Annotated in this window: 40 protein-coding genes and 3 pseudogenes (1 of these 43 running past the window's edge); 23 read left to right on the top strand and 20 right to left on the bottom strand. The window is 69.9% G+C overall.

The features are described 5' to 3' along the window. Nucleotides 1-517, top strand: a 517-nt coding sequence (locus tag IF09_RS0111620) for an Hsp70 family protein (RefSeq protein WP_030294623.1), incomplete at its 5' end; no start/stop codon positions are given. Continuing rightward, entirely contained in the window at nt 514-1170 is a 657-nt protein-coding gene (gene grpE, locus IF09_RS0111625; protein ID WP_030294625.1) for a nucleotide exchange factor GrpE, read from the top strand. The genes IF09_RS0111620 and grpE, both read left to right, overlap by 4 nt. Before the next feature lie 129 nt (nt 1171-1299). On the opposite strand, the gene IF09_RS0111630 is transcribed toward grpE, so the two are convergent. Then, on the bottom strand, nt 1300-1701 hold the full coding sequence (locus IF09_RS0111630; RefSeq protein ID WP_051832384.1) for a hypothetical protein: 402 nt from the start codon (nt 1699-1701) through the stop codon (nt 1300-1302). Nucleotides 1702-1835: 134 nt separating this feature from the next. Here IF09_RS0111630 and IF09_RS48445 point away from each other — a divergent pair, with 134 nt between their 5' ends. Beyond that, nucleotides 1836-2234, top strand: a complete 399-nt coding sequence (locus IF09_RS48445; protein WP_078613191.1) for a J domain-containing protein — start codon at nt 1836-1838, stop codon at nt 2232-2234. A 145-nt stretch (nt 2235-2379) separates the two neighbouring features. On the opposite strand, the gene IF09_RS0111635 is transcribed toward IF09_RS48445, so the two are convergent. The 5 genes from IF09_RS0111635 to IF09_RS0111655 form a co-directional block, all read right to left on the bottom strand. Next, nucleotides 2380-3855, bottom strand: a complete 1476-nt coding sequence (locus IF09_RS0111635; protein WP_030294628.1) for a non-reducing end alpha-L-arabinofuranosidase family hydrolase — start codon at nt 3853-3855, stop codon at nt 2380-2382. A gap of 632 nt (nt 3856-4487) precedes the next feature. Next, nucleotides 4488-6533, bottom strand: coding sequence for a glycoside hydrolase (locus tag IF09_RS46895; RefSeq protein ID WP_234320959.1), 2046 nt, complete (start codon nt 6531-6533; stop codon nt 4488-4490). Between the two features lie 35 nt (nt 6534-6568). Further along, the gene (locus IF09_RS0111645) at nt 6569-7399 is read right to left on the bottom strand and encodes a carbohydrate ABC transporter permease (protein WP_030294631.1); all 831 of its coding nucleotides are present in this window, start codon (nt 7397-7399) and stop codon (nt 6569-6571) included. After that, complete coding sequence (locus tag IF09_RS0111650) at nt 7396-8373, bottom strand: carbohydrate ABC transporter permease (protein WP_418953037.1); 978 nt, start codon at nt 8371-8373, stop codon at nt 7396-7398. The genes IF09_RS0111645 and IF09_RS0111650 overlap by 4 nt, the downstream gene beginning before the upstream one ends. Nucleotides 8374-8377: 4 nt before the next feature. After that, the gene (locus IF09_RS0111655) at nt 8378-9670 is read right to left on the bottom strand and encodes an extracellular solute-binding protein (protein WP_030294635.1); all 1293 of its coding nucleotides are present in this window, start codon (nt 9668-9670) and stop codon (nt 8378-8380) included. Between the two features lie 242 nt (nt 9671-9912). On the opposite strand from IF09_RS0111655, the gene IF09_RS0111660 reads away from it, so the two are divergent. The 7 genes and pseudogenes from IF09_RS0111660 (at nt 9913) to IF09_RS46905 (ending at nt 19180) form a co-directional block, all read left to right on the top strand. Beyond that, on the top strand, nt 9913-10926 hold the full coding sequence (locus tag IF09_RS0111660; RefSeq protein WP_030294637.1) for a LacI family DNA-binding transcriptional regulator: 1014 nt from the start codon (nt 9913-9915) through the stop codon (nt 10924-10926). 9 nt (nt 10927-10935) lie between these two features. Continuing rightward, on the top strand, nt 10936-13155 hold the full coding sequence (locus tag IF09_RS0111665; protein ID WP_030294639.1) for a glycoside hydrolase family 3 N-terminal domain-containing protein: 2220 nt from the start codon (nt 10936-10938) through the stop codon (nt 13153-13155). After that, nucleotides 13152-14648: a glycoside hydrolase family 43 protein gene (locus IF09_RS0111670; protein ID WP_037634629.1), complete on the top strand. Its 1497-nt coding sequence runs from the start codon at nt 13152-13154 to the stop codon at nt 14646-14648. The genes IF09_RS0111665 and IF09_RS0111670 overlap by 4 nt, the downstream gene beginning before the upstream one ends. A 533-nt stretch (nt 14649-15181) precedes the next feature. After that, nucleotides 15182-16624 (top strand): endo-1,4-beta-xylanase, encoded by a 1443-nt coding sequence (locus tag IF09_RS0111675; protein ID WP_030294642.1) that lies wholly within the window; start codon nt 15182-15184, stop codon nt 16622-16624. A gap of 96 nt (nt 16625-16720) precedes the next feature. Further along, on the top strand, nt 16721-18019 hold the full coding sequence (locus tag IF09_RS0111680; RefSeq protein ID WP_030294644.1) for an RICIN domain-containing protein: 1299 nt from the start codon (nt 16721-16723) through the stop codon (nt 18017-18019). A 161-nt stretch (nt 18020-18180) separates the two neighbouring features. Then, nucleotides 18181-18456, top strand: a pseudogene (locus IF09_RS46900) (glycoside hydrolase family 2 TIM barrel-domain containing protein); the annotation flags it as partial. 133 nt (nt 18457-18589) lie between these two features. Further along, nucleotides 18590-19180, top strand: a complete 591-nt coding sequence (locus IF09_RS46905) for a beta-galactosidase domain 4-containing protein (protein WP_030294646.1) — start codon at nt 18590-18592, stop codon at nt 19178-19180. A 71-nt stretch (nt 19181-19251) separates the two neighbouring features. Here IF09_RS46905 and IF09_RS0111690 read toward each other — a convergent pair whose 3' ends face one another. Continuing rightward, nucleotides 19252-21723 (bottom strand): glycoside hydrolase family 9 protein, encoded by a 2472-nt coding sequence (locus tag IF09_RS0111690; protein WP_030294647.1) that lies wholly within the window; start codon nt 21721-21723, stop codon nt 19252-19254. Nucleotides 21724-22236: 513 nt separating this feature from the next. Then, nucleotides 22237-22974: an L-ribulose-5-phosphate 4-epimerase AraD gene (gene araD / locus IF09_RS0111695; protein ID WP_030294649.1), complete on the bottom strand. Its 738-nt coding sequence runs from the start codon at nt 22972-22974 to the stop codon at nt 22237-22239. Between the two features lie 319 nt (nt 22975-23293). Here araD and IF09_RS0111700 point away from each other — a divergent pair, with 319 nt between their 5' ends. Further along, nucleotides 23294-24370 (top strand): LacI family DNA-binding transcriptional regulator, encoded by a 1077-nt coding sequence (locus tag IF09_RS0111700; protein ID WP_418953038.1) that lies wholly within the window; start codon nt 23294-23296, stop codon nt 24368-24370. 379 nt (nt 24371-24749) lie between these two features. Here the strand turns inward: IF09_RS0111700 and IF09_RS0111705 are convergent, their stop codons facing one another. From IF09_RS0111705 to IF09_RS0111725, 5 genes are all read right to left on the bottom strand, one after another. Then, a complete protein-coding gene (locus tag IF09_RS0111705; protein ID WP_078613195.1) occupies nt 24750-25874 on the bottom strand; it encodes an aldose epimerase family protein in 1125 nt (374 codons plus the stop codon). A 107-nt stretch (nt 25875-25981) separates the two neighbouring features. Continuing rightward, nucleotides 25982-27004, bottom strand: coding sequence for a galactofuranose ABC transporter, permease protein YjfF (yjfF, locus tag IF09_RS0111710; RefSeq protein ID WP_030294656.1), 1023 nt, complete (start codon nt 27002-27004; stop codon nt 25982-25984). Beyond that, nucleotides 27001-28101 (bottom strand): ABC transporter permease, encoded by a 1101-nt coding sequence (locus IF09_RS0111715; RefSeq protein WP_030294659.1) that lies wholly within the window; start codon nt 28099-28101, stop codon nt 27001-27003. The genes yjfF and IF09_RS0111715 overlap by 4 nt, the downstream gene beginning before the upstream one ends. After that, nucleotides 28098-29663: a sugar ABC transporter ATP-binding protein gene (locus tag IF09_RS0111720; protein WP_030294661.1), complete on the bottom strand. Its 1566-nt coding sequence runs from the start codon at nt 29661-29663 to the stop codon at nt 28098-28100. The genes IF09_RS0111715 and IF09_RS0111720 overlap by 4 nt, the downstream gene beginning before the upstream one ends. 92 nt (nt 29664-29755) lie before the next feature. Next, nucleotides 29756-30766, bottom strand: a complete 1011-nt coding sequence (locus tag IF09_RS0111725) for an ABC transporter substrate-binding protein (protein ID WP_030294663.1) — start codon at nt 30764-30766, stop codon at nt 29756-29758. 369 nt (nt 30767-31135) lie between these two features. Between IF09_RS0111725 and araB the strand changes: the two genes are divergently transcribed. Then, nucleotides 31136-32830, top strand: a complete 1695-nt coding sequence (araB, locus tag IF09_RS0111730) for a ribulokinase (RefSeq protein WP_030294665.1) — start codon at nt 31136-31138, stop codon at nt 32828-32830. 85 nt (nt 32831-32915) lie between these two features. Next, a complete protein-coding gene (gene araA / locus IF09_RS0111735; protein WP_030294667.1) occupies nt 32916-34427 on the top strand; it encodes an L-arabinose isomerase in 1512 nt (503 codons plus the stop codon). 202 nt (nt 34428-34629) lie between these two features. Here the strand turns inward: araA and IF09_RS0111740 are convergent, their stop codons facing one another. Continuing rightward, nucleotides 34630-37554, bottom strand: coding sequence for a glycoside hydrolase family 48 protein (locus tag IF09_RS0111740; protein WP_051832345.1), 2925 nt, complete (start codon nt 37552-37554; stop codon nt 34630-34632). Nucleotides 37555-37819: 265 nt separating this feature from the next. On the opposite strand from IF09_RS0111740, the gene IF09_RS0111745 reads away from it, so the two are divergent. Further along, nucleotides 37820-38005: a hypothetical protein gene (locus IF09_RS0111745; protein WP_030294671.1), complete on the top strand. Its 186-nt coding sequence runs from the start codon at nt 37820-37822 to the stop codon at nt 38003-38005. Between the two features lie 238 nt (nt 38006-38243). Further along, nucleotides 38244-39992, top strand: coding sequence for a glycoside hydrolase family 6 protein (locus tag IF09_RS0111750; protein WP_030294674.1), 1749 nt, complete (start codon nt 38244-38246; stop codon nt 39990-39992). Nucleotides 39993-40130: 138 nt separating this feature from the next. Here the strand turns inward: IF09_RS0111750 and IF09_RS0111755 are convergent, their stop codons facing one another. After that, nucleotides 40131-41171, bottom strand: a complete 1041-nt coding sequence (locus tag IF09_RS0111755) for a LacI family DNA-binding transcriptional regulator (protein ID WP_030294676.1) — start codon at nt 41169-41171, stop codon at nt 40131-40133. 437 nt (nt 41172-41608) lie between these two features. On the opposite strand from IF09_RS0111755, the gene IF09_RS0111760 reads away from it, so the two are divergent. From IF09_RS0111760 to IF09_RS0111775, 4 genes are all read left to right on the top strand, one after another. Next, the gene (locus IF09_RS0111760) at nt 41609-42970 is read left to right on the top strand and encodes an ABC transporter substrate-binding protein (RefSeq protein WP_030294677.1); all 1362 of its coding nucleotides are present in this window, start codon (nt 41609-41611) and stop codon (nt 42968-42970) included. Between the two features lie 112 nt (nt 42971-43082). Beyond that, nucleotides 43083-44150 (top strand): carbohydrate ABC transporter permease, encoded by a 1068-nt coding sequence (locus tag IF09_RS0111765; protein WP_051832346.1) that lies wholly within the window; start codon nt 43083-43085, stop codon nt 44148-44150. A 4-nt stretch (nt 44151-44154) separates the two neighbouring features. Continuing rightward, complete coding sequence (locus tag IF09_RS0111770) at nt 44155-45051, top strand: carbohydrate ABC transporter permease (protein ID WP_030294681.1); 897 nt, start codon at nt 44155-44157, stop codon at nt 45049-45051. Between the two features lie 105 nt (nt 45052-45156). Further along, nucleotides 45157-46650, top strand: a complete 1494-nt coding sequence (locus IF09_RS0111775; RefSeq protein ID WP_051832347.1) for a GH1 family beta-glucosidase — start codon at nt 45157-45159, stop codon at nt 46648-46650. A gap of 248 nt (nt 46651-46898) precedes the next feature. Here IF09_RS0111775 and IF09_RS0111780 read toward each other — a convergent pair whose 3' ends face one another. Both IF09_RS0111780 and xylB read right to left on the bottom strand, forming a co-directional pair. Then, on the bottom strand, nt 46899-48110 hold the full coding sequence (locus IF09_RS0111780; RefSeq protein WP_030294685.1) for an ROK family protein: 1212 nt from the start codon (nt 48108-48110) through the stop codon (nt 46899-46901). A 13-nt stretch (nt 48111-48123) separates the two neighbouring features. After that, nucleotides 48124-49554, bottom strand: a complete 1431-nt coding sequence (gene xylB, locus IF09_RS0111785) for a xylulokinase (RefSeq protein WP_030294687.1) — start codon at nt 49552-49554, stop codon at nt 48124-48126. 93 nt (nt 49555-49647) lie between these two features. On the opposite strand from xylB, the gene xylA reads away from it, so the two are divergent. Continuing rightward, nucleotides 49648-50820 (top strand): xylose isomerase, encoded by a 1173-nt coding sequence (gene xylA / locus IF09_RS0111790; protein WP_030294692.1) that lies wholly within the window; start codon nt 49648-49650, stop codon nt 50818-50820. A 207-nt stretch (nt 50821-51027) separates the two neighbouring features. Here the strand turns inward: xylA and IF09_RS0111795 are convergent, their stop codons facing one another. The 3 genes and pseudogenes from IF09_RS0111795 to IF09_RS48450 all read right to left on the bottom strand — a co-directional run. Next, complete coding sequence (locus IF09_RS0111795; RefSeq protein WP_030294693.1) at nt 51028-52458, bottom strand: non-reducing end alpha-L-arabinofuranosidase family hydrolase; 1431 nt, start codon at nt 52456-52458, stop codon at nt 51028-51030. Nucleotides 52459-53207: 749 nt separating this feature from the next. Further along, nucleotides 53208-53384, bottom strand: a pseudogene (locus IF09_RS46910) (ATP-binding protein); the annotation flags it as partial. A gap of 44 nt (nt 53385-53428) precedes the next feature. Continuing rightward, nucleotides 53429-53887 (bottom strand): annotated as a pseudogene (locus IF09_RS48450) (hypothetical protein); the annotation flags it as partial. A gap of 299 nt (nt 53888-54186) precedes the next feature. On the opposite strand from IF09_RS48450, the gene chvE reads away from it, so the two are divergent. The 3 genes from chvE to mmsB all read left to right on the top strand — a co-directional run. Next, entirely contained in the window at nt 54187-55281 is a 1095-nt protein-coding gene (gene chvE, locus IF09_RS0111800; protein ID WP_030294694.1) for a multiple monosaccharide ABC transporter substrate-binding protein, read from the top strand. A 103-nt stretch (nt 55282-55384) separates the two neighbouring features. Next, nucleotides 55385-56950 (top strand): multiple monosaccharide ABC transporter ATP-binding protein, encoded by a 1566-nt coding sequence (gene mmsA, locus IF09_RS0111805; RefSeq protein WP_030294696.1) that lies wholly within the window; start codon nt 55385-55387, stop codon nt 56948-56950. A 3-nt stretch (nt 56951-56953) separates the two neighbouring features. Then, a protein-coding gene (mmsB, locus tag IF09_RS0111810) for a multiple monosaccharide ABC transporter permease (protein WP_030294698.1) crosses the window boundary here: on the top strand, nt 56954-57671 show its 5' portion. The gene runs 518 nt beyond the window's last position; the window shows 718 of its 1236 coding nt (coding positions 1-718); its start codon is at nt 56954-56956; its stop codon lies off the right edge, out of view.

Here is a 57671-nt window from a genome sequence, read left to right on the forward strand (position 1 = left end):
GGTCTCCTTCGACATCGACGCGAACGGCATCATGCACGTCACGGCCAAGGACCTCGGCACGGGCAAGGAGCAGAAGATGACCGTCACCGGCGGCTCCTCCCTGCCCCGCCAGGACATCGACCGCATGGTCCGAGAAGCCGAACAGCACGCCGAGGAAGACCGCCGCCGCAAGGAGGCCGCCGAGACCCGCAACAGCGCCGAACAACTCGTCTACCAGACCGAGAAGCTGCTGCGCGAGAACGACGGCAAGGTCCCGGCCGAGGTCAAGACCGAGACCGAGACCGCCGTGGCCGAGCTGAAGGAAACACTCAAGGGCGAAGACACCACGGCCATCCGCAACGCGACGCAGCGCGCGAGCGCGGCCGCCCAGAAGATCGGCACCGCTCTCTACGCCGACGTCCAGGGGGCAGCGGGCGGCGGCGGAGCGGCATCCGGCGGCGAGCCGGCAGGAGAGGACGAGGAAGTCGTCGACGCGGAGATCGTCGACGAGGAGAAGGCGAAGGGAGACGCGGGATGAGCCGGCCGAAGTCATTCGACGGGCCGCGCAGGCAGCCGCCCGTCGTCATCCGCGACAAGCGACGCATCGACCCCGTCACCCTCCAGCTGAGGGCGCCCGACAGCGCTCCTGCGCAACGGGAGACGCAGCCACGCGCCGGAGAGCCGGGAACTCCCGGCCCTCCGGCCGCGGGCAGCCCGTCCGAGGCATGGGAGACGCAGCTCGCGGAGCGCACCGCCGATCTACAGCGGCTGAAGGCCGAGTACGACAACTACCGCAAGCGGGTGCGGCGAGACCGCCTCGCGATACGGGAAATCGCGGTCGCCAACGTCCTGGGAGGGCTGCTTCCGGTCCTCGACGCCATTGACCGGGCCCGCGAACACGGTGAACTCGACCCGGGCTTCCGGGCGGTCGCCCACGCGCTGGAAACCCAGCTCGCCACCCTCGGCCTGCAGGAAGTCGGGGCCCCGGGCGAAGTCTTCGACCCCACCCGGCACGAAGCGATCTCCTATCAGCGGTCCGACGACGTCGACCAGCCGACCTGCACCACGGTGCTCCGGCCCGGCTACCGCGTCGGACAACACCTCTTGCGCCCGGCGCAGGTCACGGTGAGCGAACCACCCGACCACGCCCAGCCAGGACACGGCAACGCCAAACCGCCACCACCGGCCTGACACAGCACCGTCAAGCGGCGGGGCGGCCGGGAATCCGGCCTCCCCGCCCGCGTCCTGCTCCCCACGGCCCACAGCGGGCGATGCGACGGGGGAGGCGCCTTCCGGTGGGTGTCCCCGCGGACGCAAGGCTCAGTCGGCCGCAGCCGAAGAGGCTCGCTCGCGAAGCTCTACGCCCACTCCAGGCTGCTCGGGTGGTGTGTGCGCCGTGGAGTGGAGCAGCGGCGCGCCGCGCCGTTCTGGCCGGTGATGAGCGGCGTCGGTGACCTTCTCCCGCGGCGTGCCGACTGCGCCCGGTGCCGCGGGGATGAGCCTGCGCGCAAGGAGGCGGCCCACCCAGTGTCGGCCGCACACGGGACACGGTGAGGCACCGGCAGGAGTGTAGGGGGAGGGCACGGGAATGCCGTCGCGTGAGAAGTACTCCCAGGCGCCGTCCTCATCGCTGTACTGCTGCACGTCGTAGTCGATACTCCAGTCATGCCAGCACCGGCCGCACGTGAATTCCACCCGCTCCAATGCCATCTCGGTGATCATGTCCCTCGCCTCCCTTCGGACCACTCCTCTTCCTTAATCGATATACCCCTGCCGATTGGCTTGACAACATCGCCCGCACGTTTTAAGACGGATACGAAAGTGAGGGTCGCTCCGACATTCCGGAGGTGAGAGGAATGAGCAGCTCGCGCCCGGGGCGGGACCATTACGCCGTCCTCGGTCTCCGGGCGGAGGCGTCGCCGGAGCAGATCACCAGCGCCTATCGCACGCTGATCCGGGCCCTGCACCCTGACGTCCGCCCTAGTGGGCCGTCGGCGGATGCGGAACTCGCCGAAGTCATCGACGCCTACCAAACCCTCCACGACCCGCTGAAGCGTTCCGCCTACGACAACGAACGCGGTCAAAAGCGGCAGGTCACCAGCCGCCCGGTACGGATACCCGTACGAGTGAGGTCCGCGACGAAAACTGGCGCCCGGCCACACGTACACTCCGCGACGGTCCCTCGCACGCTTGCTTCGCAGGCGCACGGAGACCCATTCCACGAACTCGTGACCTGGCTATTTTCTGGCATATAACGCACCAGCCCTGGCTTTCATGAGCCACCAACGGAATTTATTTTGTCGGCACTGGCGCATGCTGCGGCTATTCGCCCGGGCGGGCTCGGCCTTCCGCCGAGCCCGCCACGCCGGCTCCACTCCGAGCCGGACCCGCGTCACGTCGTCAGCGCTGCAGCGTCAGCAGTCCCGGCCGGTAGGGCCACAGGCCGTAGTCACCACCGACGTTGGGGTCGCGTCCCTGGTAGAGGAACCGCAGGTTGCAGGGATCGACGGTGAAGGTCTGGTCGGCGCTGGTGCGGATCAGTTCGCCATGGCTGATGTCGTTGGTCCAGCTGGCGCCGCTGTTGGCCTTGCCGGCGAAGGGGTTGCTCTCGCTCGCGGCCTGCGGCGTCCATGCGCCGTCCAGACTGGTGGCTGTGAACGAGCGGAAGTAGCGCCCCCGCGAGCCGTCCGCCTCGACGATCATGAGGTAGCGGTTCTGGCCCTGGAGCTTGTAGACCTGCGGGGCTTCGAACAGGTTGTTCGTCGTGTCGCTCATGATCGTCGTGTAGGTCGAGCCGAAACTGCCCGGGAAGTTCCCGATCGGCATGCTGGCGCGGTAGATCTTGCCGTTGTCACCGGCGAAGAACAGGTACATGTTCGTGCCGTCACCGATGAGGGTCTGGTCGATGGGTCCCGTTCCGGAGCCGGCGATGCTCCCCGAGAAGAGCACCTGCTGTGACGACCAGCCGTTCGGGTTGGTGGGGTCGCTCGACGTCCGGTAGGAGAAGGGGGCCCCGCCGCCCCACTGGTAGGTGAGCACCCAGATGTTCTTCGGCGCGAAGTAGAAGAGCGTGGGTGCGACGGTGGAGGTCGACATCGCGTTCTGGCTGGCCGAGGCCATCTCCGACCAGTTGGTGAACAGGCCGAAGTTCATCGAACCCCACGCCTTCCCCGTGTCGTGCGTCGTCGCGTAGACGAGTTGCCGGCCGTTGTACGGGGCCACGGTGAAGTCCTTGAGCGAGGCCCACCCCGGCTTGGGCTGCGCCAACGGGCCCGTTGATGTCCAGCGGTACGCCGACGGAAGATTGCACGTGCCGGGGTTGCCCCCGCCGACTCGGACGAGCTGCCACTGCTGGTTGGTGCCGCCCCAGTCGTCGTACTGGACGACGTTCGCGTTGTCGGCGGTGGAGCCGCCTTGTACTTCGAGGGCCTTGTTGCTGTGGCGCGCGATCAACCTCACGTACCCGTCCGAGCTGTCGGCCAGCCGCCACTGCTGGTTGGTGCCGTTCACGTCGGCCCACTGGACGATCGAGGCGCCGTTCGCGGTGGACCCGTTCTGGACGTCCAGCACCTTGCCGGAGTGACGGGACTTGATGCGGTAGTAACCGCCGCCGGAGTCGACGAACTGCCACTGCTGCTGGTTCTGATCGTTCCTGGTCCACTGCGTGATGCGGGCGCCGTCGTTGGTCGCCAGGTTGTAGACGTCCAGGGCCTTGCCACTGTTGCGGTTGACCAGCACGTACGAGGCGTTCGGGTCGACGGTCGGCGCCGCGCCGGCGGGCTGCACACCGAGGAAGGCGGCCAGGAGCAGCAAGGGCGCGAGGACGGAGAGCAGGCGTCGTCGCAGGTGCACCGGGGATGGATGGGGGGACCACATCAGAAGAGCTCCTTCGGGAGGTGGGGGCGGGGGTGAGGCGACCCGTACGAACTGCGGAGCGGCCTCGTCGGGGTGCCGGGGAGGGGATAGGTGTGAAGGCGGCCGCACATGCCGAAGCGCTGGTGCTCCGGGCGCTCCAGTCGTGACACTTCGCCGTGGCCGAGGTGAGTGAGGTCTCCGGCCTTCAGCCGTTCCAGCTGACGGCCGGTCGTGAGGGCTGCGGCCAGGGGGCCGTCGTGGATTGGGCTGTAGGCCGTGATTGGCCATCGGATACCCCATTTGGGTGAATCGAGGTGGGGTTGCAGGGCTTGTGGTCTTGCTGGGCTGGTTGCCTGTGGGGGTCGGTGTGGTCGTGGTGCAGGTGGAGAGGGGGCTGCTGGTGGCACGCGGTGCACGTAGGGAGGCGTGAATTGCGCGTGCTTGCCGATCCGTTCACGGTCGCGCCCCCTGCCGGTGCGCGTATCCGGGACCGTCTGCGCCTGAGTCCGGCGGATGAGAAGGTCCTGACGCTCCTGGGTGGACAGCTCGGTCATCACGCCCGTGCCGATCTGGCGGAGCGTGTCCGTATCGGCCGGGTGCCGGTGAAGGACAATCGGCGGGCGGAGCGGAAGCGCGTGCTGACGAAGGTGTCTTCATCCCGGTGGGCGGGTGCGATCACCCGCGCCTGCGAGGATCAGTACCAGCTCTCCTTGCGGTGCCTGTTCGATGAGCGAGCGTCCCTGCGCCGGGCTACCGCCAAGATCGGTCAGCGTCTGGCGGTGCCGTGCGGGCGGCGCGTGGGTGGAGTGCGCGGCTACCCGAACCAAGCGGAGCGGGCGCAGAAGCAGTGCCGGTTGCAGGTGCTCACCGCCCGCCTGGCCGAGGTGGAATCGCGTATCGAGGCCGGTCATCCGGCGATCGTGGTGGGCGGCCGTCGGCTGGCGAAGGTGCGGCACAACTTGGCCGACGCCGGTCTCACCGGGCCCGGGTGGCGGGAGCGGTGGGACGCGGCCCGCATGTTCCTGACCGCCGACGGGGAGTCGGGTGCACCGTACGGGAACTACACGATCAGCGTGGACCCGGCCGACGGCACGGTCACCATTGTCCTGCCCGAACCTCTGCGGCACCTCGCCAACGCGCCGCGCGGCCGCTACCGCCTCACCTGCACCATCACCTTCAACCACCGGCGCGAGGAGTGGCTGGACCGGCTCATCGCCAACCGGGCCGTCCGCTACGACATCACCTACGACCCCGAACGCGGCCGCTGGTACCTCGACGCATCCTGGTCCACCGAGAAGACAGTGCCCCCCACCCCGGTCGAGCTGGCCGCTACCGGTGTCCGGCTGCTGGCCGTGGACCTCAATGCCGGCCATCTCGCCGTCTGCGTCGTGGACGCGCCCGGCAATCCCGTCGGTGAGCCGATCACCGTGCCCACCGACCTGGCCGGCCCCGCATCCAAGCGCGACGGCCGCCTGAGAGCCGCGATCACCGAACTGATCGCCCTCGCCAAGGGGAACGGCTGCGCCGGTATCGCGATCGAGAACCTCGGCTTCGACGACGCCCGGGCCACCGGCCGCGAAACCATGGGACGCGGCAATCGCGGCAAGACGTTCCGCCGCACCGTCGCCGGTTTGCCGACCGCACGCTTCCGGGAGCGCCTGTGCGGCATGGCCCACCACGCCGGACTCGTCGTCGTCGCGGTCGATCCGGCCTATACCTCCCGCTGGGGCGGCCAGCACTGGAAGCAGCCGCTCCAGCAGCAATCGAAGACCACCGTCGTCACCGGCCACCACGCGGCCGCGACGGCGATCGGCAGGCGCGCCCTCGGACACGGGATACGGCGTCGGCCAGGTGTGACCGCACACGACCAGAGGATCGTGGCGCGGAGAGTTGCCGGCCAGACCGTCCCCGCACCGAGGGCACGCGGGACCACGAGCCCGCCAAGGACCACAGGCACGCCCCACCGGGGCACCAAGACCTGCCGGGACCGAAGCGACCAGCTCGTGCTGTTCCCCGTCTCCAAGACCGTTCGGGAGACACCCGGTGCCAGACGCCCAACGTCTGGTCAGGTTCATGGTGATTCGGCCAACACTGGCCAACAACCACAGGAACGGTTCGTTGGTGAATCCGAGGTCGGTGATCTCTATGCCTTCCTGCCGGTAGAACTTCGCGTACTGGACGAGGTAGTTCGCATAGGCCTGGCGCCATGCGGGCCGCAGCTCGCCGCCGTCGTTCTCGCTTCCGTTGGTCTTCATGAAGGCAGGGGCGCTCCAGGCGTCGGCGAAGAACCGTGTGACGCCGTAGGCCTTGGCCTCTTTGGCGAGCCAGACCTGGCCACCGTCCCAGCCGTCCCAGACGTACTTCGGCGTGGCGTCCGGTCCGCCGGGATCGGCCGGCAGGATCGTCGGCATGTGGTCGTAGACCCTGTCGGTCGACGACCCGATGCCCAGGCGCAGGATCGAAAGGCCCGCGCCCTTGTCCTCACTGAGCAGCAGGTCGAGCACCTCGCGCTGCTTGGCCGGGCTGAGTCCGCGGGCGCCGTGCAGCAGGTCGGCCCGCTGGAAGGCCTTCGAGAAGCCGAATCCGTCTATGGGCTGGAGCGCGGCGCGGAAGTCGATGTCGTGTCGCGCAGGGGCGGCCACGGCTTGCGATGTTAGCGCTAACAAAATGGCGCATGTCAGTGCGGTCAGGCGTTTCACAACGGCTCCTGGGGGTGGAGGTCGCGCGGGACGAGTCAGCCCTTGGTGGCGCCCGCGGTGAGGCCGCCGATCAACTGCCGCTCGGCGACGGCGTAGAAGGCGAGGGCGGGCACCATGGCGAGCACGATGTAGGCGAGGACGAGCGCGTAGTCGGTCGAGTACTGGCCCTGGAACTGCTGGACGCCGACCGGGATCGTCTGCCATTGCGGGTCGTTGAACACCAGCAGTGGCAGGAAGAAGTTGTTCCAGCTCGCGACGATCGCCAGCACCGACACCGTGCCGAGCGCCGGACGCGCCATCGGGAGCAGGATCTTCCAGAAGAACCGGAACTTGCCGCAGCCGTCCACGATGGCCGCCTCCTCCACCTCCGCCGGGATGGTCCGGAAGAAGCCGCGCAGGATGATGATCGTCATGGGGAGCCCGAAGGCCGCCTGCGGGAGGATCACTCCGAGCGGGTTGTCGAGCAGCTCGAAGTTGCGCAGCAGCAGGAACAACGGCAGGACGGCCACCGCGAACGGGAACATCAGCCCGATCGTGAAGAGCGTGTAGAACAGCTCCCTGCCCCGGAAGGCGTAGCGGGCCAGCACGAACGCCGCCATCGCGGACGCCGCCACCGTGCAGCACGTCGTGCCGATCGCGATGCCCGCGCTGTTGGCGATCTGCCGCCAGAACATCCCGTCGCCGAGGATGCCGGTGTAGTTGCCGGCCTTCCAATGCTCCGGCAGCCCGAACGGGTTGGTCGTCAGCTCGCCGGTGCTCTTGAAACCGGAGATCACCGCGTAGATCAGCGGCACGGCGACGAACGCACCGATCAGCCAGACCACGGCGTGCAGCGACAGGCCGCGTGCCGTCCTGCGGGCGTTCATCGGCCACCTCCCGAGGTGACGGCCCCGCTCAGGTCACGGCGGAGCACGTAACGCTGGTAGAAGAGGGAGAAAACGAGGCTGATCATGAACAACACCACGCTGATCGCACTGGCGTAGCCGACCTGGTAGCGCTTGAATCCGAACTGGAACATCGAGATCGCCATCGTCTCGGAGGAGTGGTTGGGGCCGCCCGCGGTCATGACCCAGACGAGGTCGAAGAGCTGGATGGCCCCGATGATCGAAAGGAAGGCGCTGATCCGTATCGTCGGGCCGAGCAGCGGCAGCGTCACGTGCCGGAACCGCTGCCAGACGCCGGCGCCGTCGATGCGGGCGGCCTCGAGGATCTCGCCCGGGATGCCCTGCAGCCCGGCGAGGAAGAGCATCATGTGGAAGCCGAAGTACTTCCAGGTCATGACCACGAACAGGGTCGGCATGACCGTCGAGGGATCGGCGAGCCACTTGCCCCGCAGCCCCTCCAGGCCGAGGGCGCCGGCGAGATGGTCGGCCATGCCGGCACCGGGAAGGAAGACCATCGTGAAGAGGACCGCCGTGACCACCTCGGACAGGATGTACGGCGCGAAGAACAGCATCCGGTAGACGGCCCGGCCGCGCAGCCTCTGGTTGAGCAGGACCGCGGTGAACAGCGCGAACGGCAACTGCACCGTGATCGACAGGGCGATCAGATACAGCCCGTGCTCCAGATCGCCGAGGAAGACCTGATCGTCGAACAGCCTGGCGTAGTTCTCGAAGCCGACGAAGTCGTCCATGGGGCCGGTCCCGCCCCATTTGAAGAAGCCGGTGTAGACGGCGACGGCGATCGGGGCGAGGACGAAGACGAGGAAGAGGACCAGAGCCGGGACGAGGAACCAGGCGACCGACGCCCAGCTCCGCAATCCGCGCAGGAGCGACCGTGCCGGGGCGGGCGGGCGCACCGGAAGGGCGTCCTGCGCCCGCTCCTTGGTCAGGGTGGGCACGGAGCTAGGCACCCTTCGCAGCCTCGGTGATCGACTTGGTGACCTGCTCGGGCGTCTTCTTGCCCGCGATGAGGTCGGCGACGCTGTCGTTGACCTCCTGGCCGACCGCCGGCGGGTAGGCCTGGTCGAGGAAGAGCTGGAAGCCAGTCGCCTTGACCAGGCTGTCGGCCACCACCTTCCTGTTGGCGTCGGCGAGCTGGCTCTCCGCGCCCCTGACCACCGGCAGGTAGCCGTTGGAGGCCAGGAGCTTGGACTCGTTTTCCAGAACGAAGAACTTCAGGAAGTCCAGCGCCTCCTTCGGGGCGCCCTTGCGCAGCGCGAAGCCGCCGCCACCGCCGAACACATCAGTGACCTCGCCGACACCGCCGTCGACGGTCGGGAAGGGGAAGAAGCCCAGGTCCGCTCCGAGGTCGGCGCCCGCGTCCTTCTGCACCGACGGTCCCCACTGCCCCATCAGCTCCATGGCGGCCTTGCCGTTGCCCATGGTCGCTGCCTGGCCTCCGGGGGTGGCGTAGCCGGCGCCGAGGAAGCCCGTCTGGAACGGCTGGAGGTCGACCAGTTCCTTGAGGTGGGTGCCTGCCTGGACGAAGCCGGCGCCGGTGAAGTCTTTGGCGGTCGCGGCCTGTTCCAGCGCGGGGAGGCCTGCGACGCGCATCGCGAGGTAGGCCCAGTAGTAGTGGCCCGGCCATTTCTCCTTGCCCGCGAGGGCGATCGGGGTGACGCCCGCGGCCTTGAGCTTCTTGACGTCTTCGAGGAGCTCGGCCCAGGTGGCCGGCGGAGCGGTGATCCCGGCATGGGCGAAGAGCTTCTTGTTGTACCAGAAGCCGACCATGCCGACGTCGTAGGGCACTCCGTAGGTCCGGCCCTCGAACTGGTAGGCCTGCAGCGAGACGGGGGTGAGGTCGGACGACCAGCCGAAGGCGTCGGTGAGGTCCTCGACCAGCCCCGCGTCGACCTGCTGGCGCAGCACGCCGCCGCCCCAGGTCTGGAACACGTCGGGGAGCTTGCCCGAGGAAGTGGTGGCGGTCAGCTTGGACTTGAACGCCTCGTTCTCCAACGAGGTCGTCTTGATCGTGATGTTCGGGTGAGCGGCCGTGAACGCCGAGGAGATCTGCGGGAAGAGCGACTTGCCCGGTTCCGTCGTGGCGATGTTCCACCACGCGAAGGTCAGCTTGCCGTCGGCCGCCGGTTCGTCGCCGGAGCCGCCGCCGCCGCAGGCGGAGGCCAGCGAGACGGACAGGGCGGTCAGGCCCGAGAGGGCCAGGAAGCTTCGTCGGCTCGGGGGGGTGCTGGCCATGGGACCTCCGGGGTAAGGAATGCCGGCTCGATCTCGAAATATTTCGTAACATTCTCGAAATTCGGTGCTGCCACAAACTAGGAACGTGGGGCTCCTCGGTCAAGACCTGTCACCGATAAATCCGCCAACGCCCCTTCCCCCTTGAGCCCTTGAGCTTGACAAGCAAGTCACCCCGCCCGGAAACTCTTCGAAAGTTTGCGATACATGTCGCCGGCCCAAGGCGTCCGCGCAGAGGAGTTAAGTTGAGCGAGCAGCGCCCGACCCTGGCCGTCATCGCAGCGGAGGCAGGGGTCTCCCAGGCCACCGTGTCCAAGGTGATCAACGGCCGCTCCGATGTGGCGCCCTCGACCCGCGAACGGATCGAGAGCCTGCTGCGCTCCCACAACTACCTTCACCCCGGCCGACAGGGCAGGGCCCGCAGGTCGGGCCTGGTCGACTTGATCATCGGCGGTCTGGACAGCGCGTGGGCGGTGGAGATACTGCGCGGCGTCGAGGCCGAGTGTGCCCTGCGGAGCGTCGGCACCGTCGTGTCGCTCGTCCCGCCGGGCGAGGCCACGCCGTCGAGCTGGGCCGCACTGCCGGTCCTGCACCACAGCGACGGCGTCATCCTCGTCACCGCCTCGGTCACCCAGGCCCAGCGCGCACAGGTCGAACAGGCCGGGGTGGCGCTGGTCGTCATCGACCCGATCGACCTGCCGGGCAACGGTGTGCCGAGCATCGGCGCGACCAACTGGGCTGGCGGCCTCGCCGCCACCGAGCACTTGCTGGGGCTGGGGCACCGCCGGATCGCCACGATCGGCGGGCGCAGGGAGATGCTCTGCAGCCAGGCCCGCATCGACGGGTACCGGGCCGCGCTGGAGCGGGCCGGGATCGAGGTCGACCGCGACCTGATCCGGTTCGGCGACTTCCAGCACGAGGGCGGGTTCCGGTGCGCCCGGGAACTGCTCGCCCTCCCCGAGCCGCCGACCGCCATCTTCGCCGGTAGCGACCAGCAGGCGATGGGCGTCTACGAAGCCGCCCGGCAGGGTGGGCTGAGCATTCCGCAGGACCTCAGCGTGGTCGGCTTCGACGACCTGCCGATGTGCGAATGGCTGTCACCGCCTCTGACGACGGTGCGCCAGCCGCTTGAGGAGATGGGCCGGCTCGCCGCCCGCACCCTCTTCCAACTCCTGGACGGCCAACCCCTGGTCAGCCCCCGGATGGAGCTCTCCACCGAGCTCAAGGTCCGGCTCTCCACCGCCCCGCCCCCTCTCTAGGAGAACTCCTTGACCGAGCCCTGGCGTGACCCCCTCCTGCCCGTGTCCGTGCGAGTCGCCGATCTGCTGCAACGGATGACGCTGGAAGAGAAGGCGGGTCAGCTCGCCGGCTTCTGGGCGCTGCCCTCGGATCCGGGGACACCGGTCGCGCCGATGGAGGACGATTCAGGCGAGTCCGCCCTCGGCCTCGACGACATCGCAGCCCACGGGCTCGGCCAGCTCACCCGGGTGTACGGCACCGCGCCGATCACCGTTGAAGCCGGCATGGCGCGGCTCGCCACGCTCCAGCAACAGGTGACCGGATCCGGCCGGTTCGGGATACCGGCCGTCGCTCACGAGGAGTGCCTGACCGGGTTCATGACGTTCGGGGCGACGGTCTTCCCCGCCCCGCCGGCCTGGGGTGCGTCCTTCGATCCCGGGCTCGTGCGCCGGATGGCCGCCGCCATCGGGGCGGGGATGCGGCGGGTGGGCGTCCATCAAGGGCTGGCTCCGGTACTCGACGTGGTCCGCGACTACCGCTGGGGCAGGACCGAGGAGTGCATCGGCGAGGATCCCTATCTCGTCGGAGCCATCGGCACCGCCTACGTGCAGGGCTTGGAAGGCGCCGGGATCGTGGCGACGCTCAAGCACTTCGCCGGCTACTCGGCCTCGCGCGGCGGCCGGAACATGGCCCCCGTCGCCTCGGGGCCGCGCGAGTTCGCCGACGTGCTCGTCGAGCCCTTCGTACGGGCACTGCGCGAGGGGGGCGCCCGGTCGGTGATGAACAGCTACACCGACGTGGACGGCGTCCCGGTGGCCGCCGACGAACGGCTGCTGACCGAGCTGCTCAGGGGTGAGCTCGGTTTCAGCGGCGTGGTCGTCGCCGACTACTACGCCGTCTCTTTCCTGGAGACCCGCCACGGCGTCACCGGATCGCGCGGCGCGGCCGGCGCGCTGGCGTTGACCGCCGGGATCGACGTCGAGCTGCCCACGGCCCGGTGCTACGGCGAGCCGCTGACCGAACTCGTCCGGTCCGGAAGCGTACCCGAGGAGCTCATCGACCGGGCCGCGGAACGGGTCCTGGTGCAGAAGGCCGAGCTCGGCCTGCTCGACCCCGACTGGGAACCCGTCAAACCCGAGCCGGTCGACCTCGACCCGCCGGAAAACCGGGCACTGGCCAGGCTCCTGGCCGAACGGTCCACCGTGCTGCTCGCCAACGACGGCACCCTGCCGCTGCAGCCGTGCCGGGTCGCGATCACCGGGCCGTACGCCGACGACCCCCGGTCCTTCCTCGGCTGCTATTCCTTCCCCAACCACGTCGCGCTCCCCGGCGACCTCGGGCTGGAGATCCCGACGCTCGGCGAGGCGCTCACCGCTGCCGGGTTCACGGTCACCGCGGACGATCCGGACGTGAACGTGCTGGTGCTCGGGGACCGGGCGGGCATGTTCGGCCGGGGCACCTCCGGAGAGGGCTGCGACGCCGAGACCCTCGACCTGCCCGGCGACCAGGCCGCACTGGCCTCCGCCGTGCTGGACTCCGGAGTGCCGACCGTCCTGGTCCTCGTCTCCGGGCGGCCCTACGCGCTCGGCACGCTGGCCGAGCGCGCATCGGCCGTGCTGCAGGTCTTCTTCCCCGGCGAGGAGGGCGGGACGGCGCTGGCCCGGATCATCAGCGGGGCCGCGGAACCGTCCGGGCGGCTGCCCGTCTCCATCCCCCGCCGGGCCGGCGGCCAGCCCGGCACCTACCTGCACTCCAGGCTCGGCGGGCACACCGACTGGAGCTCGGTGGACCCGACCCCGCTGTTCCCCTTCGGACACGGGCTGAGCTGGACCGGCTTCACCTGCTCGGAGCTCGAGGTGGATCCCGTCGCCGCGACGGACGGGACCGTCGCCGTTTCGGTCACCGTACGCAACGTCGGCGAGGTGGCCGGGACCGAGGTGGTCCAGCTGTACCTCTCGGACCCCGTGGCGTCCGTCGTCCGGCCGCAGCGGTGGCTCGCCGGATTCTCCAGGGTGGAGCTGCAGCCGGGCGCAGCCGCCCGGATCACCTTCTCCGTCCATGCCGACCGGACCTCGTTCACCGGGCTCGACCTGAGCAGAAGAGTGGAGCCGGGGGAGATCGGCGTGGCCGTCGGACGGTCCAGCGGCGACCTTCCGCTCCGGGGCTCCTTCACTTTGGAGGGCCCGGTACGCCACCCGGCGGCCGACCGGGTGCTGTCCGTGCCGGTCGAGATCGTCCCGGTTCCATGACCACGTTGTTCGATGATCCCGTCTTCGGTGATCCCGTGCTGCCCGGGTTCCGGCCCGACCCGTCCGTCTGCCGAGTGGGCGCGGACTACTACCTGGTGACGTCCAGTTTCGAATGGTTCCCGGGCCTTCCCGTGTTCCACAGCCGAGATCTCGTGAACTGGCGGCGCATCGGCTCCGCGCTCGACCGGGCGTCTCAGCTCGACCTCGACGGGTGCGAGCCCTCACGGGGCCTGTTCGCACCGACGATCCGGCACCATGAGGGGGTCTTCCATCTCGTCTGCACGCTGATGGACGGCCCCGGCCACTTCGTCGTCACCGCGACCGACCCGGCGGGGCCGTGGTCGCAGCCGCACTGGCTGGACGGCGAGGGCTTCGACCCGTCGCTGTTCTTCGACGCCGGGCCTGACGACGATGGCGACGGCGACGGCCGGGCCTGGTTCACCGCCGCCCGCGTGCTGGACGAGGCCGCCGGCCGCACCGAGATCTGGATGCGCGAATACCTTCCCGGCGAACGACGGCTCACTGGCCCCGAGCACGTCCTGTGGTCGGGAAGCCACCCGGGCGCCCGATGGTCGGAAGCCCCGCACCTCTACAAGATCGACGGCACCTACCTTCTGCTCACCGCCGAGGGCGGCACCGATGTGGACCACAGCGTGGTGGCCGCCCGCGCCGACCGCGTGACCGGCCCCTACGAGGGCGCCTCCGGCAACCCGGTGCTCCCGCCCGCCAAGGGTCCGGTCATCTGCACCGGGCACGCCGACCTCGTCCAAACCCCGTACGGGGACTGGCGGGCCGTCCTCCTGGGCGTCCGCCCGGGCTCCGCCCTCGGGCGCGAGACCTTCCTCAGCCGGATCACCTGGGACGACAGCTGGCCGGTCTTCTCCCCCGTCGTCCACACCGGCCTTCGCCGCCCCGTCCACGACGACTTCGCCACGCTCTCCGCGGACTGGAACAGCCTGCGCACCCCGCCCGAGCGGTTCTGGGCCACAGGCGAAGGGCTCCGCCTCCAGCTCCGCCCCGAACGCCTCGGCGAGCGCACCACCCCGTCGCTCCTGGTCCGCCCCCAGGAACAGCCCGACTGCGACGTCTCCACCGAACTGCACTTCACCCCCGCCGCACCGGGCGAACAGGCAGGCCTCGCCGTGGTCCTCGACGACGACACCCACCTCCTCTTCCTTCGCACCACGGAAGGGCTCACCCTCCGCCGCGGGCGCGAGGTCCTGGCCGGCGTTCCCGTCCACCCGGGCCCCGTTCGTCTGGGGGTGCGCATCCGCGGCTTCAGTCACACCTTCGCCCACGGGGCACCCGACGGCGGCGCCTGGCAGGACCTGACCACCGTCGAAGCCACCTTCCTCACCCCGCTGTTCACCGGCATCCAGCTCGGCCTCTACGCCACCTCCCACGGCCGCCCCTCCACCAACCAAGCCCACTTCACGTGCTTCGACCTCACGTACCCGAGCCGGCAGGAACCGCCTGGACACCAGCGTCGATGATGCCCGCGTCGGTCCCGGGTCCCCGCCGGCGGCCCGCTGGACCCGGTCGCGCATCCGGTCGTGGAACCCGGCGATCCCTCCGCTGTGGCGCCGGCGACGCCGGTAGGCATGGCGGCGGTAGCCGGGCGCGTGTTGGCGGGAATCTGCCCACCGCGTGATGCGGGCCGCGACCAGGTGGCCGAGCGCGTCCGCCGACTGCGGGCGGCAGTAGCCCTCCTGAGATTTCGCCAGCCCAGCTCGGGCGATCCTCATCGAAAGTTTTTCGATGACCTTCGTGCAAAGGGAAGCGGATAACCGGCTATCTGGAGGGGGAGGATCTCGAAATCATTTCGAAACTCTTGACTTGTTTCGGCGGGGTTTCCAAACTGAGGCCCGAGACGGTGTCACCGTCTGTCCGGGTGCCGGTTGCCGGCCTCGGATCATGACGCCCTGATGGTGAGCGTCCTTTGTGAATGGACGCGGGCGTCGCTTACGCGGATTCGTTCTGCCGCGCTCCAACTCCCTTCCGTGATTTCTGTCCTGGAGGCTCATTCATGGGCTCAAAAGCCATTCCCCCACACACCGTCCGCCGGAAGATCGGCGGTCTTCGTGCGGCCGTGGTCGTCGGCGTCCTCGGTTCGGCCGCGGTGCTGGTGGCTCCGCTGACCTCACACGCCGCCGAGAGCACGCTCGGTGGCGCGGCGGCGCAGAGCGGCCGTTACTTCGGCGCCGCCATCGCCTCGGGCAGGCTGGGCGACTCGGCGTACACGACGGTCGCGAGCCGCGAGTTCAACTCGGTGACGCCCGAGAACGAGATGAAGATCGACGCCACCGAACCCCAGCAGGGCCAGTTCAACTTCAACGCCGGTGACCGCGTCTACAACTGGGCGGTGCAGAACGGCAAGCAGGTACGCGGCCACACCCTGGCCTGGCACTCCCAGCAGCCCGGCTGGATGCAGAACCTCAGCGGCAGCACGCTGCGCCAGGCGATGACCAACCACATCAACGGCGTGATGGCCCACTACAAGGGCAAGATCGCTCAGTGGGACGTCGTGAACGAGGCTTTCGCCGACGGCAGCTCGGGAGCCCGGCGCGACTCCAACCTGCAGCGCACCGGCAACGACTGGATCGAGGTCGCCTTCCGCACCGCGCGCGCCGCCGACCCGGCCGCCAAGCTCTGCTACAACGACTACAACGTCGAGAACTGGACCTGGGCCAAAACCCAGGCGATGTACGCCATGGTCCGGGACTTCAAGCAGCGCGGCGTGCCGATCGACTGCGTCGGCTTCCAGTCCCACTTCAACAACGACAGCCCCTACAACAGCAACTTCCGCACCACGCTGCAGAGCTTCGCCGCCCTCGGCGTCGATGTGGCCGTCACTGAACTCGACATCCAGGGCGCCTCGGCCACGACCTACGCCAACGTGACCAACGACTGCCTGGCCGTCCCGCGCTGCCTCGGCATCACCGTCTGGGGTGTGCGCGACACCGACTCCTGGCGATCGGAGCAATCGCCGCTCCTGTTCGACGGCAACGGCAGCAAGAAGCCCGCCTACACCTCCGTGCTGGGCGCACTCAACGCCGGCTCCTCTACCCCCACTCCGACCCCCTCGCCCGGTTCCGGACAGATCAAGGGCGTCGGGTCAGGCCGCTGCCTGGACGTGCCCGGTGCCAGCACCAGCGACGGCACCCAGCTCAACCTGTGGGACTGCAACAACCGCACCAACCAGCAGTGGTCGTACACCGCCGGAGGCGAGCTCAGGGTCTACGGCAACAAGTGCCTGGACGCCGCCGGCACCGGCAACGGCACCAAAGTCCAGATCTACGGCTGCTGGGGTGGCGACAACCAGAAATGGCGCCTCAACTCCGACGGATCCATCGCCGGAGTCCAGTCCGGCCTCTGCCTTGACGCAACCGGCAACGGCACCGCCAACGGCACCCTGATCCAGCTCTACTCCTGCTCCGACGGAAGCAACCAGCGCTGGACCCGAACCTGACGACCTGCCACAGCGAAAGGGTGAACGATGAAGACCCACGGTGCGGCTTCCCACGCCCCTCCGCCAAGACATCGCTGGTGGCCCCGGTTAGCCGCCGTGGTGGCGGCGACCCTCGCGATCGGCACGCTCGTGGCGGTGAAACCGGTTCCCGCCGAGGCAGCCACGGTGGACACCCAGGCCTGGTACGTCCTGGTCAACCTCAACAGCGGCAAGGCACTGGACGTCCATGGCGGGTCCACCGCCGACGGCGCGCGGGTCAGCCAGTGGACGCGCAGCGACGGAGCCAACCAGCAGTGGCAGTTCGTGGACTCCGGCGGCGGCTTCTACCGGCTCAGGGCCCGGCATTCGGGCAAGGTTCTCGACGTGGCCGGCGCCTCGACCGCCGACGGCGCCGCGATGGCGCAGTGGGCCGACGGCAACGGGGCCGACCAGCAGTTCCGCCTGGCCGACTCCGACGCGGGCCACGTCCGGCTGATCAACCGCAACAGTGACAAGGCCGTGGAGGTGCAGGGCGCCTCCACCGCCGACGGCGGGAACGTCGTCCAGTACAACGACTGGGGCGGCGCCAACCAGCAATGGCAGATGATCAAGCTGTCGTCCTTTGGCGGCGGATGCGGCAGTGCCCCGACTCTGGCGAGCGGTACGCACACGATTCAGAGCAGCGGTAAGAGCCGCAGCTTCATCCTCAGGGTTCCCGACAACTACACCAACAGCCGGCCCTACCGGCTGATCTTCGCGTTCCACTGGCGGGGCGGAACCGCCGGCGAAGTCGCCTCGGGCGGGACGAGCGGGAACGCCTGGTCCTACTACGGCCAACGGGAACAGTCGAACAACAGCGCCATCCTCGTCGCTCCCCAGGGCCTCGGCAACGGCTGGGCCAATTCGGGCAGTGAGGACGTCACCTTCGTCGACGACATGATCCGGCGGATCGAGGACGGCCTCTGCGTCAACCCGGCGCAGCGTTTCGCCACGGGTTTCAGCTGGGGCGGCGGTATGAGCCACGCACTCGCATGCACCCGGGCGAACGTCTTCAGGGCTGTCGCGGTCATCTCCGGCGGCGAGATCAGCGGGTGCAGCGGCGGCACCCAGCCCATCGCCTACTTCGGAATCCACGGCGTCAGCGACTCCGTCCTCAACATCGCGCAAGGGCGGTCCCTGCGCGACAGGTTCGTCAGCAACAACGGCTGCACTCCCCAGAGTGCGCGCGAGCCGACGCCGGGCAGCCGGACGCACATCACCACCCCCTACTCGGGCTGCCGTGCCGGGTACCCCGTCCAATGGGCCGCGTTCGACGGAGGCCACATGCCCGGCCCGGTCGACGGCTCCCCCAATGAGAGCGGCGTCGCGACCTGGACCAAGGGAGAGATCTGGAGGTTCTTCGCACAGTTCCAGTGACCCGCCCGCACCATGGAGTGGAGCCAGGATGATCCTGGCTCCACTCCGCCGTCGTCCGTCTCAAGTTGACGGACGGGCGGGCCTCTTCAGGGTGATGGCAGCGCAACCCTTCCGACGACCCCCGCTGGCACGGCGCCTACCTGGACCGCATCGAGCGGACCGTGGAACGGGACAAGAACCACCCGAGCGTCATCGTGTGGTCGCTCGGCAAGGAGACGGGGGACGGTCGCCGCAACCTCCGGGCCATCTCCGATCGGGTTCGGCGGCGCGGCCCGTCCCGCCCGAGCCGCTACGAGGGCGACCGGCTCGGCGAGTACACCGACGTCCACGGCGAGATGTACCGGCCGCCCGCCGCCGTCGCCCGGATCGGGCAGGGACAGCTGCTGCCGGGCGAGGTCTCCTACCCGGCCCGCGCCGGCTCCGGCGACCCGGCGGACGACCCGCGCAACCGCCGGCCCTTCCTGCTCACCGAGTTCGCCCACGCCATGGGAAACGGGGTTCGGCTACGGCTACGGCTACGGCTGCGACTTCGGCGAGGACCTGCACGACGGCAACTTCAGCTGCGACCGCTTGGTCTTCCCCGACCGCACTCCCTCGCCCGGCCTCCTCGAGTACGCGAAGGTGATCGCCCCCGTCCGAATCGGCCCCGGCCCGGAGCCGGACACCCTCACGGTGGAGAACCGCTACGAGGTGCTGGACCTGTCCCATCTGCGGTCGGTTCACCTGGTCGCTGGCCCGCGAAGGGGTCGGGCTGGCCCCGGCGTGCTGCCCACCCCGGAGCTCGCGGCAGGAGAGCACGGCCGACTGCCGCTGCCCCGGCCGGACCCTCCCCCAGCTACCGCCGGGGGGTGCACCCGGGGCGGGACCGCCGACTGGGCCCCCCGAGGTCACGTGGTCGCCTGGGGACAGCTCCGGCGCTCCGCGACGGGCCGTCGCCCGCCGATCGGCCCGCCGGGCCCTGCCCGCAGCGAGGGCGAGCACATTCTGCTCGGCGCCGGCCGCCTCGACGGGACCACCGGAGCCCTGCTCTGCATCGGCGAACTTCCCTCCGCGGACGGCCTCGGCACCGCCGCCGTGGGACCCGGTGTCCTGCCTCAGTACCGGCTCGCATTCGCGCCGGAGGACTGCGCGTTCTTCCTGACTCCCCTGCAGCGGAGCTGAGCCCACCGAGCGGCCCCCACGCGCTCCGCCCGCCGCACCTGGTCGGCGGGCGGGCAGGGCGTGGTGATCGTTCAGGAGCAGAGTGCACCGTTGAGCGTGTAGCGCGCCGGGAACGCGTTGGTACCCGAATACGTTGCCTGGAAGCCGAAACTCACGCTGCCGCCGGGCGCCAGTGTGCCGTTCCACCCGGCGTCCCGGGCGGTGACCGTGCTGCTCGACTGGCTCACCGTGGCGTTCCATGCGTTGCTGATCCGCTGATCACCCGCGAAGCTCCAGCCGAGGGTCCACCCGGAAATCGCCGAGGTTCCGGTGTTCCTCACGGTCACCGTCGCCGTGAAGCCGTTGCCCCAGGCGTTGTCGATCCGGTACGCCACCGTGCAGGAGGCCGCCGACACATCGTCGTCCGCCTCCGTCGCCGTGAACGTCGCCGGCTGCACGCCGGTACCACCGACCGTGAAGCTCGCGCTACCCGACAACGTATCGGCATCCTGGGCGGCGACGACTGAAACCGGTTGCGCCGTCGCCCAGTTGGCGGGGGTGAACACCAGGGTCGCCGCTGCCGAAAGGTCCTGGTCGCCGGAGCTACGGGCCACCGTCACCGTGACGTTCTGCGCGGGCGCGGCCGACAACCGCACGCCCACCGGCGCCGAACCGCCCTCCGGGACCGTCACCAACGCCGGTGACACCTGGACCACGGGCACCGCCGGGGCGCTGCGCCGCTCGGCCGCGAAAGCCGCCAGCCAGGCCAGCGAGGCGTTCCAGTTGATGGCCACCTCGTTGGTGGAGTACGAGCCGATGTCGTCCACGTAGCACGCCGCCGGTGCGCAGCCCGCGAGCTTCTCCTTGGCCACCGGATCCTCCAGCCCCGCGTTCGGCCCGCCCGCGAAGGAACCGGCCGGTGGGTGCGGCAGCGAGGCGTCGTTCTGGTGCGCCCAGAACCGGTGGTGCTGGTTCTCGGAGTAGCGTTCGCCGTAGCCGGTGACGTAGGAGAGATCGAGCGCGTTGCGGCCGAGCAGGTAGTCCAGGGACTCCAGCGCTCCGGCCCGGTAGCGTTGTTGCCCGGTGAGCTCGTATGCGACGGCCAGCACCATCGCGTTGTTGGTGACGGAGCTGTTGGAGCCCCACGCGTATCCGCCGGCGGGGAGTGACACCGCGTAGCCCTGTCCGGCCATGGTGGACAGGTGACCATCGGCGGCCGCGGTCAGCAGGCCGCGCAGCCGGGCCAGGTCGTCGGCGGGCAGGGCCACGCCGGGGACGGTGGCGAGGGTGATCCGGCCGAGCGTCGCGGTCCCGCCCCACCAGAACCCGTCGACGGGCTTGGTGTGGTGCGGAGAGGAAGTGACGGCGTCCCGGAACTGTGACTCTCCGGTGGTGGCCAGAAGTTCCGCCGCCGCCCAGTAGAACTCGTCGGAGACGTCGGCGTCCTCGTACGCACCGCCGCCGGTGTTGTCGGTCGCCGGGGCGAGCACGTTCGGGTTGGCCTTGGCAGCCGTCCAGGCGCGGCGGGCGGCGTCCAGACAGCGCGCGGCGAACGCGTCGTCGTACGTCGCGTACACCCGGGCACACTGCGCGCCCGAGGCCGCCAGGTTCAGCGTCGAGGCGGTCGACGGCTTGTGCAACTCACGCTGTTCGGCGTCGAGTTCGGGCCGGGTCGGCAGAGCGGTCCACTTGGCGTCGTGCATCTTGTGGAAGGCCATCCCGGCCATCGGCTTCCCGGCCGGGACCTGCATCCGCAGCAGGAACTCCAGCTCCCAGCGGGCCTCGTCCAGCACGTCCGGCGTCCCGTTGCCGCGCTCCGGCACCCGCAGCGTCGCGTCGCCGAGCGCCGCGTCGCCGCCCGAACGGCGCGCCCGCTCGAAGGAGTTGACCATCTCCCAGACGGAGATGCCGCCGTTGACCACGTACTTGCCGTGGTCGCCCGCGTCGTACCAGCCGCCGCGCACGTCCAGTTGGTAGTCGCACCCCCCGGCCTGGCAGGGGACACTGCTGTCGCCCTTGTTCGGGGCGACGCCCAGGTGCCCGGCGGGGCGGGCGTAGGCACTGCCGCCCGCCAGGGCTGCGTCGATCGCAATACCGCTGCGCTGCTGGTAGAAGAACGACATGCTGTCGGCGCGCAGTCCGTCGTACAGCGCTGCCGAAATGTCGAACGGGTGGCTGCTCTGGCCGCCGACGGCCAGGGTGTAGCCGGTGCCGGTGCCGGTGTACGCGCCGAAGTCCACCAGGTGGGTGGACTGGCCGGACGCCTGGTCGGCACCGCGCACCGTGGTGGTGCCCGAGGCGGCCACCGTGCCGGAGGCGTCCCGCAGCTGCCAGGTGAGCGGGGCGGTCGCGGAGCTGGCCACGGTGGCCCGCTTGGGGCCGTCGGGCAGGTAGCCGAGCTGGTTGACCCGGACGGGTGTGTCGGCAGAGGCGGCCACGGTGGCGGCGGCCGCGACCGGAACGGTCAGGGCGGTCGTGGACAGGCCGCCGACGGCGAACGCGAAGCCGGCGAGCACGGCGGCCGCGCGACGTGGCACGCCGCGGGCGGAGGTGACAGGAGGCACGGGTGGAGCCTTCCTTGGTGGGTGGGGGGCAAAAGTGGGAGCGCTCCCAATGAAGCCAGCCGCCGGACGGGCCCGTCAAGGCTCTTGGTCGTACAGGTAGTTGACCTCCCCTTTCATCCGAGAACAGGCCGACTACCCCGACAGCTTCGGCGGACGGAGAAGGTGGCGCGAAATCGACGAGCGGCGGCGGCGCCGGCCCCCGACGGAGACGCGCACACCCCAGCCCCGAGCCTCGCCCACCCGTCCGCCGGGATCGAAGTCGAGCGCGGCCGGACCGAACCGACCGCCTGACGCCTCCCTCCCCCCACTGGCGCCGCGGGCCACCGGCGGGCTGCCCCAGGGCACGGCCGCTGGAGCGCAGGCCGTCCGTGGCGGCCGGCAGCATTCCTCCCGGTCGATCCGGTCAAGCACGCGAACCGCGCCGCTGGATGCGGGCCAAGATCCCGCTGCCCTCCGAGCCGCGACGGTCAGACGGCCCGGCCGGATCAGGCGTCGCCGAGATGCTGCGCGGCCTCAGACGCCCTGGGCGTGAGGAACGTTGCCGTAGTAGGCGTCCGGTCCGTGCTTACGGGTGAAGTGCCGCTCCAGCAGATGCCTCGGAGGTTCGGAGGTGTGCCCGAGGCGGGACCCCAGCGCCAGCGTGTGCAGCGCCATCTCCGCCACGGCCTCGCAGACGATGGCGTTCTCCAGCGCAGCCTTCGCGGTGGGGCCCCAGGTGAAGGGGCCGTGTCGTGAGACGAGCGCCCCGGGGACCTCGTCGGCCCGGCGTGGGCAGCCTTCGAGCCGGGCAACGATCACCTGTCCGGTGTTGTACTCGTAGTCCTGCGCGCACTGCTCGGCGGTGAGATCCGCCGTCACGGGGACGGGCCCGTTGAAGGTGTCGGCGTGTGTCGTGCCGAGCACGGGGATCGGGCGGCGCGCCTGGGAGAAGGCGACGGCGTGCACCGAGTGCGTGTGGGTGACGCCGCCGATGGAGGGGAAGGCCCGGTAGAGGCACCGATGGGTTTCGGTGTCGGTGGACGGCCTGAGGTGCCCGTCGACGACCCGCCCGTCCTCCAGCGCCACCGTCACCAGGTCCTCCTCGGTGAGGTCGGCGTAGGAGACCCCCGACGGCTTGATGACGAAGACGCCGGCGTCTCGGTCGACTCCGCTGACGTTTCCCCAGGTGAGGGTGGCCAGACCGGCCTCCGGAATGCGCAGGTTGGCCGCGAAGACCTCGCGGCGGAGGTCCTTGAGGTTGGTCTTGCTCACTGCATTCTCACCGTCTCTCCGACATGCGCGGCGGTTTCTCGGGACCGGCCTCCGGCAGGCCCCGCAGCGTCGCGCACGAGTGGGCTGGACTGATCGGGGGCCGCGCTGGGCACGTGACTGCGGGAGCACTCCCACCCCGTCGAATTGTGAGCGCTAACAAGCGGAAATCTCAAGAGCGGTGAGAAGATTCCTGCCGCCAACATGCTGTCATCGCTGCATAATGTGAACGCCAACATCAATCCACCGTCGACGATCTCCGGATCGGTCCGGGATGTGTGCGGGCCGCGGCTGGTTCGGTACCTTGAGGGAAGGCCGCTCGATGAGGAAAGGAAGAGAGTTGACCCAGCTCCCAGACGTCTCCCGAGCGCCCACGATGACGGACGTCGCGCGCGTCGCCGGCGTGTCCCATCAGACCGTTTCACGGGTGCTCAGCGACCACCCGAACGTCAGCGCCAAGACCCGGGCCGCGGTGACCCAGGTCATCGAGCAGCTGGGGTACCGCCGTAACTCGGCAGCCCGGGCTCTGGCCACTCGCCGGACCCACACGCTGGGCGTCATCGCGGTGAACACCACCCTGCACGGGCCTGCCAGCACCGTGGCGGGGGTCCAAGAGGCGGCTCGGGACCGCGGCTACCTGACGTCCGCCGTCACGCTTCGGACCGCCACGCAGACGGCCCTCGCCGAAGCCATGCAGCACCTGGCCGGGTGGGGCGTGGAGGGGATCGTCGCCGTCACTCCGCAACGCGACGCGGTGAAGGCCCTGGCGGCATTGGAAGCACCGTGCCCGGTCGTTACCGTGGAAGGCGGCCACACCCTGGACCTGCCAGGGGTGTCGCTGGACCAGAACCTCGGCGCCCGCATGATCACGGAACATCTTCTCGCGTCGGGCCACACCACCGTGTGGCATGTCGCAGGCCCTCCCGACTGGCTCGAGAGCGAGGCCCGCACGCAGGGGTGGGAGGACGCGCTACGAGAGGCCGGGGCCGAGGTGCCACCCCTGCTGCGCGGTGACTGGAGTCCGCTGTCGGGATACCAGGCCGGCCAGCAGCTCGCGGGGCGGGTCCGGGCGTCGCAAGGGCGGGGAGCGGGCCTCACCGCGGTGTTCGTCGCCAACGACCAGATGGCCCTCGGTGTCCTGCGGGCCTTGCGGGAAGCGGGCTTGCGCACGCCGGAGGACGTGGCGGTCGCCGGCTTCGACGACATCCCCGAGGCGGAGTTCTTCCCGCCCCCGCTGACGACGATCCGTCAGGACTTCGCCTCGATCGGCCGCGACAGCATCGGGCTGCTCCTGGACCACATCGAAGGCCGGACTGACGAGGTGACGCACCTGGTGGTGGCGCCCGAGCTCATCGTGCGCGCCAGTACGGCCCGCAGGAGCCCTCCTTCGGGGCAATGACCCCCACCCGCCCGGGGACCGCCCCCTTCCCAGGGGGAACCGGCCCCAGAGGTCCTGGCACTTCGGACCGAGACCCTGCCGCAGGGGCTGAAGCCGCCGTCTGGTGCCCCTGCGACGTCTCTCCGCGCAGACAAGCGGGCGCGCGGCCGAGGCGCGGGCATCACCGAGGCGCCGACATCCAGAGGCTTACGCCGAGGGAGAGCGCCCCGCAGTGCGGCGACCCGGGCAAACGTGCGACCGGCGAGCCACCGACGGCGTCGGCCGGTCCGGGGCCCGCGTGCTCCGGGAAGGGCGAAGGGGCCGGCGGAGGAGATCTTCGCGGCTCTTGATGAGCAGGCGACGACCGTACCGACCGCGGATACGGCCGACGCCGCCCCTCTCAGGCAGTGACCGTGGTGAAGCTGTGGATCGTGGTGGACCGGTACAGCTCACCCGTGCGCAGGAGCACCGTCGGGTACTCGGGGCGGTTCGGGGAGTCCGGGAAGTGCTGCGTTTCCAGCGCGACCCCCGCGTAAGCGTGGTACGGCCTGCCTCCCTTGCCCGTGATGTCACCGGTCAGACCTTGGGCCGTGTAGACCTGGATGCCCGGTTCCGTGGTGAGCACGTCCATGCGGCGGCCGGATGCGGGGGCGTACAACACGGCGGCCTTCCGAGGACGGGCTCGCCGGGCGCCGTCGAGGACCCAGTTGTGGTCGAAACCGCCGCCGGCGAGGGCCAGTTGCGCATCCGTATGGGTCAGGACGTCGGAGAGCCGCCGGGTCCGGCGAAGGTCGAACGGGGTGTCGCTGACCGGGCGGTGGGGGCCGTCGGGGATCAGCTCGGCGTCGACGGGGGTGTAGAGGGGGGCCGCAACCTGGAGATGGTGGGCCAGGACGTTGCCCCGCCCCTCTCCTTCGAGGTTCCAGTAGGCGTGGTTGGTGAGGTTGACGATCGTCGGCGCGTCGGCGACCGCCTGGTACGACAGGGCCAGGTTGTCGTCGCGGTCCAGGGTGTAGGTGACGCGGACGTTCAGGGCACCGGGGAACCCCTGATCGCCGTCCGGGCTGTGCAGGAACAGGCGCACGCCGGTGCGGTGCGCGGAGTGGAAGGGTTCGCACCGCCACACGCGCTGGTCGAACCCGTCGGGACCGCCGTGCAGCGTGTGCCCGGTCTCCTGGGTGGCGAGCCGGTGCGTGACGCCGTCGACGACGAGCCGGCCGCCCGCGATGCGGTTGGCGTAACGGCCCACCGTCGCACCGAAGTAGCGTGCGGAGCCCTCGCAGGCGTCGGGGCCGCGGGCGCCGAGCACCACATCGGCAGTGCGGCCCCAGCGGTCCGGCAGGATCAGGGAATGGAGGCGGGCGCCGCGCGTGTGGACCTCCGCGCGGGCCCGGCCGGGGAAGCCGAACCGCCACCTCTCCCCCGTTCCCTCATCGGCCAGGCGCAGGGGACGGCCCGTCCTCGGTCCGGCGGCAGTCTGCCTGGGCTCAGCGGCCCGGGCGGCAGATTCGTGTAGCTGTTCCATGACGGTGGTCCCTGGAAGTCGGTCCATCGGAGGGCATGCCGGGGAAGCAAGGTGTGATCGCGGCACTCGAACGCTGGGGCAGGGGCTGATGGCAGAGCAGCGGGGAGTCAGTCGGCGGCGGGGCGGCGGCCGCTCATCAGACGTTGCAGCACGATGAACACGAGCAGCAGGGCGCCGATGACGATCCGGGTCCACCAGGAGCTGAGCGTTCCCTGGAAGTTGACGACCGTCTGGATCATGCCAAGGACGAGCACGCCGAGGGCGCTGCCCAGGACGAAGCCGGAACCGCCGGTCAGCAGCGTGCCGCCGATCACGGTGGCGGCGATCGCGTCGAGTTCCATGCCCATCGCGTGGAGGGCGTATCCGGAGAGCATGTAGAAGGTCAGCAGCAGGCCGCCGAGTGCGGAGCACAGGCCGCTGACGGCGTAGACGGCGATCTTGGTGGAGCCCACCGGAAGACCCATCAGGCGTGCGGAGGACTCGTTGCCGCCCAGCGCGTACACGTTGCGGCCGAAGCGCGTGTGGTGCAGTACGACGAAGGCGATCACCAGCACGGACAGGGCGATGACCACCGGGATCGAGACGAACAGTCCCCCCGGGCCGTACAGTCGGGTCTGCGCGATTCCCGCCGTGGCGGGGTCGCTGATCGTGATGGATTCGGTGCTGATCGTGTAGCAGAGCCCGCGGGCGAGGAACATGCCGGCCAGGGTGACGATGAACGGCTGGATCTCGAAGGTGTGGATGATCCAGCCCATGAGCGCCCCGCTCGCGGCGCCGACCAGCAGGACCAGTGGAATGACGGTGGCCAGCGGCCAGCCGTGCGATTCGACCAGCCAGGCGGTGAGCATCGTCGACAGGGCCACCATGGAGCCGACGGACAGATCGATGCCGCCGGTGAGGATGACGAAGGTCGCCCCGACCGCGACGACCAGAAGGAATCCGTTGTCGATCAGCAGGTTCAGCACGACTTGCGCGGAGAGGAAGCCCTCGTAGCGCACCGATCCGACGCTGAACATGACGGCCAGCAGGACGGCCGTGACGATCAGTGGGATACGGGTGCGGGTGCGCGGGGACACGGTCGCGAAGGGGCGGGTGAGTTGCGCGGCGGCGCTCGCGATGCCGGTACTCATGCGCGTACCTCCTGCTGCTGCGGGGCGGCGCCCGCCGTGGTGTGGGATCGGGGAGTGGTCGTCCTGCGACGGCGCAGGACCTTGGCCCGGAAGACCGGGGACTGCACGAGGCAGACGACGATGACCACGAAGGCCTTGAAGACGAGAGTGGTCTCCGGTGGGACGCCGAGGGTGTAGACGGTGGTGGACAGGGTCTGGATGGTCAGGGCTCCAAGGACGGTGCCGCCGAGGGAGAAGCGTCCTCCGGTCAGGGCGGTGCCGCCGACGACGACGGCGAGGATCGCGTCGAGTTCGATCCACAGGCCGGCGTTGTTGCCGTCGGCGCTGGAGACGTTGGAACTGATCATGAGCCCGGCCATGGCGGCGCACAGCGCGCTGAAGACGTAGACCAGGACGAGCAGACCGCCGGCGCGGATGCCGACCAGGCGGCTGGCGGCGGGGTTGCCGCCCACGGACTCGATCAGCATGCCGAGTGCGCTGCGACGGGTGATGAAGGCGGTGAGCGCGACGAGGGCGGCTGCCAGGAGGACGGCGAACGGGAAGGTCAGCCAGTAGCCGCCGCCGATCATCTTGTAGGGGGCGCTGGTCACCGTGATGATCTGGCCGCCGGTGATCAGCTGGGCGATGCCGCGGCCCGCGACCATGAGGATCAAGGTGGCCACAATGGGCTGCACCCCCAGCCCGGACACCAGGAAGCCGTTGGCGAGGCCCAGCACGAGGGCGACGCCGAGTGCGAGAGCGACGGCCGTGAGCATGGTGGCGGCGCTGCCGGGATGTGCGGCGGAGGAGATGTGCCCACAGGCGAGGGCAGCGGCGATGGCGACGGTGGAACCCACCGAGAGGTCGATGCCGCGGGTGGCGATGACGAGGGTCATGCCGAGCGCCACCAGGATGAGGGGGGCGCCGAACTGGAGGATGTCGATGAGGCTGCCGTAGAGGTGGCCGTCGCGTACGCGGACGGAGAAGAAGTCGTGGTGGAACGCGAGGTTGCCGAAGAGCAGGGCGAACAGGATGAGCGTGGGCCACAGCAGGCGGTGGCCGGCCAGTCGTCTCCCGACTCTGCCGACCGCCCGGGACTTGGCAGGCTGGGAGGTCATGAGGCCGCTCCGGTGGCGATGGTCGTGAGGATGCGTTCGGGCGTGACGCTGTCGTCGTTCGTGAGGGTGGCCACCATGCGGTGGTCCCGGAGCACGGCGATGTGGTGGCTCAGGCGCAGGACCTCTTCGAGTTCCGCCGAGATGAACAGCACGGCGGTGCCTTCGCCCGCCAGGCGTGCGACGAGTTTCTGGATCTCCGCCTTGGCCCCGATGTCTATGCCCCGGGTGGGTTCGTCGAGGATCAGCAGCCGGGGCGCGGTCAGCAGCCACCGCGCGAGGAGGACCTTCTGCTGGTTGCCTCCGCTGAGGTGGCGTACCTGCGCTTCGGGGTCGGCGGGACGGATGTCCAGGGCTTCGATCCAGTGCCGTGCCAGCTCGTCCTGTTTCGCTCGGGCCAGCGGCCTGCTCCAGCCGCGGGCGGCCTGCAGGGCGAGGATGACGTTCTCGCGGACCGTGAGCTCGCCCACCAGTCCCTCGGACTTGCGGTTCTCGGAGCAGAAGGCGATGCCCCGGGCGATGGCATGGCGGGGAGTGCGCAGGAGGACCTTCCTGCCCTCGATGCTGATCTCTCCGGCGTCCGCGGCGTCCGCGCCGAACAGAAGGCGCGCGGCTTCGGTACGGCCCGAGCCCAGGAGGCCGGCCAGTCCGATGACCTCGCCGGCATGGATGTCGAGGTCGTACGGTTCGATCGAGCCCGTGCGGGTCAGTTGGCGTGCCCGCAGGAACGGCTCGGGGGTCGCCCGTTCTGCCGCTTCCCCGTGGGCACGGTCGGACAGCTGGTCGAGGGTGGCCAGTTCTCCGCCGATCATGCGCTGTACCAGCGTCACCGGAGTGAGCTCGCCGATGGGGTACTCGCCTTCCAGGCGGCCGTTGCGCAGGATGGTGACGCGATCGCACAGATCGAATACCTGGTCGAGGAAGTGCGTCACGAACAGGATGGCCACACCGCGGTCCCGCAGGCGCCGCACCAGGGTGAAGAGCTGGGCGACCTCCTCGCGGTCCAGGCTGGAGGTGGGTTCGTCCAGCACGAGCACCTTCGCCGAGACGTCCACCGCCCGGACGATGGCGACCAGTTGCTGCACCGCCAGGGAGTGCGAACCGAGCAGACTGTTGACGTCCAGGTCGAGGTCCAGTTCCGTCAACAGCTCTGCCGCCCGCTGCCGCATCGCGGACCAGTGGATGAGACCGAACCGGCGCGGTTCGCGCCCGATGAGGATGTTCTCGGCGACCGAGATGTTCGGGCAGAGGTTGACCTCCTGGTAGACGGTGCTGATTCCGGCCTGCTGCGCCTGGAGGGGGTCTGCGAACGCGTGGGGCCGGCCGTCGACGAGGAGGGTTCCGCCGTCGGCGGGGTGGACACCGGTGAGCACCTTGATCAAGGTGGACTTCCCGGCGCCGTTCTCGCCCATCAGGGCGTGCACCTCACCGGGGAAGAGCCGCAGGGCGACTCCGTCGAGGGCGAGCACGCCCGGGAACTGCTTGCGGATGCCCTGGGCTTCCAGGACCGGCCGCGGCCGCGGGCCGCCGGCGTCCGTGGACCGCAGGGTGGACGGGGATGCCATCCGCCCTCCTCTCATGGGTGGGGGGTGGAGCGGCTCCGGACGGTGAAGGAGGCGCCGGGGCCGGCCCTCCTCCCGCACCGGAACGTGCTGTTTCAGTAGTTCCGGGACGGCAGCGCGGCCGCGGCCTTGTCCTGCGGGAAGACACCCTCCTCGGTCTCGACACGAGTCGGTACGCTCTCCCCTGCCGCGACCTTCTTGGTCAGCTCCATCAGCTGGTCACCGAGCAGGGGGTTGCACTCCACCACGACGTTGATCTTGCCCTCGGTCATCGCGACGAAGGCGTCCTTGATTCCGTCCACCGAGATCACCTTGATGTCCGTCCCGGGCTTCTTGCCGGACTCCTCGATGGCCTGGATGGCGCCGAGGGCCATGTCGTCGTTGTGGGCGTAGAGCACGTCGATGTCCTTCTGCGACTTGAGGAATGCCTGCATGACTTCCTTGCCCTTGGCGCGGGTGAAGTCGCCCGTCTGCGATGCCACGATCTTGAACTTGCCGTCGGCGCGGATGACATCGGCGAAGCCGGCCTTGCGGTCGTTGGCGGGCGCGGAGCCGGTGGTGCCCTGGAGCTCGACGATGTTGACCGGGCCCTGCTCGTTCGCGTACGCGCTGGTCAGCCACTCGCCCGCGGACTTGCCTTCCTTGACGAAGTCCGAGCCCAGGAAGGTCTTGTAGAGGGAGGTGTCCTTGGTGTCCACGGCGCGGTCGGTGAGGATGACCGGGATGCCCGCGTCCTTGGCTTCCTTCAGCACCGTGTCCCAGCCGGACTCCACGACCGGCGAGAAGGCGATGACGTCGACCTTCTGCTGGATGAAGTTGCGGATCGCCTTGATCTGGTTCTCCTGCTTCTGCTGCGCGTCGGAGAACTTGAGGGTGATCCCGGCCTTCTTCGCCGCCTCCTGGACGGACTTGGTGTTGGCGGTGCGCCAACCGCTCTCGGCGCCGACCTGGGCGAAGCCGAGCGTGATCGTCCCGCCGGAGCCCTTCTTGGCTCCAGAGGTGGAACCGGAGGAGGAGCCGGCGGAGGGCCCCTCGGTCGAGCATGCGGTCAGCGCCGAAGAGGCGAGGAGGGCGGCGGCGAGGACGAGAGCTGCTCTGCGAGCCATGTCGACTGTCCTTTCAGGGTGTACGGAAGAGGCGCCGCACGGCGGGAGGCCGGGCTTGACCCGATAGGGGCCGAAGGGGAACCCCCTGGGCGCTGTCGCATTGTGAGCGCTAACAAGCCGCGTTCTCAACCCCCTTGCGCGCGTTACCTGTCCGTTATCGCGCCGAGCGCGACCACGAGACGGCCCTCCGGTGGATCCGGAGGCCGTTGCGCCGAGGGGGCTCACATACGCACCACGTCCACCTCTTGCCTATCGACATTGTTAGCGCTCACACTACGGAGGACCGCCCGCCCGACCGCCCGGATCGCGGGCGGCCACTGTGTCCGCCGGGCCGTCTGCCGCCCTACGGCTCCTTCGAAAGGCACTGCGTTGACGTCACCCCATCCCCTCGCGCCCACCCCGACTTCCGAGGAAGCGGAGCAGTACACGGTCGGCGTCGACTTCGGCACGCTGTCGGGCCGCGCCGTGGTGGTGCGGGTTCGCGACGGTCAGGAGCTGGCCGCGGCGGTCCACCCGTACCGGCACGGCGTCATCGACCGGCAGCTGCCGCACGGCGGTGCGCCGCTGCCACCGGACTGGGCCCTGCAACACCCCGAGGACTGGCGGGACGTACTGCGTCGTGCCGTCCCGGAGGCCGTGGCGGCGGCCGGGATCGAACCGGCCGCGGTGATCGGCATCGCCACCGACTTCACCGCGTGCACCGTCCTGCCCACGCTGGCCGACGGGACTCCCCTCTCAGAGACGGAGCTCGCCGAACGGCCTCACGCGTGGCCCAAACTGTGGAAGCACCACGCGGCCCAGTCGCATGCCGACCGCATCAACGAACTCGCCCATGCCCGCGGGGAGAAATGGATCACCCGCTACGGCGGCCGGATCTCCGCCGAGTGGCAGTTCGCCAAGGCCCTCCAGGTCCTGGAGGAGGATCCGCTCGTCTACGAAGCCTGCGCGCGGTGGATCGAGGCCGCCGACTGGATCGTGTGGCAGCTGACCGGAACCGAGTCCCGCAACGCCTGCACCGCGGGATACAAGGGAATCCACCAGGACGGCGCCTACCCGGGCGAGGAGTACCTGGCCGCGCTGAACCCCCGGTTCGCCGACTTCGCCCGTACCCGCCTGGAATTCCCCCTCGCCGCGCTGGGCTCACGCGTGGGCTCGCTCAGTACCGAGGCAGCAGGCTGGACAGGACTGCGTCCCGGCATCGCCGTGGCCGCGGGCAACGTCGACGCCCATGTCACCGCAGCGGCGGCCCAGGCCGTCGAGGACGGTCAACTGCTCGCCATCATGGGGACCTCCACCTGCCACGTCGTGAACGCCCCCGTCCTCGCCGACGTCCCCGGCATCTGCGGTGTCGTGGGCGGTGGGATCGTCGAGGGAACCTACGGCTACGAGGCCGGCCAGAGCGCGGTCGGCGACATCTTCGCCTGGGTACTGGAGCAGGGCGTCCCGTCGGACTACCTCGCCGAGGCCGCCGACCGCGGCGAGGACCTGCACACCCTGCTGACCCGGAAAGCCGCCCGACAGCCGGTCGGCGGACACGGACTGGTCGCCCTCGACTGGCTGAACGGCAACCGTTCGGTCCTCGTCGACCACCACCTGTCCGGGGTCATCGTGGGTCTCACCCTCGCAACCCGCCCCGAGGACGTCTACCGCGCGCTGCTCGAAGCCACCGCGTTCGGCACCCGCGTCATCGTGGAGGCCCTGGAGGCAGGCGGCGTACCGGTCCGCGAGTTCATCGTCGCCGGCGGACTGGCCAAGAACGAACTGCTGATGCAGATCTACTCCGACGTGCTGCGCCGCCCCGTCTCCCTGGCCGCGTCCGATCAGGGCCCCGCCCTCGGGTCGGCCATCCACGCCGCCGTGGCCGCCGGCGCGCACAGCGACGTACGAACGGCCACCGCCGCCATGGGCCGCCGACGGCCCGCCGTCTACACACCCGACGCCTCCCGGGCCGACGCCTACGACGCACTCTTCGCCGAGTACCGGCTCCTGCACGACCACTTCGCCGCCGGCGGCCTGCTGCACCGCCTGAGGAGCATCCGCGACACGGCCCGCACCGCGGGCTGACCCCGCCCCGCTGTTCGTTCCCGCTTCCCCCACTCTCCCGCCGCGCCTCACCACCGTTGCGGGACGTCACCCTTCAGGAGTCCATGTGTCCAGCCGAACGTCCCCCGCCCAGGAAATCTGGTTCCTCACCGGCAGCCAAGGCCTGTACGGGGAGGAGACGCTGAAGCAGGTCGCCGAACAGTCGCGGCAGATCGCCGCCGCCCTGGCCGACGCGTCCGGCATTCCCGCGCACGTGGCGTGGAAGCCGGTACTGACCGGCGCCGACGCCATCCGCCGGGTGTGCCTCGAGGCGAACGCCGACGACCGGTGCATCGGGCTCATCGCCTGGATGCACACCTTCTCGCCGGCCAAGATGTGGATCGCCGGACTGGACGCGCTGCGCAAGCCGTTGCTGCACCTCCACACCCAGTCGAACGTAGCCCTGCCCTGGGACACCATCGACATGGACTTCATGAACCTCAACCAAGCCGCTCACGGGGACCGCGAGTTCGGGCACATCCAGGCCCGACTCGGCGTACCCCGCAAGACCGTGGCCGGCCACGTCACCGATCCGGTCACGATCGCGCGCGTCGCGATCTGGGCGCGGGCGGCCGCCGCACGATCCGAACTGGCCACCCTCAAGGTCGCCCGCTTCGGCGACAACATGCGCGACGTGGCCGTCACCGAGGGCGACAAGGTCGAAGCCCAGCTGCGCTTCGGCGTCTCCGTCAACACCTACGGCGTCAACGACCTGGTGGAGGTCGTCGACGGCGCGGACGAGACCGAGGTGGCTTCCCTCGTCAAGGAGTACGAAGACCTGTACCAGCTGGCGCCGGAACTGCGACCGGGAGGCGAACGGCACGACGCGCTGCGGTACGCGGCCCGCATCGAAGCCGGCCTGCGAACCTTCCTGGAAACGGGCGGCTTCGGGGCCTTCACCACCAACTTCGAGGACCTAGGCGGACTGCGCCAGCTACCCGGCCTCGCCGTCCAGCGGCTCATGGCCCAGGGGCACGGCTTCGGAGGAGAGGGCGACTGGAAGACCGCAGTCCTGCTGCGCGCCCTCAAGGTGGCCGCCACCGGCCTTCCGGGCGGCACTTCCTTCATGGAGGACTACACCTACGACCTGACACCCGGCAACGAGCTCATCCTCGGCGCGCACATGCTGGAAGTCTGCCCCACCATCGCGGCAGCCCGGCCCAGCTGCGAGATCCACCCCCTCGGCATCGGCGGGCGGGAAGACCCGGTGCGCCTGGTGTTCGACGCCGCCCCCGGCCCGGCCGTGGTGGCCGGCCTCGCCGACCTCGGCGACCGCTTCCGCCTGATCGCCAACGACATCGACGTGGTGGCACCCCCCTGCCCGCTGCCCGCCCTGCCCGTTGCCCGCGCCGTCTGGCGGCCCCACCCCGACCTGCGAACCTCCACCGAGTCCTGGCTGACGGCCGGAGGACCGCACCACACCGTCCTCAGCACCGCCCTCACCTCCGACCACCTCGACGACCTGGCGGAAATGCTCCGTCTGGAACTCGCCCTCATCGACGACACCACGACCCCGAAGCAGTTCCGGCGCGATCTCCGCTGGAACCAGGCGTACTACCGGCTGGCGCAGGGGCTGTGAAGCGGGCGGACCCCCGGGCCAGGTGATGGGGGGAGTGCTCCCGCAGACCTGGCCACGCCGCCGCGCACGGCACGGTGGCCGACGGGACACGGCCCGTAGCAGGCGCATGGCGCCAGGGAGAGAATGCGTGGAGGCCGGGCAGGTCCTCGCGGGCTGCCCGGCCTCGTCGTACGCGCAGCCGTCTGCGGGGCGGGGCGGGCTGTTATTCGAGCAGCTCCGCGTACGAGCCCATGGCCAGGGCGATGTCCGCCTGGGCCCAGAACCGGTGGTACGTGAAGACGGGCGCGGCGCCGCCCGCGAGGTAGGCCTCGATCTTCGGCCAGGCCGGGTCGTTCTTGTAGAAGCTGCGGATCGAGGCGAAGGTGGACGAGGAGTTCACCGCGTCGCCGTTCGGCATCTTCCCGGTCCACGTGCTGGGCACGTACACCGGCTCGTTGAAGCGGTTGTAGTCGGTCCGGGTCTCCTGGACGGCGATGCCCAGCGGGTCCTGGTGGTGGGCCCACATGCCGTCGAGGAGCGCCTTCGCGACCCGCTTGGCCTCGGCGTGCCCGGACTTGGCCGCGTAGTAGGTCAGCGTCTTGGCGTAGGAGGCGGCCACGCCCACGTCGTCGGTGTAGTCGGCGACGGTCACGTGCAGGCCCGCGTTGGCGCCGGGACTCGAGGCGTTCCAGGTGTCGGGGGCGCCGGACCACTGGAGGGTGGAGGGGATGCGGTAGGTGCCGTCGGGGTTGATCGTGGTCTTCGACAGGGCCCAGGCGACCCACTTGTCGAGCACGGTCTTGGCGGCCGCGTCGCCCGTCTGCCGGTAGTACTCGGCGACCCGTTCCATGGACCAGGCCTGGAAGCCGAACCACTGGTTGGACGCCGGGTCGTGGTAGACCGGCTTCTCGTCGTAGAAGAGGCCGTGGAAGGACGGGGTCCCGGCGGGGGGCTGCGCGTACCGCCCCTGCCAGCTGTTGGTGGCGCCGCCCGCGATGGCGCCCTCGTCGGACTGGAGCCAGCGGTAGAACTCCAGCTGCCGGTCGAGGCTGGTCGCCCAGTCCGCCGCCCCGGTCGAGGACTTGGGCTTCAGCGGCGCGTATTCGCTGAGTGCGTAGGCGGCGAGCGGGTTCTGGTAGCCGCCGTGGGCGTGGCTGGAGCCGATCCGCCAGGACCAGCCGGCCGAAGTGTCGGTGGCGCCGCCCCAGGCGTAGTACCAGGACATCAGGTAGTGCGCGCTGTCCTTGCCGGTGCCGGCGGGGCAGACGGTCGGGCCGACGCAGTTCCCGGCCTTCTTGAAGTACTTGTCGAACAGGGAGTACCGCAGGTAGTCGCCCATCTTGGCCGCCTTGGAGACGGTCGCGGTGACCTGGGTCCCCTTGCCCTGTTCCTTGGCCCAGATGTCGGCCCAGTACGCGGCCTGGATGGCACGAGCGTCCGCGTCCGGGGCATCGGTGAACTTCCACTGCTTGGCGTAGGAGGCGTCCCCGGTGAAGAGGTCGAGGTAGCCGTTCTTGCCGCCGTAGGTGAAGTTGTCGCAGGTGGGGTGCGGAACGGTCTCCCAGACCGATTCCTGGGGCCCGCGCTGGAAGGTGTTGATGTACGACGGTCCGGTCGCGGTGGGTCCGGCGGAGCACTTTCCGGGCTCGTTGCCGTAGCCGTACACGTTGTCGACGTCCTGGAGCCAGTGCATGCCGTAGATGTCGTCGGTGCCGTACGCGCTCTTCAGCTCGCCGGCGATCGGGTCCGCGCCGGCGGCGACTCCCCCGTCGAGCTTGGCCGGGTACTGCGAGGGAAGGTCGTGCTCGGGGGCGTAGGTGGCGGGCTTGGAGGCGTTGTACGAGCCGGTCGTCGGCTGGTCGGCATGGGTGGGGATCATGAACTTCTCCATGGTCTCCCACGCGCCGTTGAACTTGGTCCAGTCCCCGGTGATCTTCCCGTACATCGCCTGGAGCCAGATCAGATAGCTGTACGCCTCCGAGGTCGCCTCGTGCCCGTGGTCCGGGGCCTCCACGATCAGCGTCTCGACGGAGTGGTACGGGATGCCCTCGGGCGAGAAGTAGCCGTTGGCCGGGTTGGTGATCTTCCCGTGGAGGTCGAGGAAGCGGGCATCGTACGTGGAGTCGGCGGCCAGCTGGGCGACCGTCACCTCGGCTTTGGCGTGGCCGGGGGCGGTCGCGGTGAAGACGGCGGAGCCGCTCCCGGTGGTCCCGGCGGTGACCGTCACCTTCTGCGCGGTGTTCCAGTTCGCCGGGGTGAAGGTGAGCTCGGAAGGCGTTGCGGCGAGGTCGGTGTTGCCCGAGGCGCGGGCCACGCTCACCGTGACGTTTGCGGCCGGCTGCTTGGAGAGCTTCAGGTCGAAGGTGCCCGTCTCCCCGCGGCGTACGGAGAGCTGTGCGGGGGTGGCGACGAGCGCCGGGCCGGCGGCGACGGTGATGCCGACGGGGGCCGACTCGGCGGAGGCGCCGAGGCTGTCGTAGGCCTTGGCGTAGAGGGAGTGGGAACCGGCGGCGAGACCGGCGGCGGCGAAGGTGAAGGGCGCGGTGGTGTCCGTGCCGAGGAGGGTGGTGCCGCTGTAGAACTCGACCTTCCCGATGGTGGCGCCGTCGGCGGCCGCGGCGGTGGCGGCGAGCGGGACGGGGGTGCCCGCCGTGTAGACGGCGCCCGCGGTGGGGCTGGTCAGGACGGCGACCGGGGGCTGGTGGGCCCCGGTGCACAAGGTGCCGTTGACGGCGAAGGAGGTCGGGGCGGCGTTGGTCCCGCTGTAGCCGAACTGGGCGCCGGCGGTGACGGCCGCGCCGGCGGCGACGGTCTTGTTCCAGTCCGAGGCCGTGACGCTGACCGTCTTGCCGGACTGGGACCAGGTGCCGTTCCAGCCGTTGGTGAGCTGCTGGTTGCCCTTGTAGTCGTAGGTCAGGGTCCAACCGTCGAGCGCGGTGGCGGACCGGTTGGTGAGAGTGAGCTCGGCGGTGAAGCCCGAACCCCAGTCGTTGGTCTTGTAGTCGACGCTGCACTGCACCGCCGCGGCCGCGGCACTGCCGGCGCCGACGGCCGTGAGGCCCAGGGGAAGGCAGAGGGAGAAGGCCGCGGCAGACGCGATCAGCAGCCTGCTTCGTCCGTGAAGTCCGGGTGGGGGATGTGCCGACATGCCGGTGGTTCTCCTCGCGGCTCGGGGAGACGGGTAAGGGCAGAAACGATTGCGCACAAATCTCTGAACCAGTGGGAGCGCTCCCACTGTGCAGACGCGGCGCGGCGGCGTCAAGACGCGTGAAGAGTCGAAAGCATTCCGCGAGAAATTCGCTCAACTCCTCTTCTACTTGGCGCCAGTTGGCGCTACGGTCTGGCCCCACCAGTGGGAGCGGTTCCATTAGTCGGCGCGGCGCCAGGGCGCACCTTGCTGCAAGGACTCGCTCATGGACATCCCCGCGTCTTTCGGCGCAGTTCGGCGGAGCAGCGCGGACCTTGCGCGACGGCGGTACCTGCCGGCATCGCACCACGAGGTCGCCGGCATGCAGGACCTGGTGGTGGCCGTGCATGCGACCGGGGCCCGCAGTTTCCTGCCGGTTCCCGGGATCGCCCACAACGACCCGAGCCAGTGACTCACCCCTGCCCCCCTCGGTCGCGGACCGGGTCCACCGGTCGCGGACGAGATCGGCGAGCACACCTGCGGACACGCGTTCACCGACCGCGCCACGGCCCGGTTCCGACGACCGCAGCCATCCGTACGACGGCACGCTCCCCGCACAACGCCACACACCCAGATTCGGCACATTCATCGCATTCGGCACCGGGCTGCGCGACCGCCTGCGCACCCTGAACGGAAAGGCACCCCACGAAATGAGCCGCACCATTCCCCGCACCGCCCTCTTGGCGGCCCTCAGTCTCGTCACGGCCGCCGGCGCCACCGCCACCGCCTTCGGTACCGCGGCCGGCGCCGCCACCGCCGGCTGCAAGGTCGAGTACCAGATCTCGAACCAGTGGAACACTGGATTCGGGGCCAACGTGATCGTGACCAACACCGGTGACCCGGTCGCCTCCTGGACCCTGGAGTGGTCCTACGCGAACGGCCAGCAGGTCACCCAGGGCTGGAACGCCACCATCACCCAGTCCGGGGCCGCGGTAACCGCGAAGAGCGTGTCCTACAACGGGTCGCTGGCCACCGGCGGTTCGACGTCCTTCGGGTTCAACGGTTCGCACAACGGCACGAACGCCGTGCCCACGACGTTCAAGCTCAACGGCGTCACCTGCAACGGCGCCACCGACCCGACCCAGCCCCCCACCACACCCCCGACGACACCGCCCACGACGCCGCCCACCACGCCTCCGCCCACGGGCGGCAAGGCCGACAACCCCTACGCCGGCGCCAAGGTGTACGTGAACCCCGAGTGGTCCGCCCATGCCGCCGCCGAACCGGGCGGTACCAGGGTGTCCAACCAGCCCACCGCCGTCTGGCTGGACCGCATCGCCCTCGTCACCGGCACGAGCGGCACGATGGGTCTGCGCGACCACCTCAACGCGGCCCTGACACAGAAGGGCAGCGGCGAACTCGTCGTCCAGCTGGTGATCTACAACCTGCCCGGACGGGACTGCTCCGCGCTCGCCTCCAACGGCGAACTGGGCCCGACCGAGATCGACAAGTACAAGACGCAGTACATCGACCCGATCGCCGCGATCCTCGCCGACCCGAAGTACGCGGGGCTGCGGATCGTCACCACCGTCGAGATCGACTCCCTGCCGAACCTGGTCACCAACGTCTCCGGCCGGCCCACCGCCACCGCCAACTGCGACGTGATGAAGACCAACGGCAACTACGTCAAGGGCGTCGGCTACGCGCTGAACAAGCTCGGCTCGATCGCCAACGTCTACAACTACGTGGACGCCGGCCACCACGGCTGGCTCGGCTGGGACGACAACTTCGGCGCCTCCGCCGAGATGTTCAAGCAGGCCGCGACCGCCGAGGGCTCCACGCTCTCCCACGTGCACGGCTTCATCGTCAACACCGCCAACTACAGCGCGCTGAAGGAGGACAACTTCAAGATCGACGACTCCGTCAACGGCACCTCCGTGCGCCAGTCGAAGTGGGTCGACTGGAACCGCTACACCGACGAACTGTCCTACGCCCAAGCCATGCGCACCAAGCTGGTCTCCCTGGGCTTCGACGCCGGCATCGGCATGCTCATCGACACCTCCCGCAACGGCTGGGGCGGCACCGCCCGGCCCACCGGACCCGGTGCGCTGACGAGCGTCGACACGTACGTCAACGGCGGCCGCTACGACCGGCGCATCCACCTCGGCAACTGGTGCAACCAGTCCGGCGCCGGCCTCGGCGAACGACCGCAAGCGGCCCCGGCCGCCGGCATCGACGCCTACGTGTGGATCAAGCCCCCGGGCGAGTCCGACGGGGCCAGCAAGGAGATCCCGAACGACGAGGGCAAGGGATTCGACCGGATGTGCGACCTCACCTACACGGGCAACGTACGCAACGGCAACAGCATGTCGGGAGCCCTCCCGAACGCACCGCTGGCCGGACAGTGGTTCTCCGCCCAGTTCCAGGAGCTCATGAAGAACGCCTACCCGGCACTGTGACACGCCGCCGGTGAACGGCCCGGAGCCGTACGGAACCGTCTGGATTCCGTACGGCTCCGGGCCGTACCGCATTCAGGGTCTCGAGCCTCAGGCCCCAGCGGTACTGAGAATCGGCTCTCGGCTCTCGGCTCTCGGCTCTCAGGAGGAATCCCGCACGATCAGCTCCGTCGGAAGGACCCGACGTGGCTCCTCCCCCGCCACGGGACCGGCCTCGGGACTCTCCGCGAGCTTCTGGAGCAACAGCCGGGTCATCGTCCGGCCCATCTCCTCGATCGGCTGGCGCACGCTCGTCAGCGGCGGGTCCATCAGCCGGGCCACCGTCGAATCGTCCACCCCGACCAGCGCCACGTCCTCCGGGACCCGCCGCCCCGCCTCACGCAGCACCCCACGCGCACCGGCCGCCATCACATCCGACGCGGCGAAGACCGCATCCAGCCCGGGATCACGTGCCAGGAGCTCACGCATCGCCAGCCGTCCGCCCGCCTCGGTGAAGTCCCCGGCCGCAACCAGCGACTCGTCGGGCAGGATCCCCGCCTCGGCGAGCCCCGCACGGTAGCCGCCCAGACGCGCCCGGGCCACGTACATGTCCAACGGCCCACTGATCGTCGCGATCCGGCTCCGGCCCTGCCCCACCAGGTGGGCGACGGCCGCCCGGCCCGCACCGATGTTGTCGGAGTCCACATAGGCCACCGGCTCGGCCTCCGATCGCCGCCCGTTCATGACGACCGGCACCCCCAGCCTCGCGATCCGGTCGGGCAGCGGGTCATCACCATGCACCGATGCCAGCAGCACACCGTCGACCCGCTGCGCGGCCAGATAGTGCTCGAACCGCTGCCGCTCCGCTTCCGTACGGACCAGCGTGAGCAGCAACTGCTTGTCCGCCTCGGCCAGCTCGGCGCTCACGCCGCGGATCAGGTCGAGGAAGTACGGCTCCGAGAACAGCCGGGCCTCCGTCTCCGGAATGACCAGGGCCACCGCGTCGGTCCGGCTGCCGGCCAGCGCCCTGGCCGCCTGGTTGGGTACGTACCCGAGCTCTGCGACGGCGCGGGCTACGGCATCCTTGGCCCGCTCGCTCACCCGCGGCGAGCCGTTGATGACGCGGGAGACCGTGCCCCGGCCGACACCGGCCAGGGCCGCGACCTCGTCCAGAGTGGGCCTGCCGCTCTGCCGTCCGCTCACGCTCTTGAACTCCCCTCGTGCGCCATCGCACTCCGCGCCGGGCGCGAGCCCGGCCGGCTGATCAAGTATGACGGTGCACCCGCCCGTAGCCGAGGACCACGTTACGCCGATCACGTATGGGAGCGCTCCCACACTACTCTCAATCCCCTCCCGACACCATGGTCACGTACACAACCAGGCCAAGGGCAGCGCCCCAGCACGGCCCGCACTCCAGAAGGAGGCCGCACGCCCCAGAGGCCTCCGCGTAATAAATTCGCATTCATCTCTTGACACCGCCACCCGCCAAGCAGCAACCTTCCGGCAATACGTGGGAGCGCTCCCACATCGGGGGTGCGACCACGACCCTGCACATCAGGTGCGGGCGCCCCTGGCCGAGCCGCGACAGCCCGCCGGGCCCATGGCGCACACCGAGCAGCACCTTGGACGAGGAGAGTGGAATGCGTACTCCCAGCAGCAGACACGGACGCGGACGCCGCACCGCGATCAACGCGATCGCCGCGGTCGCCGTCGTGGCGACCGGTACGGCCCTGCTCACCGGCTGCGGCGGTGACAGCGCCACGGGCAAGGGCGACGGCGCAGCCGACGGCGAGCAGATCACGCTGCGGATCGGTACCTTCGGCTCCTTCGGCTACGACGATGCGACCGGGGCCAAGCTCTACGCCGAGTACACGAAGGCGCACCCGAACATCAAGATCGAAGAGTCGAACGTCGCGGACGGCCAGAAGTACTGGGACACGCTCAAGCTGCGCCTCTCCCGCGACAGCGGTCTCGCGGACATCCAGGCCCTGGAGGTCGGATACATCGCGGAGGCGACCGGGCCCGCCATGGCCGACAAGTGGGCCGACCTCGGCAAGACCGGCGGCGCGGACCTCAGCGGGTTCCTCGACTGGAAGGTCAAGCAGGCCACCACGGGCGACGGCAAGGTCATCGGCCTCGGTACGGACATCGGTCCGATGGCCATCTGCTACAACAAGGACCTGTTCGCCGCGGCCAAGCTGCCGACCGACCGAGCCGAGGTCGCGAAGCTGTGGGCCGGCGACTGGGCGAAGTTCATCGCCACCGGCGAGAGGTACAAGACCAACGCCCCGGAAGGCACCGCCTTCCACGACTCCGCGAGCGGTCTGTTCAACGCCGTGATCTCCAGCGAGCCGGTGCAGTACGCCAACGCCAAGGGCGAGCTGGACTACGCGAACAGCCCGGGCGTGAAGAAGGCGTGGGACACCGCCGTGGCGGCGGCGAAGGGTGAACTGACGGCGAAGCTCCGCCAGTTCGATGAGAAGGGCACGTGGAACGCGGCGTTCAAGAACTCGAGGTTCGCCACCGTGGCCTGCCCGAGCTGGATGACGGGCATCATCAAGGACCAGGCGGGCCCGGAGAACCAGGGGAAGTGGGACATCGCCGCACCCCCCGTGACCGGGAACTGGGGCGGCTCCTTCCTCGCCGTCCCGAAGTCGGGCAAGCACGCCAAGGAGGCGGCCGAGCTCGCCGCCTGGCTCACCGCTCCGGCCCAGCACACCAAGGTCTTCGGCGTGAACGGCAACATCCCCTCCTCCAAGGACACGTTGGCCTCCCCCGTCGTTCAGGACGCCAAGCTGCCGTACTTCGGCGACACCCCGGTCGGCAAGATCTACTCGCAGGCCGCGGCCGACATCACGCCCGCTCCGATCAGCCGCTGGGACGGCCAGGTGAAGACCTTCCTCACCGACAACGGCATCCTCGACATCGAGCAGCGCGGCACCGACCCGGCCAAGGCCTGGGAGAACGTCAAGAAGCTGGTCGCCGACAAGATCGACCAATAACGGGGCAGTGCGAGGGTCCGCCGCCACCCGCTGCCTCCCCGCGTGTGGTGGCGGGCCGTCGACCGTCCGCACCACCGCATCACTGCACGCATCGACCTGGAAGGAAACCCCCGTGGCCACCTCCGTACGGGCGACGGGTGGCGGCTCCGCGCCGCCCGCCGCACAAGCCGCGGGCTCCAGCGCCGGCCCCGGCTCCCACAGGCAGCGGCCGTCCGGCCGGAGCGGTTGGCGCAGCACGCTCTACCGCCTCGATCTGAAGGCGATCCCGTACGTCTTCATCGCCCCCTTCTTCCTCACCTTCGCCGCCTTCGGGCTCTTCCCTCTGATCTACACGGGCTGGCTCTCGCTCCACCGGGTCGAACTGGGCGGCACCGCCCAGTGGAAGGGAATGGAGAACTACAGCGCCCTGGCGACGAGCGAGTTCTTCTGGAACGCGCTCGCCAACACCTTCACCATCGGCGTGCTCTCGACCGTTCCGCAGCTGCTGATGGCCCTCGGCCTGGCCCATCTGCTCAACTACCGGCTGCGCGGCCGCAGCTTCTTCCGTGTCGCGGTCCTCGCCCCGTACGCCACCTCGATCGCGGCGGCGACGCTCGTCTTCGCCCAGCTCTTCAACACCGACTACGGCCTGATCAACACGGTCCTCGGCTGGCTCGGCTTCGACCCGGTCGCCTGGGAGTCCTCCAAGTGGCCCTCTCAGATAGCGATTTCGGTGATCGTGACCTGGCGCTGGACGGGCTACAACGCGCTCATCTACCTGGCGGCGATGCAGGCCGTGCCGCAGGACCTCTACGAGGCCGCGGCGTTGGACGGGGCATCGCGCTGGCGCCAGTTCCTCAGCGTGACCATCCCCTCGATCCGGCCGACGATCCTGTTCACCGTCATCGTCTCCACCATCGGTGCCACCCAGCTCTTCGGCGAGCCGATGCTCTTCGGTGGCAGCGTCGGCATCAGCGGCGGCAGCGGAAACCAGTTCCAGACCCTGAGCCTGCTCATGTACGAGAAGGGGTGGGTGACCGGCGCACTGGGCCAAGCCTCCGCCATCGCCTGGGTCATGCTGCTCCTCCTGCTGCTCATCGGTGGCATCCAGGCCCTGATCACCCGCTCGAACCACGACCGCGACCGTAGGCGCAGCCGCGGCAGCCGCGCCGGCCACCTGCGCAAGAAGGCGGGGAGCTGACCCCATGGCCCACGCACTCGACACGACGACCACCGCCAGGGCGCCGCGCGCCGGCCGTTTCCGCCAGTCGGCGGGCCGCCAGCACCACGCGGGACCACTGACCTACGTCCTGCTGGGCCTGGCAGCCCTCGTCTCCCTCTTCCCGCTGTACTGGAACCTCGTCGCCGCCTCCCATTCGGGCGAGCGCGTCGTCGAGGCCCCGGCCCCGCTCCTGCCCGGTCCCCGGCTCTTCGACAACCTCTCCTTCGCCTGGAACCAGGTCGACATGGGCGAGGCACTGGTCAACACCACGATCGTGGCCGGGCTCGTGGCCCTGTCCACCGTCCTGTTCTCCACCCTGGCCGGCTTCGCCTTCGCCAAGCTGCCGTTCAAGGGCCGGGGCGCCATGCTGACGCTCGTGGTGGCGACCATGACGATCCCGCCGCAGCTCAGCGTGATCCCGCTCTACCAGGTCATCACCGATCTCGGCTGGGTCGACCAGCTCCAGTCGGTCGTGCTGCCGTCGCTGGTCGCCGCCTTCGGCGTGTTCTTCATGCGCCAGTACCTCCTCGAGGCGCTGCCCGTGGAGCTGGTGGAGGCGGCCCGGATGGACGGCGCACACAGCCTGCGCATCATCTGGCACGTGGTGTTCCCGGTGGCCCGGCCCGCGATGGCTGTCCTCGGGATGCTCGTCTTCGTCCAGGCCTGGAACGACTTCTTCTGGCCCTTCATCGCCCTGACCCCCGACGGGAACCCCACCCTGCAGGTCGCCCTGGCCGGCCTCGGCGCGGGCAACCACACGGTGGACCAGGCCGTCGTGCTGACCGGCGCGCTCATCTCCACCCTGCCGCTGCTCCTGGTCTTCGCCGTCCTCGGCAAGCACATCGTGGGCGGCATCACCGCCGGCGCCGTCAAGAACTGACGGCGTCCGTCGAGGACGGGCGGCCCGTCGATGAGTTCGCCCCGTCTTCCGGCACCGCTTCATCCGGCACGACTTCATCCACACCTGCGTTGGGAGCGCTCTCCTATGACCGCGTCCGAGACCCGGCCACTCACCGCCGCCCGCACCTTCCCGTCCGATTTCCTGTGGGGCACGGCCACCGCCGCCTACCAGATCGAAGGCGCCGCCCGAAAGGACGGCCGGACGCCATCCGTCTGGGACACCTTCTCCCACACCCCCGGCAAGGTCTTCGAGGGACACACCGGCGACGTGGCCGTCGACCACTACCACCGGTTCCGAGAAGACGTCCGCCTCATGTCCGAACTGGGCCTGGGTGCCTACCGGTTCTCCGTATCCTGGTCACGCGTCCAGCCGACCGGCCGGGGCCCCGCCGTCCAGAAGGGCCTCGACTTCTACCGCCGGCTCGTCGACGAACTGCTCGCGGTCGGCATCACACCCGCCCTCACCCTCTACCACTGGGACCTGCCCCAGCACCTGGAGGACGCGGGCGGCTGGCCCGAGCGCGCGACCGCCGAACGGTTCGCCGAGTACGCGGGCCTCGTAGCCGATGCCCTCGGAGACCGGGTGAAGCGATGGACCACGCTCAACGAGCCCTGGTGCAGCGCCTTCCTCGGCTACGCCTCCGGCGTCCACGCTCCGGGCCGCACGAACCCGGTCGCCGCCCTGCGCGCGGCCCACCACCTCAACCTCGGTCACGGCCTCGCCGCCCAGGCCCTCCGGGCCGCACTGCCCGGGGACGCTCAGCTCGCGGTCTCCCTCAACCTCCACGCGGTCCGCCCCCTGACCTCCTCGCCCGAGGACGGGGAAGCGGCCCGCCGCATCGATGCCGTCGGCAACCGGATCTGGCTCGGCCCGATGCTGGAGGGCGCCTATCCCCAGGACCTGTTCGCGGACACTTCGCACCTGACCGACTGGTCCTTCGTCCAGGACGGCGACACCGCGACGATCCACCAGCCCCTGGACCTCCTCGCCGTCAACTACTACACCCCGACGGTCGTCTCGCATGTGGCACCGGGCGACCAGAAGCCGCAGGACGACGGCCACGGCAACAGCGAGCACTCTCCCTGGCCCGGCGCGGACGACGTCGCCTTCCACCAGGCACCGGGCGAACGCACCGCGATGGGCTGGCCGGTCGATGCCGGGGCGCTCTACGACCTGCTCACCCGCACCGCCGCCCGCTATCCCCGCCTGCCGCTCGTCATCAGCGAGAACGGCGCCGCGTACGAGGACGAGATCGGCCCCGACGGCACGGTCCACGACCCGCAACGCGCCGCCTACATCCACGCCCACCTCGAGGCCGTACACCGGGCGATCACGGACGGGGTGGACGTACGCGGCTACTTCCTCTGGTCATTGCTCGACAACTTCGAGTGGTCCTACGGCTACGCCAAACGGTTCGGCGCCATCCACGTCGACTACGACACTCTGCAGCGCACGCCCAAGTCGAGCGCGCACTGGTACGCCCGGGTGGCCCGTACGGGAGAGCTGCACGCTCCCGGTGGCGTGTGGCCCACGCAAGCCTCACCGATCCGCGGTGGACGAGGTACGTCAGGAGGATGAACGCGGTGGATCCTCACCCCCTGGGCCGGGGGGAGCCGCCGCGCTGCCGTCATCGGCGGCTTGGAACGGCAAGAGTGAGCCACCATCACCTTCGGTCGGGGCGCTGTGGACCGCTCGAAGCGCCGCCCGGCACGGCACCTCGTCGCGTGGTGGCAGTAGCCGAGTACGTCCAGTACCAGGGCACTGCTCCGCCTCGCGATGCACCGCACCGGACGACGCGGAAACGCACCCCACTTCCCCGAGGCCGCTCAGCGGGCGGGCAGGCGGGTGGGATCGGCGATGATCTGCCGGACGGTCGACCATGCCGCGCCCAGCACCGGTCCGCGCCGGCCCAGGGCGGAGGAGCGTACCGCCTCCGGGGTCCAGGGCCGGACGGTGATCCGGGCGGCGAGTTCGGCGCGGATGGACGGGAGGAGCCATTCGGCGAGTTCGGCGTAGGCGCCGCCCAGAACGAGGCCGTCCGGGTCGATCAGGTTCACCGCCGAGGTGAGGGCGAGGCCCAGGGCCCGTCCTGCGCGGTCCAGGGCGCGCAGGGTCGCCGCGTCCCCGGCGCCCGCCCGCTCGGCCAGCAGCGCCACCGGGTCGCCGACGGGCGCGAGCCCGGCCTCGCGCAGGACGGCCGCTTCGCCCGCGTACTGCTCCAGGCAGCCGCGGGCCCCGCAGGCGCAGCGGGCGCCCTCCGGGTGGACGGGCAAGTGGCCGAGTTCGCCGGCGAAGCCGCGGGCGCCCCGGAACAGCTGCCCGCCGACGACCAGTGCGGCGCCGATTCCGGCTTCGGCGGAGACGTGTACGAAGGTCTCGGCGGGGTGTCCCTGGTGCCATTGCTCGGCCAGCGCCCCGAGGTTGGCCTCGTTCTCCGGCTCGGGCACGGTGTCGGGGTCGGGCCAGTGGTCGGCGGGGCGGACGGCTTGCCAGCCGAGGTTGGGGGCGTGTCCGACCAGCCCGCTCGGCTCGTTCGGCACCACCCCCGGCACGGCCAGGACCCGGCCCGCGACGTGCAGGCCGAGAGCGGCGGCCTCCGCCTCCGCCTCGGCGCCCAGCGCGGCGGCCTCCGCCAGCACCTGCCCGGCCGGCCGGCCCGCGTTGGCCCGCTCCACCCGACGCCAGACCCGGGATTCACCGCGCAGGTCCACCACGCACGCGGCGAGATGGGTGACGCCGATCTCCAGGCCGAGGCCCGCGGGACCACGGTCGCTCAGCTCCAGTGCCCGTCCGGGGCGGCCGACCCGTCCGCTGGGCGCGGTCTCCGTCTCGGTCAGCGCTCCGCGACCGATGAGCTCGTCGACCAGGGAGGAGACGGCCGGCCTCGTCAGGCCCGTGTGCCCGGCGACGTCCGCCCGGGAGAGCGGGCCGTGCGCGGCGACGGCGCCGATCACCACCGCGAGGTTCTGCCGGCGCATCCCCTGCTGCGAGGCGGGCGCGGCCTCCCCGCCCCCGCTCGCCCTGCCTATCCCGGTCATGGAGCCGGCCCTCCTATCGCTCTCCCGGCGGGACCTCCTGCAACGCCCGCGCCCGCCGCAGCGTACTGGTGATCCGTTCGAGCGTGTCGTCGTCACGGGTCACGGGTTCCAGCACCCGGCCCGCGGCGGTCCCCCAACGCCGGGCGACGGCGTCGGCGGGCTCACCCGTGAGCAGTGCAGCGGCCTGGGCGGCGGCCCCGAGCGCGACCGGTTCCCGCATCTCGGGCACCTGGACCGCTCGGCCGGACAGCCGCAGGACGGTCTGCTGCCAAGCCCTGCCGCGGGCTCCGCCGCCGATCAGCAGCAGTGGTTCCTCGGGGGCGGGGTTCTCGCCTCCGGCACGCAGTACGTCGCCCAGGGCCGTGAGCAGGGCGTGGGCGGCGCCGTCGTACGCGGCCTGGAGCAGCTGCCCGGGTGTGGTGTCGTGGCACAGGCCGTGGACCAGGCCGGAAGCGCCCGGGAGGTCCGGAGTGCGCTCGCCGTCCAGGTAGGGAAGGACCACCACCGTGCCGCCCGCCTCGACGTCCTCGCGGTCGCGGCCGACGAGGGCGGCGAAGCGGTCGACGGCGAGGGTGCAGTTGAGCGTGCAGGCGAGCGGCAGCCAGCCGCCGAGGGCGTCGGCGAAGCCGGCGACGGTTCCGCTCGGGTCGGCGGGCCGGGTCCGGCCGACGGCGTAGACGGTGCCGGAGGTACCGAGGCTCAGCACCGGCCGTCCGGGGGTCAGGCCCAGCCCGAGGGCGGCGGCCATGTTGTCACCGGTCCCGGTGGCGACCAGCGCGCCCTCGCGCAGTGGCATCCCGGCCCGGACGGCGCCCGCCAGGGCGCCCGGCGGGAGGACCTGTGGCAGCAGCCCGGGGTCGAGGCCGATCCGGCCGAGGACGTCCTGGTCGTAGCCGTCCGGGCCCCACCAGCCGGTTCCCGACGCGTCGCCGCGGTCTGTCACCGCCTCGCCGGTCAGCCGCTCCGTCAGGAAGTCGTGGGGAAGGCGGACGGCCGCGACGCGGTCGGCGGCGGCGCGCTCGTTCGCGTGGAGCCAGGCCCATTTGGCGGACGTGAAGGCGGCCGTCGGGACGCTGCCGGTGCGGCGGGCGAGCTCTGCCGGGCCGAGAGCGGCTGCGAGTTCGGCGGCCTGTGGGGCGGAGCGGACGTCGTTCCACAGCAGCGCCGGGCGCACCGGCCGGCCGGCCGGGTCGAGGGTGACCAGGCCGTGCTGCTGGCCGGCGATCGAGCAGGCGGCGGCGCGATCCGCCCAGCCGGTGTCCGCCATGGCCTCGCCGAGCGCCCGCCACCACTGTTCGGGGTCGCTCTCGCGTCCGGCGCCCGCGCTGACGGCGTGCGGGGCGCGGCCGTCGCCCAGGACGGCGCCGGTTTCCACGTCGACGGCGAGGGCCTTGGTGGACTGGGTCGAGCTGTCGACACCGATCACGACACGCTGAGCAGACATGCGTTTCCTCCGGCGGGGTTCCCTCTTGCGTCTCGGCATACTAATTTGTTTTTCGTCATTACAAATAGTCCTCGGCCTGATCCGGAGCGCCTCATGACCAGCGACCCGCTCGTCCCCACCCCCGCGCACAGGTTCACCTTCGGCCTGTGGACCGTGGGCTGGCAGGGGCGGGACCCCTTCGGCGACGCCACCCGGCCCGCCCTCGACCCGGTCGAGACCGTGGAGCGGCTGGCCGAGCTCGGCGCCTACGGCGTCACGTTCCACGACGACGACCTGATCCCCTTCGCCGTCGGCGACGCCGCCCGCGAGCAGGCGGTCAAGCGCTTCCGCACCGCACTCGACACGGCCGGGCTGAAGGTGCCGATGGCCACCACCAACCTCTTCACCCACCCGGTGTTCAAGGACGGCGCCTTCACCGCCAACGACCGGGACGTGCGCCGGTACGCACTGCGCAAGACGATCCGCAACATCGACCTGGCCGTGGAACTCGGCGCCTCGGTCTACGTCGCCTGGGGCGGCCGCGAGGGCGCGGAGTCGGGCGCGGCCAAGGACGTGCGCACCGCTCTCGACCGGCTGAAGGAGGCCTTCGACCTGCTGGGCGAGTACGTCGAGAGCCAGGGTTACGATCTGCGCTTCGCGATCGAGCCCAAGCCCAACGAGCCGCGCGGCGACATCCTGCTGCCCACCATCGGCCACGCCCTGGCGTTCATCAACGAGTTGGACCGGCCCGAGCGGGTGGGCCTCAACCCGGAGGTCGGCCACGAGCAGATGGCCGGGCTGAACTTCCCGCACGGCATCGCCCAGGCCCTTTGGCACGGCAAGCTGTTCCACATCGACCTCAACGGCCAGACCGGCATCAAGTACGACCAGGACCTGCGCTTCGGTGCGGGCGACCTGCGCCAGGCCTTCTGGCTGGTCGACCTGCTGGAGTCGGCCGGCTACGACGGCCCCCGTCACTTCGACTTCAAACCGCCGCGCACCGAGGACTCCGCCGGCGTCTGGGCCTCGGCGGCCGGCTGCATGCGCAACTACCTGCTCCTGGCGGAGCGTTCCCGCGCCTTCCGGTCCGATCCGGAGGTCCTGGCCGCGCTCGCCGCCTCCCGGCTGCCCGAACTCGCCCTTCCCACCGCCGGGGACGGCCTGGCCGGGCTACTGGCCGACCCGTCCGCCTTCGAGGAATTCGACGCCGATGCCGCCGCCCGCCGCGGCATGGCCTTCGAACAGCTGGACCAGCTCGCCCTCGAACACCTCCTCGGAGCCCGCTGAGCCGATGTGCGCGCAAGCCGGGCCGTGGCGTTCCACGGGCCGGCTCCGCTACGCCTTCGGCGGTGCGGTCGGGGGCGATGCCGATGACGCGCACGAGATCGACGCCGGAGACAGGTGCCCTGCGCCGGAGCGACCCGCACGCGATGGCAGCGCGCGGGTCGCATTCGGCGGACCGCACCACATCGCGACCACCGTGGATCGGGCGGGTCAGCGCTGCAGGGTGAGCAGACCCGGCCGGTACGGCAGCTTCAGGTAGTCGGTGTTCTCCGGTGTGGTGGTGGGGAGGCCCTGGTAGAGGAACTGCAGGTTGCAGGGATCGATGGTCATGGTCTGGTCGGGGTTGTTGCGGACCAGGTCACCGTGGCTGACGCCCTTGGCCCAGGTGGAACCGCTGTTGGCCTGACCCGCGAAGGGGCTGCTCTCGCTGCCGGCCTGGACGGTCCACGGACCGTTCAGGCTGGAGGCGGTGAACGAGCGGAAGTAGCGGTTCGAACCCTGCGCCTCGACGATCATGAGGTACTGGTTCCGGCCCTGGACCTTGTAGACCTCCGGCGCCTCGAACAGAAGGTCCGTCGCGTCGCTCATGACCGTCGTGTACGAGGAACCGAAGTTGCCCGGGAAGTTCCCGATCGGCATGCTCGCCCGGTAGATCTTGCCGTTGTCGGCGGCGAAGAACAGGTACATGTTCTGGTCGTCGGCGATCATGGTCGGGTCGATCGGGGCGTCCCTCCGGTCCCCGGGTCCCACGGGCAGGCTGCCGGTGAACAGCGGCTGCGCGGCGGACCAGCCGTTGGGGTTGGTGGGGTCGCTCGAGGTGCGGTAGTAGAGCGGCCACTGACTCCACTGGGACACCATCACCCAGACGTCCTTGGGCGCGAAGTAGAACAGTTCGGGCGCCACCGCAGGTTCGTTCATCCTGGTCTGCGTGGCCGCCCCCATGTCCGACCAGTTCGTAAAGGGGCTGAACGCCGTCGAGCCCCATGCCGTTCCGTTGGAGGTGGTCGCGTAGACCAGGTGCTTGCCGTTGTACGTGGTGGTGGAGAAGTCCTTCAGCGCCAGCTGCCCGTTGGCCGGCTGCGCCAGCGGAGCCGTCGAGGTCCACCGGTAGGCCGACGGAAGAGCACACGCGTTGCTCACCCCGGACAGGCCGGTCCACTTCTGGTTGCTGCCACCGTGGCACGACCAGATCTGCACCCCCGTGCCGTTGGCCGTACCCCAGCCCGAGACCTCCAGGCACAGCCCGGACCGCACGCCGACGATCGTGCCGTCGGGGTTCACCCGCCACTGCTGGTTCTCACTGCCGTTGCACGTCCAGATCTGCACCGGGGTCCCGGACGTGGTGGCACCGCCCCGGACATCCAGACACTTGTTGCCGTACACGGTCAGCTGGCTGTTGTCCGTCAACGTCCACTGCTGATTGACTCCACCGTGACAGTCCCAGATGTGCACGTTTGCACCGTCCGACTGGCTGAAGCCCGCCACATCGAGACAGCGGCCGGAGGCAACACCGCGCAAGTCGCTGGTGGTGGCCGCCTGAGCCGGGCCGGCGACGAGCAGCGCCGCCAACGCGGTCAGGGCCAGGGCCGCGGCGGCGAGCACCGCGGACAGGCGGCTGCGGCTGGAACTTCGTCTGCGCATTGAGATCTCCTTTGTGACCGGATGAGCTGTCAGACGGTTGAGGCAGGGGCGACCTGCCCTCGGCACCTACGGATCCGGCCGCACGGCGTGTCGCAGCGGCGGAACGACGGAGCGGCGACAAGGGGTGGCCCCTGAGGGTGGTGGGGGACGCCGGAGCATTGTTAGCGCTAACAATTTGCAGCTCGCACATCGGCGTTGGAGGCAGGAGACCAGGGGCCTGAGCGACTGTCAAGATCTTCTGCAAGATTCCGTCGGGTCACTGAAGCAACATCAGGACGGTCGACTGCAAGGAGAGTTGATGAAGTCGAGGCCCAGCAAGTCGACCTCGCCCCGTAGCAGGACCGCACTGCCCACCTGAAGTCGTGTCCGGCCGGCAAACGCGGTCAGGCGGTCGGGGCCGGCGAAGGCGACAGCTCACCGCCGGTCGCGGCGACGAACTCCGCACCAAGAGAGCGCCCCCATGCCGGGCATCGTGAGGCCTCGGCGTCCTGGTGCCGGCGGAACCGGGTTTCGATTCGGCCGTCGAGTTCGGCCACTTCGTCGCTGTGGGCGGCTACCGAGCGGGCGACGAGCTCGGGTGCCCAGCTCTCCCGTTTGGTGGCCGCTTCAGTCCCGTAACGTCGGTTCTCTGTCCTCATTCACTGAAGGTCTTCGAGGTCAGGATGATCGAGCCCTGTTCTTAGCGCTTTGAGATCACCTGGAAGACCAGGTGGCCTCAGCCCAGGCCGCAGCCGCGAGAGCGACGGCGATAGGCCCGGTGGCCCGAGCAGGGCGGCGTTGGCCTTGGCCTCGACGAAGGAGAGGGTGGCGAAGTCCTTGATCTTGCGCAGGTCGACCTCGGGCTGCAATGAAGAGTCGTAATCGCCCAGTGTTTTGTGGTGCGGGAGCTTCGAGATCCGCAGACCGGTGCGGAAGCGGCGATCGTCAGTTCTGTCTCGTCGTTCATGACGCGGCCGGACAGCAGCCGCTTTCGGTCCGCGTCGATCACCACCGCGTGGTGATGCTTCTTGCCGATATCCAGGCCGGCCCAGACCTCGGGCACGATTCCCTTCGCCAGCTCGTTGTCACACTGTTCCCGCAGCCGACCTCGCCGACGTCGTCTTACAAGCGACCGAGTCGCGACACCATGGGACCCTCGGCCAGCTACTGAATCCGACCGCGGCGCGCGGCACGGACCTGGCGCGCCGGGCCACCGGGCAGCGGGGTCGGGCCGGTGGTCCAGCTCCCGGAATTTCCGCGCGCATCCGCTCCCGCACGCCGGACCATGCATACGGGGCGGGCCCCTCGAAACCCCGCCATGCTCCCGTCCTCGAGCAGACGAGCGGTCGGCGGTAGAGGCAGGAGGCGGTGGGCAGGAGGCGGTAGGCAGGAGGCCGCGAGCGGGGGGCAGGCGGGTGCCAGCACCGAGACCCGGTCCACTCGCGGACATGCCTCACCCCAGCCGCAGAAGCCGCCGCTTGCGGTCGGCCCGCCCCGCACGTGTTCGGTGCGGAGCCGCATCGCGGAGAACGGCGATCCCCACGCCGTCGTTGCCCCGACGGCGATCCGAACAGACCCTTGACGGACCACTTGTGAGCGTTAACACTCAGGTATCGCCAGGCCGGAGCCGCTGCAAAACCGGACCTCGCACAGCGCGAGGAAACGACTCCCGGCCGGCCCGGCTCGACCGCTTCCCGTTCTCCCAGCCGGGTCGCACTGTGCCGGTCGCGGAACATCACTGGAGGAAGTGTGCGGAAGCTTTCAGCGAGCCTTGTCACCCTGGGCCTGACGCTGTCGCTGGCAGCCTGCGGCCAGAGCGCCAACGGAGCAGGCGAGGCCGGGGGCGGCGGGGATGCCAAGGGCGGCCTCATCGGCATCGCGATGCCGACCAAGTCGTCGGAACGCTGGATCAACGACGGCAACAACATGGTCCACGAGTTCCAGGCCAAGGGTTACAAGACCGACCTCCAGTACGGCGACAACGTCGTGGAGAACCAGGTCTCCCAGGTGGAGAACATGATCACCAAGGGGGCCAAGCTGCTGGTGATCGCCGCCATCGACGGTTCCTCGCTCACCAACGTGCTGCAGAAGGCCGCCGACGCCCACGTCCCGGTCATCTCCTACGACCGGTTGATCCGCGGCACCGGGAACGTCGACTACTACGCGACCTTCGACAACTACAAGGTCGGCGTCCTCCAGGGCAGTTACATCGTCGACAAGCTCGGCCTCAAGGACGGCAAGGGTCCCTTCAACATCGAGCTGTTCGCCGGCTCACCGGACGACAACAACGCCGCGTTCTTCTACAACGGCGCGATGAGCGTCCTCAAGCCGTACATCGACGACAAGAAGCTGGTCGTACAGAGCGGTCAGACCTCCCTCAACCAGATCGCCACCCTGCGCTGGGACGGCGGTCTCGCCCAGTCCCGGATGGACAACCTGCTGAGCAAGTCGTACACCGCCGCCCGCGTCGACGCCGTGCTCTCGCCGTACGACGGCATCTCGATCGGCATCATCTCCTCACTCAAGGGCGTCGGCTACGGCGCCGGCCAGCCGCTGCCCGTCGTCACGGGCCAGGACGGCGAGCTGGCCTCGGTGAAGTCGATCATCGCGGGCGAGCAGACACAGACCGTCTACAAGGACACCCGCCAACTGGCCAAGGCCGCCGTCCAGATGGGTGACGCGCTGCTGACCGGCGGCAAGCCCGAGGTCAATGACACCAGCCAGTACGACAACGGCGTCAAGACCGTACCGGCGCAGCTGCTCCAGCCGGTCAGCGTCGACAAGGAGAACTACCGGAAGGTCCTGGTGGACAGCGGCCAGTACACCGCGGACCAGCTCAAGTAGCCCACGGAGTCCGACCGGCGGGTCCGGCGGCGACGAAACGGCGGTGCGACGCCCGGGAGACCGCCCGGGCACCGCACCGCCCCGACGATACGGATGCACAACCATGGCCCGACCCGTTCTCGAGATGCGGTCGATCAGCAAGACGTTCCCCGGTGTCAAGGCCCTCTCCGAGGTCAACCTGACCGTCGGCGCCGGTGAGGTGCACGCCGTCTGCGGTGAGAACGGCGCCGGCAAGTCCACGCTGATGAAGGTACTCAGCGGGGTCCACCCCCACGGCGGCTACCAGGGCGAGATCTACTTCGAGGGCGAGCCCTGCCGGTTCCGGGACATCCGGGCCAGCGAGCAGCGCGGCATCGTCATCATCCACCAGGAACTCGCGCTGGTGCCCTACCTGTCCATCGCCGAGAACATCTTCCTCGGCAATGAGCACGCCACCCGGGGCGTCATCAGCTGGCACCGGACGCTGACCCACGCCGCCGCACTGATCCGGCAGGTCGGACTCGAGGAGAGCCCGCACACCAGGGTCGCCGATCTCGGCGTGGGCAAACAGCAGTTGGTCGAGATCGCCAAGGCGCTCGCCAAGAAGGTCAAGCTGCTCATCCTGGACGAGCCGACGGCCGCCCTGAACGACGAGGACAGCCGCAAGCTGCTCGATCTGATCCTCGAACTCAAGGCCCAGGGCATCTCCTGCATCCTCATCTCGCACAAGCTGAACGAGATCGCCCGGGTCGCCGACGCCGTCACCATCCTGCGCGACGGGCGGACCATCGAAACCATAGCGATCGGTCCAGGGGGCATCTCCGAGGAGCGGATCATCCGCGGCATGGTCGGGCGCGACCTGGAACACCGCTACCCCGAGCGGCAGCCCTACTCGGCACCAGGGGCGGAGATCGGCGAGGTCGCCTTCGAGATCGAGGACTGGAGCGTCCAACACCCCATCGACCACCGGCGCAAGGTGGTCGACGGCGTCTCGCTCCACGTCCGTCGGGGGGAGATCGCCGGCATCGCCGGCCTCATGGGCGCCGGCCGCACCGAACTGGCCATGAGCGTCTTCGGCCGCTCGTACGGACGGTGGACCGGCGGCCGGGTGCGGCTGCACGGCCGGGAGGTCCGTACCCGGACGGTGCCGGAGGCGATCGGGCACGGTATCGCGTACGTGACCGAGGACCGCAAGCAGCTCGGCCTCAACCTCAACGACGACATCAGTCGGAACATCTCGCTGAGCGCCCTCGGCAAGGTCGCCCGGCGGGGCTGGGTCGACCGGCACGAGGAGGCGCGGATCGCCGAATCGTTCCGGCGGACCATGAACATCAAGGCCCCCTCGGTGTTCGCGGAGACCGGCAAGCTCAGCGGCGGCAACCAGCAGAAGGTCGTCCTCAGCAAGTGGATCTTCGCCGAGCCGGAGGTGCTGATCCTCGACGAGCCCACCCGGGGCATCGACATCGGTGCCAAGGCGGAGATCTACACCGTCATCGCCGAACTCGCCGCCCAGGGCAAGACGGTACTCGTCATCTCCTCCGAACTCCCCGAACTCCTGGGCCTGTGCGACCGGATCTACACGATGGCCGAAGGCCGGATCACCGGTGAAGTGAGCCGTGCGGACGCCACCCAGGAATCCCTCATGCGGCTCATGACCATGAGTGCAGCATCCCCCGACAAGCAGGTGTGAGGCATGGCCCAGATCAAGACCACCCCGGACACCACGCCCAGCACCCCGCAGACCGGCCAACGACCGTCGGCCGGTGCCGTACTGGTCCGAGCGTTGCGCGGCAACCTGCGCCAGTACGGGATGCTGCTCGCACTGGCGCTGATCGTGCTGCTGTTCCAGTTCTGGACGGACGGCATCCTGCTCCAGCCGCTCAACATCACCAATCTGATCCAGCAGAACGGCTACATCCTCATCCTGGCCATCGGCATGATGATCGTCATCATCGCCGGGCACATCGACCTGTCGGTCGGGTCGCTCGCCGCCTTCGTCGGGGCGGCCGCGGCGGTGATGATGGTCGAGCACAAGATGGCGTGGCCCGTGGCGCTGGTGGCCGCGCTGCTGATCGGGGCTCTCGCCGGAGCCTGGCAGGGGTTCTGGATCGCCTACCTCGGGATCCCCTCGTTCATCGTCACGCTGGCCGGCATGCTGCTGTTCCGCGGTGGGACCCAGATCCTCCTGCAGGGCCAGTCGGTGGCGCCGTTCCCCAAGGGCTTCCAGAACATCAGCAGCGGCTTCCTCCCCGCCGTCGGCCCCCACACCAACTACCACAACCTCACCCTGCTGCTGGGCCTCGTGGTCTTGGCCGTCGCGATCCTGCAGGAGGTGCGCGGACGGCGGCGGGCCGCCTCGTACGGGCTGGAACCCCTCCCGGTAGGGCTGTTCCTGGTGAAGCTCGGCGCGA

It is taken from the genome of Streptomyces katrae, from assembly GCF_000717655.1.
Lineage (GTDB): Bacteria > Actinomycetota > Actinomycetes > Streptomycetales > Streptomycetaceae > Streptomyces > Streptomyces katrae_B.

Coding starts and splice junctions, on each gene's coding strand:
- IF09_RS0111775 (WP_051832347.1), top strand. CDS start 45,157: ATGACCGCGTCCGAGACCCGGCCACTCACCGCCGCCCGCACCTTCCCG.
- IF09_RS48445 (WP_078613191.1), top strand. CDS start 1,836: ATGAGCAGCTCGCGCCCGGGGCGGGACCATTACGCCGTCCTCGGTCTC.
- IF09_RS0111795 (WP_030294693.1), bottom strand. CDS start 52,458: ATGCGCAGACGAAGTTCCAGCCGCAGCCGCCTGTCCGCGGTGCTCGCC.
- IF09_RS0111720 (WP_030294661.1), bottom strand. CDS start 29,663: ATGGCATCCCCGTCCACCCTGCGGTCCACGGACGCCGGCGGCCCGCGG.
- IF09_RS0111645 (WP_030294631.1), bottom strand. CDS start 7,399: ATGAACGCCCGCAGGACGGCACGCGGCCTGTCGCTGCACGCCGTGGTC.
- IF09_RS0111635 (WP_030294628.1), bottom strand. CDS start 3,855: ATGTGGTCCCCCCATCCATCCCCGGTGCACCTGCGACGACGCCTGCTC.
- IF09_RS0111725 (WP_030294663.1), bottom strand. CDS start 30,766: ATGGCTCGCAGAGCAGCTCTCGTCCTCGCCGCCGCCCTCCTCGCCTCT.
- IF09_RS0111745 (WP_030294671.1), top strand. CDS start 37,820: ATGGACATCCCCGCGTCTTTCGGCGCAGTTCGGCGGAGCAGCGCGGAC.
- IF09_RS0111780 (WP_030294685.1), bottom strand. CDS start 48,110: ATGACCGGGATAGGCAGGGCGAGCGGGGGCGGGGAGGCCGCGCCCGCC.
- xylA (WP_030294692.1), top strand. CDS start 49,648: ATGACCAGCGACCCGCTCGTCCCCACCCCCGCGCACAGGTTCACCTTC.
- mmsA (WP_030294696.1), top strand. CDS start 55,385: ATGGCCCGACCCGTTCTCGAGATGCGGTCGATCAGCAAGACGTTCCCC.
- IF09_RS0111700 (WP_418953038.1), top strand. CDS start 23,294: ATGAGGAAAGGAAGAGAGTTGACCCAGCTCCCAGACGTCTCCCGAGCG.
- IF09_RS0111670 (WP_037634629.1), top strand. CDS start 13,152: ATGACCACGTTGTTCGATGATCCCGTCTTCGGTGATCCCGTGCTGCCC.
- IF09_RS0111655 (WP_030294635.1), bottom strand. CDS start 9,670: ATGGCCAGCACCCCCCCGAGCCGACGAAGCTTCCTGGCCCTCTCGGGC.
- IF09_RS0111740 (WP_051832345.1), bottom strand. CDS start 37,554: ATGTCGGCACATCCCCCACCCGGACTTCACGGACGAAGCAGGCTGCTG.
- xylB (WP_030294687.1), bottom strand. CDS start 49,554: ATGTCTGCTCAGCGTGTCGTGATCGGTGTCGACAGCTCGACCCAGTCC.
- IF09_RS0111760 (WP_030294677.1), top strand. CDS start 41,609: ATGCGTACTCCCAGCAGCAGACACGGACGCGGACGCCGCACCGCGATC.
- grpE (WP_030294625.1), top strand. CDS start 514: ATGAGCCGGCCGAAGTCATTCGACGGGCCGCGCAGGCAGCCGCCCGTC.
- IF09_RS0111715 (WP_030294659.1), bottom strand. CDS start 28,101: ATGACCTCCCAGCCTGCCAAGTCCCGGGCGGTCGGCAGAGTCGGGAGA.
- IF09_RS0111750 (WP_030294674.1), top strand. CDS start 38,244: ATGAGCCGCACCATTCCCCGCACCGCCCTCTTGGCGGCCCTCAGTCTC.
- yjfF (WP_030294656.1), bottom strand. CDS start 27,004: ATGAGTACCGGCATCGCGAGCGCCGCCGCGCAACTCACCCGCCCCTTC.
- IF09_RS0111770 (WP_030294681.1), top strand. CDS start 44,155: ATGGCCCACGCACTCGACACGACGACCACCGCCAGGGCGCCGCGCGCC.
- IF09_RS0111675 (WP_030294642.1), top strand. CDS start 15,182: ATGGGCTCAAAAGCCATTCCCCCACACACCGTCCGCCGGAAGATCGGC.
- IF09_RS0111705 (WP_078613195.1), bottom strand. CDS start 25,874: ATGGAACAGCTACACGAATCTGCCGCCCGGGCCGCTGAGCCCAGGCAG.
- IF09_RS0111630 (WP_051832384.1), bottom strand. CDS start 1,701: ATGATCACCGAGATGGCATTGGAGCGGGTGGAATTCACGTGCGGCCGG.